Genomic DNA, 57,671 nt, shown 5'->3' on the forward strand with positions numbered 1-57,671 from the left:
GCCTCGCGCCGCGATGGGCCGCAAAGCGGCCCCAGGGTATCAGTCCGCACATCAATAGCGATGGCTGCAAAGGCACGACCACCCCCTCGAGCGCCAAACCCAATAGGCAGGCCAAGCACTTACCGCTCCACCGGCCCCTGGCGACGCTGCAAGTAAACCCAGTCCACGATATCGCCCTGGGGCGAATAGCCGTTCACCATCTCGCGCAGCAACTGCCGCACGCGGGTGAAGTCGTCTTCGGCCACCGCCGCCAACAACAGCGTCAGCCCTTCGCGCAACCGCTCCCACGCCAGATAGTCCTCATTGGCCGCCATGATCATCGGGTGCGCGGTGGGCGATACGTCGTCGCCGATCAGCAGCTCCTCGTACAACTTCTCACCCGGCCGCAACCCCGTAAATTCGATGGCGATGTCGCCCTGGGGGTTGGAGGAGCTGCGCACGCTCAAACCCGACAGGTGAATCATCTTCTCCGCCAGCTCGACGATGCGCACCGGCTCGCCCATGTCCAGCACGAACACATCCCCACCCTGCCCCATGGCCCCGGCCTGCACCACCAGTTGCGCCGCCTCCGGGATGGTCATGAAGTAACGCGTGATCTTCGGGTGGGTAACGGTCAGCGGGCCACCCGTCTTGATCTGCTGGTGGAACAACGGGATCACCGAACCGGACGAGCCCAGTACATTGCCGAAACGCACCATGGTGAAGCGGGTCTTGTTCACCCGCGCAATCTTGTTGCAATCGCCATACAGCACCGGCGCCGCTTCCCGGCTAAGCGCCTGCAGGATCAACTCGGACAAACGCTTGGTGCTGCCCATCACATTGGTCGGGCGCACGGCCTTGTCGGTGGAGATAAGCACGAAGTTGGCCACCCCCGTCTGCAACGCCGCCTGGGCCGTGCACAAGGTGCCGTAGACATTGTTGAGAATGCCTTCGGCGATGTTGTGCTCGACCATTGGCACATGTTTGTAAGCGGCGGCATGGTAGACGGTATCCACACGCCAGGTGCTCATCACATCGACTAGATGCTGCTGGTTGCGCACCGAGCCCAGGATCGGCAGCAGCTGCACCGACAGCGACTCCCGGGCCACGCGCTGCTCCAGCTCGCTGAGAATGCTGTACAGGTTGAACTCGGCATGGTCCAGCAGCAGCAAGGTCTTGGGCCCAAGGCCGATGATCTGCCGGCACAGCTCGGCGCCAATGGAGCCACCGGCACCGGTCACCAGCACCACCTGCTTGTGAATGCAGCGCTCCAGCAAGCCTTCCTGCGCGGGCACCGGGTCGCGGCCCAGCAAGTCGGCAATGTCCACGTCCTGGATATCGTCCACCTTCACCCGGCCCGTGGCCAGGTCGGCAAAGGCCGGTACGCTTCGCACATGCAGCGGATACGGTTCGAGCAGGGCGAGAATTTCCCGGCGCCGCGCGCGGGTGGCCGACGGCAGTGCCAGCAACACCTCCTGGGCGCCGGTTTCCTTGAGCATCTGCTGCAAGTGCTTGGGCTTGTACACCTGCAGCCCGGAAATGACCCGGTTGGCCAGGTCGCCGTCATCGTCGAGGAAGGCCACCGGGCGCATCACCCGGCCCATGCGCAGCGCCGCCAGCAACTGGTTGCCGGCGGTACCTGCGCCATAGATAGCTACCTTGATTTGCCCGTCGTCGCGGTTGGCGAAAGGGATCTGATGGGCGCCGGTGAACCAGTCGCCCAGAAAATACTGGCGCATGATCAGGCGCAAGCCACCGATGATCACCATGCTCAACCACCAGTAGTTGAAGATGATCGAGCGCGGTACCACCACCTCGTGGTTGCTGTACCAGTACACCACCACCGCCAGAATCAGCGAAGACAGGGTCACCGCCTTGATGATCGCCACCAGCGCATCGTTGCCGAAATAGCGCATCACCGCCCGGTACATGCCAAAGCGGATGAACAAGGGAATAGCCACGCACGGCGCGGCCATGAACAGCCAGGTGTGCTCGACGATGGGGTTGTACATTTCCTCCACGCCCAGCCGCACGATGAACGACAACCACAAGGCGAACCAGATAAGGACAATGTCCGTGCAGACCTGGATGAGGCGTTTCTGCCGGCGTGACAGGGTGACCAGAAACTGCCGTAGCCTGTCGTTCTTTGCGTTGCTCATCCGGTTTTCCTCATGGCTACGCCAAATTGTGAAAATGACCAGAGCGACTGCCGAACATACAGCCCTGTACAACCCTGATTGCGCCTGCCTTGCTGGAGCATGCTATTCCTTCTCCCCTGCCCGGTAGGCAATTGCCAACAGTATCAGAGGGGCATAGGCCACCAAGGTTCCGGTTGCCCCATCCAGTTTGAGCACCACCACGACCAACGCGACGGGCAGCAGCCAGCCCAGGTTGATGGCCGCCACCGCCAGGCTTACCGGCCGGTGGCGACCGTGGCGCCGCGAGGCGTACTGGTAGGCATGGCTGCGGTGCGCTTCGTAGACCCTTTCACCGCGTAGCAAACGGCGCGCCAAGGTGAAGGTAGCGTCCACCACAAACACACCCAGAAGTATTAACCACCCCCAGAAGAGTAGCGGATCTATCCAACCTGCCGCGATCGCTAGCAAACCCAGCACGATGCCGAGAAAACCGCTGCCGGCATCACCCATGAAGATACGCGCCGGCGGGAAGTTCCAGATCAGGAAACCGGTGACGGTGGCGGCCAGCAGCAGCGGCAGCCACGCAGCACCCGGCGCACCCGCCAGCCAGAACAGCACGGTGCCACCCAGGCACACACAAATGGCTTCGATGCTGGCAATGCCATCGATGCCGTCCATGAAGTTGTAGAGGTTCAGCAGCCAGACCAGGTACAGCAGCCCCAGCGGCGCGGCTAGCCACAGGGCATGCAACGGCCAGCCGAACACGCTGATTGGCGGCAGGCCACCCAGCCAGGCCAGCCCCCAGGCGGCTGCGGCAAAGTGGCCCAGCAGGCGCCAGCGCGCGGCGATGTGCCCGTGGTCGTCCATGAACCCAATCACGGCCACCAGGCCCCCTGCCCCGAGGATGCCCACCAGCACCGACGGCGCCACATACCCTGCCCAGCCCAGCACCAACACGCCGGCCATGAAGGCCACGACGAAGGCGACGCCGCCGCCACGGGGTGTGGGCAAGGTGTGTGAGCTGCGGGCATTGGGAATGTCCAGCAGGCTGCGCGACAACGCGTAGCGGCGCAGTGCGGCCGTCATCAGCCAGGTGGCGATGCCTGCCACGATGAGGATGGCGGTCATGGGCGGGGGTTCTCCTTGAAGGCGCGGGCGGTGGCGGCCAGGCCTTGCTCCAGGGTGTAGGGCGGTCGCCAGCCCAGCAGCTGGTGGTTCTTGGTGATGTCCACTTGCAGCGAGCCCAGCAGGCGCTGGGCCAGGTCACGGCGCCCCAGCAGCGCGGAGCCCATTTGCAACAGCGCGGCTGGCACCGGCACCAGGCGGGCGGGACGGCCCAATGCCTGGCCAAGGGCCCGCAGCAACTCGCTGAGTGATACATCCTCGCCATCGCTGGCCAGGAACGTCTGGCCCGCGGCCGCAGGGTGATCCACGCAGGTGATGATCAAGTCGACCAGGTTGCCCAGCGAGACCAGGCTGCGACGGTTGTGTACCGCCCCCAGCGGCAGGGGCACGCCGCGCTCCAGCCAGCGCATCATGCTGAGGAAGTTGGCCTTGACGCCTGGGCCGTAGACCAGCACTGGGCGGATGACGACGACTTCCATGCCCGTTTCGGCGGCTACCGCCTGCAACCCCTGCTCGGCCTCGTGCTTGGAAACGCCATAGGCGTCCTGGGGCGCGGGGGTATCGTCGGCATGCAGGGGCTGGCCCGGCTGGCTGGTTTCGCCATTGACCTTGACCGAGCTGATGAAAATGAAACGGCGCACGCCCGCAGCCGCCGCCTGGCGGGCCAGGTTGAGCGTACCCTGCACGTTCACACGGCGAAATTCGGCCAGGCTGTCGGTGGCGGTTTCCTTCATCACGTGCACGCGCGCCGCCGCGTGCACCACGACGTCTACATCGATAAGGGCCGCTTGCCAGTCAGTATCGGCGCCAAGGTCCGCAACGGTGGCCGCGTCAATGCCCGCCAAAGGCAATGAGCTTCCGCGGCGCAAGGCGGCGCGCGGCGTAAGGCCTTCGACCGTCGCCAGGCGCTGGCACAGGGCGCTGCCGACAAAGCCCGAGGCCCCAGTGATCAATAGTGTGCGTCGTTCCATGAAATCCGTTCCCGGTTCACGCCGGCAGGGCCGGCATGCGGCGATCTTCGCCCTCGTTGTGCCTGACTGACCGGGCTACAAGAGGCCGCGATAAAGCTCGGCGTAGGCATTGGCCATGGCCGATGCGGTAAAGACATGCTCGAAGCGCTGCTGGGCGGCGGCACCCATGGCCTGGGCCTGGGCCGGGTCGTCCCACAGCCGCTGCATGGCCTGGGCCAGTGCCGGTGCGTCGCGCGGCGGTACCACCAGCCCGGTCTGGTCGGCCAGGTTGATGAAGGTGGTGCCGGAGCCCATTTCGCAGGAGATCAGCGGCTTGCCGTACATGGCCGCTTCCAGCAGCGAGATGCCGAAGGACTCCGAGCGCAGGTGCGACGGGAAGGTAAAGGCATAGCACAGTTCCAGCAGCGCCACCTTGTCTTCGTCTGGCAAGCCACCCAGGAACTGCACCTGGCTCAGGCCCGCGTCGCTGGCCTGCTGGCGCAGCTGCTGCTCCAGAAAACCCCCACCCATGATGACCACGGGCAAGCCGCTGATGCGTGCGGCCTCCAGCAGGTAGTCCAGCCCCTTGTAATAACGCAGCGCCCCGACGAACAGGAAGAACCGTTCGCCTAACCGTTGCCGCCAGTACGCCAGCTTTTCGGCACTGGCCTTTGGGTACGTGGACCGGTCCAGACCATACGGGATGATCGACACCTTGTCCTTGAACTGGGTCAATACCGGGCTGTGCGCCGCATAGTTGGGCGAGGACGCCACAACCCGGTCGACGCTGGAGAAAAAGCGGTTCATCAGCGGCTGGTACAGCTTGAGCAGCCACTTCTGCTTGACGATGTCGGAGTGGTAGCTGACTACGGTCGGCTTGTTCAGCCGGGTAGCGAAGTGCACCAGGTCCATGTACGGCCAGGGAAAGTGGAAATGCACGATATCGGCCTTGCGGGCCAGTTCGGCAAAGTCCTTGAACGCCGACAGCGAAAAGCCGGTGGAGGCGACATGCAGGTCGAGCTTGGCGCGGTGCGTGAGGTGGTTGGCCACCGGCTCGTTGCGGGCAGCGCCGCGTGAGCTCAGGTACAGCACCTCGGGCTCGATACCGTGGGCCTGGGTGCCTTCGGCGATCTGGAAAATCACCTGCTCGATACCGCCCATGGAATCGGGGTAATAGGTTTTGAAAAAATGCAGGACCTTGATCATCGTTGCTTGACCGCTTGATACACCTTAAGGGTGCCTTGGGCACACCGCTCCCACGAGAAACCACCGGCATGCTGCAAGCCCTGGGCGATGGCCGTGGCGCGCCAGGCTTCGTCTTCCAGGCCGCGTTGCAGCAGTGCGGTCAGGCCATCGACGTCGTCGGGCGCGCACATGAGCGCTGCATTGCCAGCGACTTCCGGCAGCGAAGAGCTGTTGGAGCACACCACCGGCACGCCGGAGCTCATGGCTTCGAGCACGGGCAGGCCAAAGCCTTCGTAGTGCGACGGGAAGGTGAACAGGCGGGCGCCGGCGAACAGCAACGGCAAGTCTTCGCTGGGGGCGAAGCCCAGGTAGCGGGCCCAGCCCTGCTGCTGCGCCTGGGCGATGCGGGCGTGGATGGCCTCGCTGCGCCAGCCTTGGTAGCCGGTGAGGATCAGCGGCCAGCGTTGGCGCAGGGCAAGCGGTAGGCGACCATAAGCGTCGAGCAGGTTCTCGATGTTCTTGCGCGGCTCGATGGTGCCCACGAACAGGCTGTAGCCGCCAGGTTCCAGACCATGACGCGCCAGCGTTTGTGTGAGCGCCTGCGGGCTGCGGGGGTGAAACTGCGGCGAGCTGGCCAGGGGAACCGCATGAATGCGGTCCAACGGCCAGTTGAAGTAATCCGCCAGCTCCTGGCGAATGTAATGGGACACCGTGATCAGCGCATCGGCCCGCTCAAGCGTCAGCATGAGCTCCTTTTGCAAGTACCGGGCGATCTGCGGGGTATGGCAATGGGCCCAGGTGAACGGCGACAAGTCGTGGAACGTGGCGACGCTCCGGCCTGCGAAGGGCGGCAGGTAAAAGTTGGTGCTGTGGTAGATGAAGTCATCATGCCCACGCAGTGCACGCTTACGCAGAAACGGCATCAGGCGCCGGTAGGCTTCGACGGCCAAGGCGTTTTTCTGGACGAAGCGCTTGAGCCCATGCACGGCATCGGACTGGTCTGCAGGCTTGAGAAGCTCTGGGACGAAGCTGCGCCCGGCAAACAGCCGCAGGTCGTCGATGTCATCGCACTGCTGCAGCCGCGAGGCCAGCTCGTAGGTGTAACGCCCGATACCGGTCAGCGGGAAGCGGACCGACTCGACGGAAAGAATGACCTTCATTGACCGGCAAGCATCCAACCCAGCGTTTCATCCAGGTCAGGCGTGTGCCAACCGGGCACCAGCGCCCGCAGGCGGGCGTTGTCGCCGCACAAGGTCTTGACCTCGTTGGCGCGCACGAACGCAGGGTTTACCTGCACCTCAAGCGTGTGCCCGGTGATGGCTGAGCACTTGGCGATGACTTCGCGCAGCGAATGGGTGATGCCGGAACTCACGTTCACGGTCTGGCCCACTGCCCGCGCCTCGATCAGGCCGCGGTAGGCACGCACCACGGCGCGCACGTCGCTGAAGTCACGCCACACATCCAAGTTGCCCAGCTCGATGGCAGGGGCCTTGCGCTGGAAGTGCGAAACGATCTTGGGCAGCAGGAAGTTCTCGGCCTGCCCAACACCTGTGTAGTTGAACGGGCGCGTGATGACGATCGGCAGCCGGTCGCACCACAGCCTTGCCATGTACTCCATCGCCAGCTTGCTGACGGCGTAGTCGTTGGCCGGTGCAGGCGGGGTCTGCTCGTCCAGCATCCCTTCGGAAACATTGCCGTAGACATTGGCACTGCTGGCAATGAGCACGCACTCGGGCGCCTTGCCGCAGGCCGCAATGGCTTCGAGCAGGTTGCGCGTGCCGATCAGGTTGACCTGATAGAAGGCATCGGCAGCGCCGTGCCCGACAAACGCAATGGCAGCCAGATGCACGATCACATCCGGCTGCAGTTCGGCCAGCAACGCACGCAGGCCCGGCCCATCGGCCAGATCGACCTGGTGGTAGTCGGGCGCCGCCGAGGGCTGGCTCCCGGTACCGATCACTTCATAACCATTGGCCCGCAATTCGGCCGCCATGTAGCGACCTGTGAAACCATGGATCCCGGTGACGAGTGCGCGTTTGCTGGCCATTTGCATCAGAACGAGAACCCTTTTTCGTTACGACGCAGGTCGGCTTCGACCATCATGCGGCACAGCTCTTCGAGGCTGGTTTTTGGCTCCCAACCCAGTACCTGCTTGGCCTTGGCCGGGTTGCCGATGAGCAGCTCGACTTCGGCTGGGCGGTAGAATTTGGGGTTGATGACGACCAGGACCTTGCCGGTTGCAGCGCAGGTGCCTTGCTCGGCTTCTTCCTTGCCGCTCCAGTTGATCTCGATACCAGCGGCCTTGAAGGCCATGGTGACGAAGTCACGCACGGTTTCGGTGCGGTTGGTGGCCAGCACGAAGGTGTCCGGCTCGTCAGCCTGCAGCATGCGCCACATGCCTTCGACGTACTCCTTGGCAAAGCCCCAGTCGCGCTTGGCGTCGAGGTTGCCCAGCTCCAGCTTGTCCAGCAGGCCCAGCTTGATCTTGGCGACCGAGTCGGTGATCTTGCGGGTCACGAACTCACGGCCACGCAGGGGCGACTCGTGGTTGAACAGGATGCCGCTGGTGGCGAAGATGTTGTACGACTCGCGGTAGTTGATGGTCATCCAGTGGGCGTACAGCTTGGCCACACCGTAGGGGCTACGCGGGTAGAACGGGGTGGTTTCGACCTGCGGGATTTCCTGCACCTTGCCGAACATTTCGGAGGTGGAGGCCTGGTAGAAGCGGACCTTCGGGTTGACGATGCGGATGGCTTCGAGCAGGTTGACAGCGCCCAGGCCGGTGATTTCGGCTGTGGTCAAAGGCTGCTCGAAGGACACACCCACGAAGCTCTGGGCGGCGAGGTTGTACACCTCGGTGGCTTCGGTGGTTTGCAGCAGGCGGATGCTGGCCGACAGGTCAGTGAGGTCGTACTCGACCAGGTGCAGGTTAGGGTTGGTGTGGATACCCAACTCCTCGATGCGCCAGAAGTTAACCGAGCTGGTACGACGGTAGGTGCCGTAGACCGTATAGCCCTTCTCCAGCAGCAGTTCCGCCAGGTAGGCGCCGTCTTGACCAGTGATCCCAGTAACGATTGCTTTCATGCGACTTAACCAACTCCGATAGTGCCGTGCGGGCATGTGTGATTATTGGGGCTTGACGCGGCAGCTCCGAGCCGCGCGTACTCGCTTGCATGCGGCAGTATACATAGGTCGGGGGGAGTACTCGACTCACAAAGTACTGGCGCGCGGCCAGCTGCCGGTCAGGCCTTATTGAGGGGGTTAGGAACCGGCGCGGGAGAATAAGTTCCAGGGGGGAGAATGGCCAGTGATTGGCCTGTAGGAATGGTCTGATTTTGGCTGAGTTCTGAAGGCTGGCCATAGCCCGTGTGGGAGGCTGGCCATACCCCGTGTGGGAGGCTGGCTCAAGCCCGTGTGGGAGCGGCCTTGCCGGGGCGCCGGACCGGCCGCGATGGGGCGCGAAGCGGCCCCGCGATTGCAGCCTTGCAGCAGATACCCCCGGGGCCGCTGCGCGGCCCATCGCGGCGCAAGGCCGCTCCCACACGGGGAACGCGTAAGGCTCTTAGGAATAGTATCAGGCGTCTGCCAAGCGACGCCTTTCAGCCGCCCAGGCTACACCCCACACGTCCAATCAGCGACGCGCATCCAGCCGCGCCACGTCACCGCCCGGTAAGGTCGGCTCTGGTACGGGGCTCAACCACACGTTCACGTTGTCCACACTGTCCTGGTTGAGCTGACCCGCCCAGCGGTTGAGCAGGAACAGATTGGTGATGAAGTCGTACTGGGTCTTGAGCAAATCACGACGCGCCTTGAACTCGTTCTGCACGCTGGTCAGCACGTCCACCGCGTTGACGACCCCGTAACTGAACGCCTTCTGCGCCGCCACGCTGGACTGCTGGGCCGAGGACAAGGCGTTGCGGTTGGCGCGGATCTTGTCCACCGCCGCCTGGGCCGTGAGGAAGGCCGTGGTGGTTTCCTTCACCACCTGGCGGCGAATGCCTTCGAGCTGTTCTTCGGCCGCCAACTGCTCGTCATACAACCCACGTACCCGGGCCGAGGTAGAGCCACCGCTGTAGATCGGGATCTTCACCCCAAGGCTTGCCACATAGCTGTCGCTGCGCGGCGCCTGGGTGTTGTCGTAACCCTGGTCACTCTGCTGGGCGCTCAGGCTCAGGGACAGCTGCGGGTAGTGCTCGCCCTTGCCTTCACGCACGGCCGCCATAGCCGCCTCGGCACCGCTGCGCGAGGCCTTGAGCTGCGGGTTGGTTTCCACGGCCTGGGTCAACCACTCCTGCAAAGGACGGGTGGGCGCCTGCAGCGCCACATCGTTACGCACCCGGCTCAGCGGCTCGGTGATCGGCCGACCTACGATCTCGGCCAGCGCCTCACGGCTGACCTGCACCTGGTTGCGGGCTTCCACTTCCTGGGCGGCCAGGAAGTCGACGCGCGCCTGCATGTCCAGCTTGTCAGTGATCTTGGCCATCTGCCGGTCGAACATGCTGGTGACGCGGTCCAGGTTCTTTTGCGTGGCGCGGCGTTCGGCCTGCACCAGCGCCAGTTCGTCGTCGGCAGCCAGGGCCACGAAGTAGCGCTTGGCCAGGTCTACCGTGGCCTCGGCCAGGGTGTCCTCGGCTTGCTGGCCCTTCTGGTCCTTGACGCTCTTGGACTTCTGGTACCGCTCCCAGGCCGGCTTGTTGTACAGGTACTGGGTCAGGCTCAACGAATAGCTTTCGTTGTTATAGATGTCACGGTCGATCTCGTTCTTGCGCAGCACGCGGCTGGTGTTGGCGTTGGCCGACACCTGGGGCAGCAAACCGCCCAAGGCTTCGCGTTGCTGGGCTTCGGCAGAGCGAGCGCGGGCATACGCGGCCAGCACCCGAGGGTCTTCCAGCCTGGCCTCACGGTACAGGCCGGCCAAGTCCAGTGTGTAGGTTGACGCCGACACCGCCTTGGGCACGTCAGCCGGCGCGCCCTTCCCTTCCACGGCCACCGCCTGGCAGGCGACCATGCACATCAGCATTCCAGGTAGCAAACGCAGCACAATCATTCCTCGATCAGCGATTCGGCGAACATGTTGCGGGCCGGTTTGAGCAGGTACTGCAGCATGGTGCGGTCGCCGGCGTTGATCAGCACTTCGGCTGGCATGCCGGGGTGCAGTTTGCGGTTACCCAGCTTCTTCATGCCATCTTCAGTCACCTGCACACGCACCAGGTAGTAGGTGTCGCCGCTGCGCTCGTCGGTCAGGCTGTCCGCCGAAATGCGCACCAGCTTGCCCTCGATGACCGGCGTGGTGGCCTGGTTGAAGGCGGTGAAACGGATGTCTGCGGTTTTACCCAATTCCAGGCGGTCGATGTCCCGGGTGGCCACCTTGGCCTCCACCACCAGCTCCGACTGGGCTGGCACGATATCCAGGATTGGCGTGGCCGCACTGATCACACCGCCAATGGTGTGCACTTTCATGTCCAGTACCATGCCGCTTTCGGGTGCGCGGATCACCACACGCGAAAGGCGGTCACGCAGGGCTGCTTCTTTTTCCTGAAGGTCGAAGACCTGGGCCTGAACGTCCGAAAGCTCGTTTGCCACGTCAGAGTCGAATTTCTTCTTCAGCTGCACGATCTGCAACTCGGTCTCACCGATCTGCAAATTAGTCTTGGTGATGTTGGAGCGGTGGTCCGCCACTTCGGTCTTGAGCATGTCCAGCTTGCGCTCCTGCTCGAGCAGGCGCTGGTTGTCCACAAAGCCCTCGGCCAGCAACTCCTTGAGCTGCTTGATTTCACCGGTGTACGACTTCTCAAGCCCGCTCTTGGTCCCGATCATGTCGTTCAAACCAGCGATCTGCTGCTTCATCTGCTGGATGCGCTCACGGTTGACCGAGATCTCACCCTGCAACGAGTTGCGTCGCGCGTTGAACACCTGCAACTCACCCGCCATGGCTTCCTGGGCACGGACCGAATCGGTGCCGTCCATTTTGACCGGTGGGATCTCGTTCAGCCCGTCGCGCTCTGCCCGCAGACGTGCTTCTTTATAGCGCGCCACGATCAGCTGGTTGCGGGTGGACTCGTATTCGGCGCTGAGCTGGGACTCGTCCAGCACGATCAGCGGGTCGCCCTTCTTGACCAGGTCGCCGTCACGGGCCAGCAGTTCCTTGACGATGCCGCCCTCAAGGTGCTGCACGGTCTTGCGGTAGTTCTGCACGGTGACCACACCGGAACCGTGCACGGCGTTGCTAAGCGGAGCGAAGGCCGCCCAGCTGCCAAAAATGCCGAATGTAACGAAGACAATAGTCAGGCCGATGCGGCGAATGCCGCGGTCGGACGTGGGCATGTCATCGAAATTGTGATCGAACTCGGTAATCGCTTTACTGCTCATCTACAAATCCTTTCAAACGCCGGGGCTGGTGGTGGCGGCAGGCGAAGCTGCCGGGGCCGCAGGCGGCGCTGCGTTAGGTGCAGCCGGTGGGGCGGCTGGGGGCTGGGCAGCAGCGGGCTGAGCGACCCGCTGCTGCGCCTTGGCCTGCTGGGCGGCCAGCTCGGCAATGACGCGATCACGTTCGCCGTACAGCGAGATGGTGCCCCCTGCCATGACCAGGATACGGTCCAGGCGGGTAAGGATGTTGGGGCGGTGGGACACGATGAACACCGTGGCACCGGTTTCCTTGAGTTTCTGCAAGGCGACGCCCAGGGCACGCTCACCAACATCGTCGAGGTTGGAGTTGGGCTCATCCAGCACGATCAGGCGCGGGTTGCCGTAAATGGCACGGGCCAGGCCAATGCGCTGACGCTGGCCACCGGAGAGGTTGACGCCATCGCTGCCAATGACCGTGTCGTAACCGTCGGGCAGCATGAGGATCATTTCGTGCACGCCGGCCATCTGGGCAGCTTCCACCACCTTCTCCGGGTCGACTTTGTCGAAGCGGGCAATGTTTTCGCTGATGCTGCCTTCGAACAACTCGATGTCTTGCGGCAGGTAGCCGACGTGAGGGCCCAAGGCATGCTTATCCCAGCTGGCGATGTCGGCGCCGTCGAGGCGGACCACGCCGTGCTGAGGGGGCCAGATGCCCATCAGGGCACGCACCAGTGTGGATTTACCGGCGGCACTTGGGCCGACGATACCGACGATGGAGCCGGCGGGCGCTACGAAGCTGATGCTGCGGATGACCGGAGCCTTGGCGCCGGGCGGGGCCACGATGAGGTTTTCGACCTGGATGTGACCTTCCGGAGCAGGAAGCGGCATGCGCTCAGGTTCGTTTTTCAGGTCATCCATGACTTTGCTGAGGCGGTCGTATTGCACTTTTGCGGCGACGAAGCCTTTCCAGCTGCTGATCATCTGGTCGATGGGCGACAGCGCGCGGCCCAGCAACAGGGAGCCTGCCATCAGCAAACCGGGGTTGATCTGGTGAGTTACAACCAGGTACGCGCCGATTGCCAACATGATCGACTGCGACCAAATGCGGAACGTCTTGGAGGTAGAGCTGACCACCCCGCCCTTGTCACTGGCATTGGACTGCAAAAGCATGATGTTGCGCTGACGACGTGCCCAGCGATTCATCAGGGTATCGAGCATGCCCATCGATTCGATGACTTCGGCATTGCGCAGGGTTTTGGTGGTCACGACGTTCGACGCGACGTTCTCCTTGTTAGCCTCTGCAAGTGCGCTGCCGGTGACGCGATGGTTGACGACTGCCAACACCGCAAGCACCGCCCCACAGAACAGCGTCATCCAGCCAAACCAAGGATGAAACAAGAACATCACGATGGTGTAGATCGGAAACCACGGCGCATCGAAAAACGCGAAGAGGCCAGGCCCGGTGAAGAATTGCCGCAGCGAGGTGAGATCGCTTAGGGACTGGGCCGTGGCATCGCCTCCGCCGCTTGAAAGTGCGCGCTTGAAGCTGGCGCGGTACACGTCTCGGCTTAGCATGATATCCAGGCGGTTGCTGATACGCACCATGATCCGAGAGCGGACCCATTCCAAGGCACCCATGGTTACGATCAGCACGGTCATGATTAACGTCAACATAAGAAGCGTTGAAGTGCTACTCGACGGCACCACGCGGCCGGAGACCTGAATCATGAAGAAGGTAGGCACCAGCATGAGTGCGTTGACGAAGAAGCTGAAAAACCCTACCGAAAGGAAGCTGCTTTTGCAGGCTCTGAGGGCGGCTTGCAGATTGTTGTCGGATTGATAACTCATGGTGTCCATACTGAAGAGTGGCGAAAGCGGCGGGCAGTGTAACACCCGCCAAGGGGGGCAGCGTGTCAGATTACTCCTTCGACCACTTTGTTCAGCGACGAACCGTTAGATTTCACGAAATTTACGCTGAGTAAGTAGCAGTGCATTAGCAAACAGGCAGCCAAGCGACCAATGGCGTAGAGCTTGTGGCCCAGAAAAAATGACGCCATAAAACCAGCATTTTCTGAAAATCAAAGGTTTTACACACGCAACATACTGATTTTATTCATCTTTTTTTTGGATCCATTCCTCCTACTGGAATACTAGGTTATACAAAAAACGGCCAGCCCGAACTCGCGGCATATAGCTAAGTTCCCTCTAGATATGAAAATTTTTTTAGATTTCATTATTGACATCCCCGGCGGCGGGCGGCATCTTCGCCACTCGCAAGGAGCCTTCAATGGCCGGTTAGTGTATGCACGGGTCTGAGCAAGTTAGCTACCAGTGATACTGCTTAAAAGGAGCTTAACAACGCCATGTCTATGCCTTCGCAGACCCTTGACGGCCTGAAAATCAGCTCACGGGTCACCCTGCTCGAACCAGGGATGTATATCTTCAGGTACGCCTCGCAACCTCCAGCGGACAAGCCGGTTTGCATTGCTTTGCAACAAGCGCCGCTAGGCAAAGGCTCCATCGACTTCTTTCCAGCCGAAGGTGTCAGCAAGAACATGCTGACCAAGCTGGGCGATACTATCGTCGCCCGCGTGAAGGGCGGCGTCACCACAGTGTTGATCACCGAGTACCATATGTTCGACGAGGTAATCGAGCCTGTGGACCTTCGGATCGACCGAATCGACACCTCTCCTGCCATCATGCGCACCTTCGCCGTCGTGGCCAGCACCGACCCGTCGCAGGCCATTGCAGCCAGCACCCAGCCACTGCCCATCACTCTGACCGCTCACCTGAGCCAGAGCGGTGAAGTGGTGTCCAGCGAAGGCTGGGTGGGCGAACCTGGTGCTGATGAGTTCATCGATTCCTTCGCCATCGACTGGGCTGAGAAGCCAGTGGGTGTCGACCTTCTTTATACCTGCATGGTGGCCGGCTCCGGCCCATGCCGCAACGTCTCGACAGGCACCACAGTCGGTGCCCGTGGCCAGGGACTACCGCTAATCTGTGTCGGTTTCAGTCTGGTAGGCCCTCTGCGCAAGCATTACGAATTAACCGGCCTTGTTGTTTTCAAAAATACGGAACCACAACGCCTGGTCGCGAATCAGATGATGCACGGCCCCACCGGCAACGAGCCGCTGGTGGCCTTGCACCTTGCCCTAACACCCGTAACGAAGATGAACGCTGCCCGCCTTAAGTCTCCGTGGGAAAACTCTGCGTCACAGCAGAATACTATTGCAGCGGGCCACATGGCCTGAAGTAACAGGAATACATCATGCAATACGATAGCCCTCAGTCGAGCAGCGCTCTGCAAGACACCCTGAACGCCGATAGCGCCAACCTGTCCGATTCCACCATCGCTGCCATCAACAGCCTGCTGAACCTGGACAAAGTCGAAAACGTCAACATCGCTGGCATCGAAGGCAACGCCGTTCAGCTGCCAACTTCCGGCCAAGCTGACATCGTTGTTGGCGAAGTCGAAGGCGAGCAAGGCGACCAAGTTGTTGTCGACCTGGCTGCTGCCGAAGCCGCTGGCGTAAGCGCTTACGTGCTGCAGAGCGACGCTAACCTGGTTGTTGACCTGCAAGGTCAAGCTGCCGCGGCTGGCGACGTACAAACTCTGGCAGCTGCCGTAGCCCCTGCTGTTGATACCTCGGGTATCCAACTGGTAGTTGCTACCGGTAACGGCGACGACGTAATCACCGTTAAAGGCGACCAGAACACCCTGATCGACGGCGGTGACGGCAACGACACCATCGTGACCGGCAACGGCAACAACGTTGTAATCGCTGGCAACGGCAACAACAACGTCACCACCGGTTCGGGCGATGACACCATCATCCTGAGCGGCAGCGACCACGCTGACATCGTCAACGCCGGTGCTGGCTACGACGTGGTACAGCTGGACGGTACTCGTGATGACTACGAACTGACCGTTGGCAACAACTTCAACGTTAACCTGACCGGCAACCAAACTGCCGCGATCAAAGACGCTGAGTTCCTGAAGTTCGTTGACGCTGACGGCGCAGAGCAATCCATCGCCCTGGCACACAACGAAGCAGAAGCAGCTGCTCTGCGCCTGTACCAAGGTGTTCTGGGTCGTGATGCTGACGTCGATGGCGCCAAGTTCTTCACCGCCGCCGTCAACAACGGTACTTCGCTGACCGACGTTGCCAACACCTTCCTGAACTCCAACGAGTTCGCCGGTGGCAACAACGCTGCTGACGTCAACGACCTGTACCAGGCGCTGCTGGGCCGTGGCACCGACGGTGACACTGGCGCTGAAGGCTGGACCTCGCTGCTGACTAACGGCGGCACCCTTGCCGAAGTAGCTGCTGCAATTTCGGTTTCGGCCGAAGCTCAGGCTCTGGATGCCTCCAACGGCACCTTCGTTGAAAGCCTGTACGCCGCTGCCTTGGGCCGCAACGCCGACGAAGTTGGCCTGCAGGACTGGGTATCGCAGCTGTACAACGGCGCCAGCCGTGCCGAAGTTGCTCAGGCAATCGTCGGTTCGACTGAAGCAGCTTCCAAAGCCAACGCCGACTTCATCGAGTCGCTGTACCAGTCCTCGCTGAACCGCAGCGCCGATGACGCTGGCAAGGCCTTCTGGGCTGCTCAGATCGAAGCCGGTGCTTCGCAAGCGGACGTCGCCCTGGGCATCGTTGGTTCCAACGAAGCTGTTGCACACATCGACAACGTCGTTGTACTGCACGGCCAAGTGTAACTAGCCCTGTCGTAGCGAAACATACACCCGGCCGCAAGGCCGGGCGTATGCCAAAGGGGGCGGCTTTCGAGTCGCCCTTCTTTTTATTTTTTGTAGCCAAGCCAAGCTTATGTCCAGACAACTCGACCATGGGCGAGAAACGCTCATGGATATCTTCCACCGCCACCGTCAGGCCAACGAGCACGACGCGGCGGCAACTGCACTCGAACGTGCGTTGCAGATTCCCGAGTACCGGGCCGAAGCACTCGTATGGAAAGGCATCGCGGCCTTGCCGCAGACGCCCAAGCTGGCTTTTTTATTTTTTGCCGAAGCCGCCAAGGCCCTGCCCGACCGGGCAGATATCCACGCCCTGGTGGGGCGTAGCCTGTTGGCGCAGGGCCAACCCACATTGGCCACACGCTACCTGACCAACGCCTGGAAACTTCAGCCCAATGACCTTGGCCTGCGCCTGACCCTGTGGGAGGCCCGCAGCCTTTCGGAGACACCTGCGGACTTGCGCCGGATGATTCTGGCTCATCTGCCCGATATCCATACAGGCAAAGAGCTGGCGGTTGTGCTGAAGCTGCTTGCCGCACAAAGCGATGCGCCCGGTACTGTCGGGGTTGTGCGCTATCTACCTGATCAGAAGGAAATCCAGGGCTGGGCAGTCGATCTGCACAACCTGCAAGTGCCCGCCTCTATTCAAATTGAAGCCAATGGCGGGCGCATCAACGCGACCGCAAGCGTCAGCCATCCGCTGCTCAGCGCAGCAGGCTTGCCAGCAAGCCATGGCGGGGTACGGGTGAGCGTGCCCAACCCTACGCCTGCAGTTACTCTGCAATTCGCCAATGGCACCCCCCTACTCGGCAGCCCGGTTTACGCCATGCCATTCTTCGTCCCACCCGCCAGTGTGGGTGGTGGCGAAAACAATCCGGTGGATGTGCTGATTCCGGTCTATAACGGGCTGGATGAAACATTGGAGTGCATCAACAGCGCGCTGGACGCCCGCAAATTGAACCGCACTGCGCATCGCCTAGTGGTCATCGAAGACAAAACGCCCGTCCCCGCGCTGGCCAAGGCGCTCAAAGTGCTGGCTGCTAAAGGGAAGATCACGCTGATCCAAAACGCAGTAAACCTTGGGTTCATCCGCACGATGAATCGCGCCATGGCCCTGAGCCCGAACAAGGACGTGGTGTGGCTGAACGCCGATACCCGCGTGCACGGCGCCTGGCTGGATCGCTTGCGTGAAGTGGCCTATAGCGACGAACGCATTGCATCGGTGACGCCATTCACCAACAACGGCGAGTTGATGAGCTTCCCACGCAGCCAGATTTGCCATGACATGCCCAGCGCCAAAGCGCAGGCCGAACTGGATGAACTGGCCCGCCAAGTCGCCAGCCCACCGGTAGAAATCGAGACGGGCTGCGGCTTTTGCCTGTACATCAAGCGCGCGGCACTTGATGAGGTGGGCTACCTCGATGAGGTGCACCTGGCCCGCGGTTATGGTGAAGAAACCGACTGGTGCCTGCGCGCCCGTAGTCACGGTTGGCGCCATATGGGGGCGCCTAACGTGTTTGTGGCGCACCAGGGCGGTATTTCGTTCGGGGCCGAGAAGGTACTGCGTGTGGCGATGAACAACGCCACACTGCGCAAACGCTACCCGGACGCATCGGCGCGCTATAAAGCATTTTGCCTGCGTGACCCCATCAAACCTGCACGCCAGGCCTTGCAGCAAGCTCGCCTTGAGCACTTGGCGCGCAAGGCGGCGAGTCAGCGGAATGCATGCTGGCAAACGGGTACTGACCATACACTCCACATTCACGATGGCTCCATGCCAGAAGCGGACTTCAGCTTAAGTTATCACCAGAGCAGCCACAGCACCTGGGTGCTGTTGACCGCTCCATTGAGCCCTCTACCGCTGAATCTTGAATTCGAGCTGCCGAACGATTTCACCCGCTTGGTCGAGTGCCTGCGAAATCTACCGTTGCAGGGAATTGTGTATGAGCACTTGGCGCGGTGCCCGGTGGGCTTATGTGATCTGCCGGTAATGTTGGACATTCCGTATAGCATCCAATGCCGTGATGACCGTTTGCTCGATCAACAGGGCGATTACGACTGGCAACGGTTTGCCCGTGAGGCTGCAAACGTCGTGTTGCCGTGGTCGGCGCTAAAGCCCTTCTATAGTGATGCGTTGCCAGACACCAAGCTAATGGTCGAAGCAACGCCGGTTGTTAACGAGGCTCCCAAGCATGCGCCGCAGTCGCTGATGATCGGTGACAGCCTGCGCGAACAGGAAACTGCCATTGCCTGGCTGGATGCCGCTCGTCACATAAGCCAAGCCGGGCTATCCATCCGTTTGCTTGCGCACACCGATAGCCCTTGGCTGAATCGGTTGCAGGCCACCGGGAGTGTCCAGCTTTTACCAGAAGTGGAAGGCTTCAGTCTGGCCGAGCGTGCCCAAGCCTCTGGCTGTGATGGCGTGCTGAGCTTAACCAAGGGTTCTGGCCGTGCCTGGATGGCGCATGGCTTGGCGACCCAAATGGGCGTACCACTGTTTGCCTGCCCTACCCCGCTGAGAAGCGACAGAGGGACAATCGACCTTATCAATTTGCCTTTGACCTTGAGCCTGGCCCAATGACCGAACACGTTATGGAACAACCGCAGACGGAAGTGTCCGCCATTCAACCTCACTTCAGCGGGGCCATACTCGGTCTTCAAGGCGATGTGCTGCACGGCTGGGCGATGGACAACACGCAGCAAGAACACCGTCCGGTCGTGGAGGTGTTCATTGATGGCACAAGTGTGGCACTGGTGCGTGCGGACCAATACGAGCCGACTGCGCCGGGAGGCGACCAGTTTCACGGTTTCACGGTGCAATTACGCCAACGCTGGCTTGATGAAGCACGGTTGATTACCGCCCAAATCGCTAATCAAACATTCGTATTGGACGGGCAAATCTTACTGCCGGTTATCCCTAGCGAGGACAATACAGGTATCGCGTCCCAGGTTTGGCATACGGGAGGCCTACGTGTAGGAGGCTGGTGCTGGGACCCAAAATCGCCCAATAGGCATGTAATAGTGACCGTTCGAGAAGGCGACCGAGTAGTGATGCAGGCCACTTGTAACGAACATAACCAAGCATTGGCGTACCGCGCCACCAGCGACCATGGTTTTGCAATCGATCTGCCTTGGGAACTTGCCGATGGCAAATTGCATGTGTTGGAGGTAGTAAATGATCTGGGTCAAGCGCTAGTAGGTAGCCCTATTCGCTTATGCTGTAGGCCGGAAGGCATGGAAGCATTGCTCCAGCAACTAGCATCGCCAGATGACGGTTCAATGTTTGCTTTGCTAACTGAGATTGCCAAAGAACAAACCCTGCGCTTGCCGAAAAGCGCTGGTTGGCAATGCTATCCACAGTGGTTCGAAGCGTTCCAAAACCTTGACCCTGATCTGACACCGCCACTCCAAGGCAAGCTAGGTCTGCTGCTAATCAGTAACGGCGATAGTGCGCTCGAAAGTATCAGCCTGAACAGTTTAAAAGGGCAGCAAGCTAACGTTCCCATAGTAATCGCCGGTGCACCTACCAATCTGCAGCCAGCACTAACTCGTTTACTTGAATCTGGCTGTGATCGGATTGTCCCTATTACAGCAGGGGACTCTTTAGCTCCGTTAGCGCTGCCGTACCTGAGTTCGTTATTAGACGACGGCACCGCATGGGCATATGCGGATTGTGACCGAGATGGGCCAAACGGTGAGCGCAGCCTACCTTGGCTTAAACCGGTATGGGACGTCGATCTATTTATTGCAGCCGATATCTTTACTCCTGGGGCGATCTTTAGTAGTAGCATAATTAATCAAGCCTTAGCTCTGCTAGAGACTGACACCGCAGATGCGCTAATAACTTGGCATGACATTACAGCGGGAATCGCATTGGCCACGCAAAACGCAGATTCACGCGTAACCCATTTACCACGGGTGCTATACCACCGCGGCGCCCATCACTCCGCGAGCCCTGAACAGGAGCAACCTTGCTCGCACCGTCGTCGGGCCATCGAATGGCTGTGCGATAAGCTGGCCAGCGGAGCAACAGTGGAACAAGTAGCAGACTACCCAGCTTTACTAAGATCCAGATGGCCACTGCCGAGTCGTCTGCCGCGCGTTAGTGTGATAGTCCCTACCCGCGATCAGTACAAGCTGCTCCATACCTGCGTCGAAGGGTTGTTGAGCGATACTGACTACCCCAATATGGAAATCATTGTAGTAGATAACCAGTCCAGCGACGCTCTAACAAAGGCGTATCTCGATGCTTTAACCGAGCGCGGTGTTAAGGTGCTCGCACATCCGTATCCATTCAATTATTCAACGATCAACAATCGTGCAGCGGCCATCGCTACCGGCGAAATGATTTGCCTTGTCAATAACGACATTGAAATCATTGATGCAGACTGGTTGAAGGAAATGGTCTCTCAAGCATTGAGACCTGGAGTAGGAGCTGTGGGCGCGAAATTGCTGTGGCCAAATAGGATGGTGCAGCATGGCGGAGTAGTGATTGGCATAAATGGTCTGGCTGCACATACAGGTAACAACTTGGAGCAGCGTGACCCAGGATATCTTGGTACCAATCAAATCACGCGCCGCCAAAGTGCTGTAACAGCAGCATGCTTGCTGGTTCGTAAGTCAGTCTATTTTTCAGTAGGCGGACTTGATGAGCAAGCGTTCCCAGTGGCTTTCAACGACGTGGACTTATGCTTGCGAATCAAAAAACGTGGATTACATATAATCTGGAGCGCTTTTGCCCAGCTAGTGCACGCAGAATCTGCCAGCCGCGGTAAAGACTCTACCCCGGAACGTGCAGCGCGTGCACACAGGGAGCAGCAATTTTTTATACAGCGGTGGGGCATAACCGGATCCGTTGAAGACTTTTACCACCCGTCACTAAGCTTGGATTACCTTAGCGGGCCCTATGGAGGCTTGGCAATACCTCCGTTGAGTTTAACACCCCGAGCAAAATTGGATTAACGAGCCACTAACGTGAATAATAACAGAACAGGTATACTATTCGTCTGCGAGAGTGTTGGAAGCTTAACAATCGCCCACCGTATGGCGACGCAATATAAGTTTGATTGCCCATTATATTTATTCACGTTGGAAAATTTACTTCAGCATAACGTCCATTTGGTCGACGCATTCGATTACCTTACGACAGAGCCATACACGCTGCCAGGGACGCTATCGAAGATCAAACTGGTCCTCTTTGGAGCACATGAGTCTAGTCCTCATTGCCGATTATCGAATGCAATCGGCTTTCTTGTGAAAAAAACTAGAACAGCTCATGCTAGCCTCCAACACGGCTGGATTCAGCCCGGCTTAAATTTCGAGACATCGACGAAGAGACTTGATTATCGAGGATTCGAAACTGACAACTCAAAATCGCTGGTACACTTTTCAGATGTCCTGAGCTTCTTTGGGGAGCGAGGTGTTGGATACCCATATCCCAACGAACGAAATCTACATGAGGATTCTCGATCAAAGATATTAATTGCAACTAATTTCAACTGGGGTATATATAAGGCCTCTGAAATCAAAGAATTTCTAGAGGCCGTCAAACTTACTAGGGAGACTTACCCAGGGGCAGATATTGTCCACCGCCCGCATCCAGCCGAAAAAAAAGAGCAAATACAAATAGACTGGCAGGAGATATATGAAGATTACAACGTCAAGTGCACTCGAGACATTCCAAAATACCGGGACTTGAGCTGGCCATCTCTCGTTATTTCCACCCCGAGCACTATTGCCCTTGACTACGTGACTTCCGGCACGCCTACAATATTTTACACTCCTAAAATATTTGATGAGTTCATTAAAGCACTATCTTTCGAAAATCAATCATTTACCACGCCTGAACAGCTTGGATCCATTCTAAATTACCAGCAAATAAAAAACCCATGTAAAATACTAAGATTCCCTTCACCCTATTTTGCAGAAAAGATTTCAGCACTTATTGAAAACAACCAAGAGTTTGAATTGAGTGAAGAAGTTTTTTTTAGATTTGGCGAGTTCTTAAGGCAATAAGCCTAGGATTACAGGCATGACAAAGTCCATTCAGGTAGCTCTACCATCATCTTCATTTAAACTTAGTCTTTTGGAGACACTGCATTCCCTGAGACCCGATATATCAAGAGCAATGATCGCAGATTTGATGATTGATGAGAATGCTTATTATCGTGATCACAAAGATGTGCAACGCGCGGGCGTGCCAGCCGTAAGGCATTATTTCCAGTATGGGGAAAAAGAAAACCGTCGTTACCACTATCCAAGACTTGCATTTTCAAGCAAATTGGCAGCGGAGACGGTCAAGAGCGGCACTACAGTTTTTTACACGGATGCCCCTGATGATAATCCGTCTTGGCTCTATCGTTGTGTTTTCCCTTTTAAAGAAGATAGCATTGATAGTCAGGCTATTTTCTTCTCGGGCGTGAGCCTGCTCAGCGAACTACTTAAAGCTGTATTCTCTGCGCAAAAAATGGTTTTCATGCGTCCCGCATATGGCCCTAAAACAATCTACCTTATACAACTTTGTCGAATTCTGGGTATTAAAGTAGAATTTGATTATGACGATCTGCTATTACCAGAGTATGCAAGAGAAAGGGGAGCATGCCGCTCGGGCCTCAGAACCCACCAAGAAGATTTCAGTGAGTCGCTAAAACAATCCGCGCTCACAGTTTATGCGGATTCAATTACGTGCTCAACCCATCTTATTGCCGAAGAACTCTCAAAGATTAATCCTTCGGTTTCTGTGCGTCCTAACAAACTTCCTATAAAATTTTTTAGAACAACTCAGCAAGTTGTCTCAAGAGCTAAAACTCACAAATTCACTGACAACAAAATTAGGATTCTTTACTTATCCGGAAGCAATACCCACAAAAGAGACTTTTCAACCATTACAGGCCCGCTGACCAAGCTAGGCCAAGACCTCCCAAATAAATTTTCTATAAGCTTCATGGGTAGCCTGTCTGACTATTCAAAAGTTTTTTCTGTTATGGGCGTCGAATCCAGAATGATAAGCACAACTTCTTTTGACAAGATGCTGGAAGTCATCTTGTCACATGACCTTGTACTTGTACCTCTCGAAAACAGCACTTTCAACAACTGCAAGTCTAACATCAAGTATTTAGAGTCTGCCTCGCAGGGTATCCCGGTAATCGCGAGCGGCGTTCACGAATTTAAGTCCATCATAAGCCACGGTGTAAATGGGTGGTTATGTGAAAACGAGAGCGAGTGGTATAACACTTTACATGAGATAATAACCAACCCCGAGATCACAATTACTTGTGGCATTAACGCCTATAAGCAAGCGAAGCAAGGACTTAGCGTATGAAAAAGAAGAAACCTCAGGTGGCTAAAAGACCACGCCAGCTTGTTCAAGACGCTAATTACTCTATAACTGCCAAACCCTCAGCCAATAACGAAAATGCTCAATCACGCCAAATATCCGTCATAGGTAAATTAGCCAGCAGCCGGCCAGACTATATAGAAACCGTGCTCTATATAGCAACAAATGCATCTCAAATCGAGATGGCATGTCTAATGGCTGAACAGAGCGATTTTAACTCCGTCATATATAGCGACGGCTACGACTTTCATGATTGCAGTATGAATTACTCAAAAGCTCGGTTTTGTAACACCTTGAAAAACGTGGCTGCGCTGTTCAAACACGTAACTAAGGTTGTTACATATATCGGCCAAATTAACCCCAACATAAAAAAGGACTATAGGCTAGTTCTTAGCAGCGCATTAAAGTTAGGCATTCCAGTTATTGAGCTTCCGCATGGACTTATTCAATCTGGCTACAACCTCGATGACTCGTCAAGGGTTATTGATCTAAGTTCGTACTATGATGGCATTGGCGACAACTTACCGTCAATTGCGTCAATGCGATTAGCTTGGTATGGACGTAATAGTGTCGGCTATCCTCGTTTCACCGATGCTAAAAAACCTCAAAGGTTGCTTCCAGCTTACACAGTCATCACTACAAATACCAATTGGTTTCTTTATAGCGTTGAAGAGAAGCGCAGATTTTTCAATATTGTTTGGCGTTTCGCCGAAGCCAATCCTGAAAAGCTTTTCATCTGGTCTCCACATCCAGCGGAAAACAATCAACACACTTACTCACACAGCATCTCCGCTCTCAGGCCAGCAAACGTATTGAGGTATGGCCTAAAACAAGACATCTATTTTGATGGAATTGAAAACACAAATGACCTAATCGCTTACTGCGAAAGCGGGATATCGACAGTCAGTACGTGTTTACTGGAATTTGAAATGTACGAGAAAGCTGTAAGTGTTTTCCGAGGCGTGGGCGTTAGTAATTTGATAGATTCATTTTTGTCAGCTAAAACATTCACTTCCACTGAAGATCTACGTGAGCGCGCAGAAAGAATTCACACTGGCATGCTCGAAAAATATGAACCCAGAAAGTTCGACATTTTTTTAGCAAGTGCGCCCCCTAGCAACGCAAAAAATTCAATCTATTTGGATATGGTGTAAGTGCAACGCTCAGGAGGTCTGCTTGCACAGATCTCCTGAGCATGACTATATAAACTTACAACTAGAAGCCATACCGAATTATTTCGTCTTTGAATTTCCTGTAAGCGGGTTTCCCGTAGGACAAAAACGCGTTCATAGCTACTGCATACTCTTGATCCGGAGCATGCCCGATACCTTTTAAAAGTGGATACAGGAAGAAATTAGGAGCCATTTCGTCTTTTTCAACAAAGCTCAAATATCTCTCAGCATTGCCAGTAATAACTAAATCGGGCTTGGCCATTTCCACTAGCTCCTCATGAAAATACCGGGTCCTGAGGAAAACTACTTCTTTGAAGCATTTCGATAGAAATAGACTGTGCAACCTTGAAAATGAGTCACCAAATATCAACACTCTCATTTGGGTTAGCGCCGCCTCGTTAAAATACAACTCAGAAAGTCCGTCGTTCGAGACGCCCAGATTATTTTTTAGATGCTTGTAATTCCACCCTGCATCAATATCAAGCTTAACATCAAACTCTTCGGGTACCATTTTAGACCCGAGATCACCCGAATACTTCACAGGCTTAGTCAGGCACGACAACAATTCTTGTTTAACCTCTTCACACACTTTAGAGCTAAACCCAAGCTGCTTAAGTAAGAGCGATGTCAGCACACAATATCCACGATCCGACATGTGCGTGTCTTTCTTATGGAATGATCCAGAACCAAGCTCAAGCCTTGGATACAATAGCGACTGCGGTAGGTCAATACAATACTTAGAATAGGCATCACCTAGGCATGAATATTTATCCAAAGGGAAATTTTCTATTTCGACCGACTGCTTGTCAGGAAATATGATATGCGTATACTTTATGTTTCGCGCAGAGCAATACTCTGCTCTGCGCTTGATATTGTCGCGAAAGTTATCAAATGAATGCGAATCTGGATTCTTTCGACCCGTTATGTAATCCAGAACAGAATGTCTACCGCCAGAAAGGTAGAGATAACCATCTGTGCCGACAATCACGTTCCTGGTGCTATCGGAAAATTTCAACCCATTGTATTCAGTAATTAGCGAGTGATATCTCTCTTTATGAATACTTTTTCTGAACTTTTCGCCCCAGCTCGAATCGAAATCCAATATCTGCGATTCGTGAAAGCAATTTGACATCGCCTGCTCGACCAAGTCCATCAAATCATTGGTGACATCTTCTTCGACCGAGGCCACGAACGCTACCAACATTCGATAGGCTTCGGATGAATCTCCGGCTGCTATAGCAGCGCGTAGAAGGTTGGGCTCTGCGAATTGCACACTCATTTTCTTTTTCCTTGACCGTTTCTTTCGATGCATGTAATCAGAATAATTAGCAGATGCCAAGCAACCAACACGCAGATCGGCGCCCATGCAGTCATGCCGTTTCGACAGTCGCCGTTGGGATGGTTCGGCCGTTCTAGCGTGTACAGCCTATCGTGCTTTTTTGGAGTTGGCTGCACTGCGTTTTGATGGCCCTGGCTGGTCGCTTGCGGTATTCTCACATGCTTGAACCGAGTACACCATGTAGTGTTGCGACACTGCATAGAATCGCGGCCATCCACAGATCGCGTCGATCACAGCCCCATAGCTCACAATACAGAGTCCCGAGATGATCTTGATTACAGGCGGAGCCGGCTTCATCGGCTCAAATTTTGTATTACACTGGTGCGCTCTCAACGACGAGCCAGTCGTCAACCTAGACGCCCTAACCTATGCCGGCAACCGAGCCAATCTACAATCGCTCGAGGGCAATGATCAGCAGCGCTTCGTGCATGGCAACATTTGCGATGCAGCTTTGCTGGCAAAAATATTTTCTCAGCACCGCCCACGCGCCGTAGTGCATTTTGCTGCCGAATCGCATGTGGACCGCTCCATCACTGGTCCTGAAGCCTTCGTAGAAACCAACGTAGTAGGCACCTTCCGCTTGTTGGAAGCAGCGCGCGCACACTGGAATACCCTTCAAGGCGCCGATAAAGCGGCGTTCCGTTTCTTACACGTCTCCACAGACGAAGTATATGGAACCTTGGCCCCTACAGACCCAGCCTTCACGGAGAACACACCATACGCGCCGAACAGCCCCTATTCGGCAAGCAAGGCGGCCAGCGATCATCTCGTACGCTCTTACTATCACACGTACGGCATGCCGGTTCTGACCACAAACTGCTCGAACAACTACGGCCCGTTCCATTTCCCTGAAAAACTCATCCCGTTGATGATTGTCAACGCACTGGCTGGCAAATCCCTACCGGTGTACGGCGATGGGCAACAAATTCGTGACTGGCTATACGTGGAGGACCACTGCTCAGGCATACGTCGTGTGCTGGAGGCTGGCACATGTGGCGAAACGTATAACATCGGTGGTTGGAACGAAAAGGCCAACATCGATATTGTGAAGATTGTCTGCGCGTTGCTTGATGAAATGGCACCAGCATCAGCTCGGCAAGTCATCAACCAGCAGACAGGTAAGCCGGTGGAGCAATACGCCGAGCTCATCACCTATGTTGCTGACCGGCCGGGGCACGATCGCCGTTACGCTATTGACGCCCGTAAGATTGAGCGTGAGTTGGGTTGGAGACCAGCCGAAACCTTCGACACAGGTATCCGTAAAACAGTCGCCTGGTATCTGGCCAACCAAACTTGGGTTAAAGGTGTCATAGATGGCAGCTACCGTGACTGGGTAGCGCAACAATACGGAGCGTGAAGGGTTTGAAAATTCTGCTGCTGGGTAAGAACGGTCAAGTCGGGTGGGAGCTGCAACGCGCTCTCGCTCCAATCGCCGAAGTGATTGCGTTGGATCGTTACGGGGCGGACGGCCTGTGTGGCGACTTGGCAGATCATGCTGGTCTGGCTGCTACTGTCCACAAAGTAGCCCCAGACGTAATCGTCAATGCTGCGGCTTATACAGCGGTGGACAAAGCCGAGAGTGATGAGGCATTGGCGATGATGATCAACGCCACGGCGACCGGAGTACTCGCCCGCGAGGCTGCGGCACTCGACGCTTGGCTGATCCACTATTCCACCGATTATGTGTTTGACGGTAGCGGCAAGGCACGGTGGCAAGAGAATTCGCCCACAGGCCCGCTGTCTGTCTACGGCCGCAGCAAGCTCGCAGGTGAACAGGCCATCGAGTGCAGCGGAGTCAAAGCTATAGTGCTGCGTACGAGTTGGGTATATGCTGCCCGTGGTAACAATTTTGCCAAGACCATGCTGCGATTAGCGCGCGAACGCGATGCTCTTAGCGTGGTTGCAGACCAGTTCGGTGCCCCGACAGGTGCGGAGCTGATCGCCGACGTTACCGCGCAGATTTTGCGCAAGGTAATGCACGAGCAGGATGCGAGGCAATTAGCCGGCACTTACCATTTGTGCGCAGCAGGTGAAACCAGCTGGCACGGCTTTGCCCAGTTTGTATTAGCTTACGCCTCTCGCCAAGGAGTTGCGCTTAAGGTCAGCGCTGAGCAGATCGTTGCGATCAGTACCGAAGCTTATCCAGTGCCCGCGCCTCGCCCATGCAATTCACGTCTGGCATTCGAGAAACTGGAAAGTACATTCAACCTTAAAATGCCGCCTTGGCAGCATGGCGTTCAGCGTATGTTGGACGAAATTTAGCAATAGGGACTCAAATGGCTCGTAAAGGAATTATTCTGGCTGGCGGTTCTGGCACACGTCTACACCCGGCCACACTATCTGTTTCTAAACAGTTGTTGCCAGTCTACGATAAACCGATGATCTACTACCCGCTCAGCACCCTGTTGTTAGCTGGGATTCGGGAGATACTGATCATCTCAACGCCGCAGGACACTCCACGCTTTGAGCAATTGCTGGGCGACGGCAACCAGTGGGGTATCAATCTGACCTATGCCATACAACCAAGCCCAGATGGGTTGGCCCAAGCATTTACAATCGGTGCTGACTTCATCGGTAACGATCCCTCTGCACTCGTTTTAGGGGATAACATCTTTTATGGCCACGACTTCCAGTCGTTGCTACTGAATGCGGGTAATCGCGCTGCCGGTGCTTCGGTGTTTGCCTACCACGTGCATGACCCTGAACGTTACGGCGTTGCGGAATTCGACCAGACCGGGCGTGTGCTCTCGCTAGAAGAAAAGCCCACAGCCCCTAAGTCGAGCTATGCAGTGACTGGCCTGTACTTCTACGACAATCAGGTTGTTGACCTAGCGCGTGACCTGAAACCATCCGCACGCGGCGAACTCGAAATTACCGACCTGAACAATCTTTACCTGCAGCAAGAGCAACTGCACGTCGAGATCATGGGTCGTGGTTACGCTTGGTTGGATACCGGCACACACGACAGCCTGTTGGATGCCAGCCAATACATCGCAACCATGGAACGCCGCCAAGGACTCAAAGTGGCTTGCCCGGAAGAAATCTGTTACCGCGCCGGCTGGATCAATGCCGAGCAACTTGAGCGTTTGGCTCAACCACTGCTCAAAAACGGTTACGGTCAGTACTTGAAAAACCTGCTGAAAGAGAAAGTCTTCTAATGAATGCAATCCCGTTAGCAATCCCTGAAGTTTTTCTATTCACCCCAAAAGTTTTCGGTGATGAGCGCGGCTTTTTCTACGAGAGCTTCAACGCTCGCGTTTTCAATGAAATAACCGGCCAGCAAGTTACTTTTGTTCAAGACAACCACTCCCGCTCGACTAAGGGTGTGTTGCGCGGCTTGCACTATCAATTGCCCCCCCATGCACAGGGTAAGCTCGTACGTGTGGTACAGGGTGAAGTATTTGATGTCGCGGTAGATATCCGTCGCTCTTCGGCCACATTTGGTAAATGGGTGGGCGCTGTGTTGTCCGCGCAAAACCACAATCAGTTGTGGATTCCACCAGGCTTTGCTCACGGCTTCGTCACCCTAAGCGAGACGGCAGAGTTTCTCTACAAGACAACAGATTTTTACTCACCTCAAAGCGAGCGCTGCATCGCTTGGGATGACCCGGAAATTGCAATCGAGTGGCCAATCGATTACACGCCCTCGCTCTCCGCAAAAGATTGTCTGGGCGTGTCATTGAATAAGGCAGAGCACTTCGACTGAGGTGATGACCTGTTAGCGTGGTCGGTGTAACGACTAGTCGAATATTTCGACCACGCCTACCACTGCGCCCTCCACGCTTGTTACCGCCAGAGCTCGAATTTTATTATCCAGCATGTAAGTCTCAGCCTCAGAGAGCTGCGCATTTTCAAGGATAGTATGCGGTTTCCCCGTCATGAATTGCGCCACAGTTTCTTGGGTGATGCCTGGGTTTTCCAGCAGCGCACGACGGAGGTCACCGTCAGTCACAATGCCCACCAGCTGGTCTTCTTCCAATACCACGGCCAAGCCGAGGCGGCTGCGTGTCATCACTAACAGGCAATCGTGAAAGCTGGTGGCGCGCGTCACCACTGGGGCTGGTGAATGCATTACATCCTTGACCCGGGTCAATAGCTTACGGCCAAGACTGCCCCCGGGATGGTACCGAGCAAAGTCCATAGGTTTGAATTGAATGGCTTCGATCAACGCTACTGCGAGGGCATCACCCATGGCCATCGTTGCCAGGGTCGAGGTGGTCGGCGCCAGGTTGTTAGGGCAAACCTCACGTTCGACCGATATGTCCAGCCAAATGTCAGCATGCTTCGCCAAGGTAGATTTGCCATTGCCTGTCATGGCAATAATCTTATTGCCGAATGACTTCAGGCTTGGGATGAGCTTGATCACTTCCTCGGTCTCGCCGCTGTAACTGATTAAAATCAGTACATCCACGGACTTCAACATTCCTAGGTCACCGTGGAAGGCTTCCGCTGGGTGCAGAAAGAAGCTCGGAGTGCCCGTGGAAGCGAATGTCGCGACCATTTTCTGGCCTATCAGACCTGACTTTCCCATACCGCAAACCACGGCGCGCCCTTGGCAGCTTAGCAAAATCTCCACTGCATTCTGAAACTCACCATTCAAACGATCAGCGAGTTCATTGACGGCGCGAGCCTGGGCGATGAGCGCTTGCTTGGCGATATTGAGGTGGTTCATATTCTTCCGTGAAGGATTAGGATAAGGATGAGGGTTCTGATTCTAAGGGCTTCCCTGCCCGCTGCAAAGGGTATGGCTCATATAATCAGGTTTGGCTCGCGCAAAGGCATACCCGAACAGGCCTCAGGCAAGCTGATTCATTATGCACATCAACACAGGGCGAGACTGGCGGCGATCAATCAGGAAGATCACACGATGACCGCATAAGATACTAGCTTCAACGCCGGCAAGAGCGAGTATTTATGAAGGAGTCACTCCAACCGCCGTGTTGCATTGACGCCTGCGGACCTTGCGAGAAAGCCCATACTCCAGCCTCTGAATTAGCGTGTTTCGGCACAGGGCCTGACCATCAAAGCTTGAAGGCGGAAACTCCAAGGCTGGTATGGGCTGTGTATTATCTGGATGCGTTAGCCAAGGCGCTAATAGACGGCTTTGGGCTGGCATAGGTAACTAAGGGGCTTGCCCTTACTCGCAGCCACCATCGAGGCTGTGCCGCTCAGTCCTAACCCTTTTTTAACACGCTTGCCAAGATTGGTTCTTAGCCATCGTACGGAGCTGCCCTTCTCACCGGTATGGCTAACGCCCGATGAGTCTCACTCAACAGCTCCGCCTGTGTGTCAGGCTATCGAAAGGTGTGGCAGTGATTTGACCACATCGTCCAAAGTCTTGATCTGCGTCAGGAAAGGTTCCAGCTTATCCAGTGGCAGCGCGCTTGGCCCGTCACATTTTGCTAGATCCGGATTGGGATGAGCTTCCAAAAATAAGCCGGCCAGCCCAACAGCCATACCCGCACGTGCCAAGTCGACCACCTGTTCGCGACGTCCGCCGGACGCTGCGCCCGACGGATCTCGGTTCTGTAGAGCGTGGGTGACGTCGAAGATGATCGGAAGGTTATTGCATGTGCGCTTCATCACGCCGAAACCCAGCATGTCGACCACCAGATTGTCGTAGCCCATACAGGTGCCGCGGTCGCAGAGGATCAATTGTTCGTTACCCGCTTCCTTGAACTTGTGCACGATATTCTGCACCTGGGACGGACTGAGGAACTGCGGCTTCTTGATATTGACCGGCTTGCCCGTTTTGGCCAACGCAACGACCAGATCGGTCTGACGTGCTAGGAAAGCAGGCAGTTGCAACACGTCGACCACCTCGGCGACCGGAGCGGCCTGATGGATTTCATGCACATCGGTGATGATTGGTACGCCGAATTCTGCTTTGACCTTCTCGAAAATGCGCAGACCTTCTTCCAAGCCAGGGCCGCGGTAGGAATGGATTGAGGAACGGTTGGCCTTGTCGAAGCTAGCTTTGAACACGTAGGGAATGCCAAGCTTCTCGGTAACGCGCACATATTCGGCGCAGGCGGTCAGAGCAAGTGCTTCTGACTCCAGTACGTTGATGCCGCCGAACAAGACGAAGGGCGCAGTGTTCGAGCAGTTGATGTGCTGGGTGATCTTAATCATAGGTACTCGATGAAGAAGTATATGGGCAGATAGCCCGTAATGAACCTGCAGGCGCACCACAGGCTTAGCGTGAATGAGTAAGAGACTTTACAGGCATTTTCAGTCCTAGGTCAGCGTTTCCGTAGATGGATCACACATCTGAGGGTGCAAATACTCGCCGTAGCAAAACTCTGCCGCTATCCGACGGGGCTTCCATGCCTAACGATGACCTTCGTACGGGAAAAACGGCACAGAAAGCCTAATTCTACAGCCGAAAGCACATTCGGCGCTGCTTCAGCCGAGAGGTTTTCATACAGGTGAAACAACGCCGCTGGAGCAAAAAATCAGAATGTATACCTTCCCTGTAGTCCATTTCCCAAAGATACTCTTCCTCTCTATTTCCCGTTGCGGCCAGTCTAGAAGCGACCTAGTCTCGCCCTGTCGTTAGCTATCAACGACACGGCTTTGACAGGCCGTCACGGTACATAGAGATCAGCTCGTCCTTGATGGCGGCTGTACGTGCGGGCACGCTTGCGTGCGCCGGAACTTGCTATGTCCGCCGGTCTGTCAACCCACGTACAGCTGCCACCCACTTGTTTGACAGCAAGAGGCGGCCGCACAGATCAAAGGACATACGCGATGCTTAAGATCGTCCCCGACCCACCGCACCACATCCATTCCCTTGAAAACACCCTGATCCAAGCCACGGACCACGCGCTATGCGCCGCGACCGTCGCGCATCAGGCCTTGCTGCTACAGCCCAAATCGCCGGCATCGATTCTGATCATGACGTCTCTGCACGAACTCGAGACGCTGCGGGCATTGCTGGAGTCAGCACTTGTGCACGTGCAAAAGCCGAAAGAACCTCGAGCAATGCATTGAAGCCAGCTGGCGCTGCGCCAGGCAGACCATTGCCAAGCAATGGTCGCCCACACCGCAGCACTGGCAGCCAACAATCAGGGAGATCAACCAATGACCGCACACCACACCGGCGTCACCGCCGGCAAAACCAAGTTCTATCAAGGCAAACAGCAAACAGAGCCACTGTTCTGCATCGAACCCGGCATACCGTGCGAGCACGCCCGCACTCAGGCCTCTGAATTGATGGGTTACGCACAGGAGCTGACCATCAGTGGTTTGATGGATGAAAATCCCAAGCTGCTATGGGCGGCCTATTATTTAAACGCGCTAGCCAAAACCTTGATGGATGACGCAGAAGCCGGCATGGCAGACTGAGCAAAACACCCGTGATCGCAGATCGTGTGCACTTGCAGCGGTTGAATGTTGACGTGTACGGCTAAGCCATAGCGGTCTGCGATCCATGCCTGGGCCATGCGCAGACCAGGCCTCTATTCAGTGGCAGGTCTGAGGCCAATTTTACGCTGCGTGCCCTCGTCAATATGACGTTCGACTTTTACCAGTGAGCATGCTAAACCGCCAATTTCAATGAACAAGCACACCGTTGACTATCTTCCCGCCAGACGCACCGTATGATTCTGCGATTTCCCACTTCTGCACCTGTGCGTATCATGCATCGCCTCTGTCACGCTTTTTGATCATTCATCTCGGAACTCGACATGTCTACAATTCCTAAGCCCACGGCGCCCATACTGGTAACGGGTGGCGCCGGCTTCATTGGCTCTCACTTGACTGATACCTTGCTCGCCAAAGGCTATGCAGTGCGAGTGCTTGATGACCTTTCGACGGGCAAACGCAGTAATCTTCAGCTGTCTCACCCTAACCTTGAGCTGTTGGAAGGTGACGTGGCAGACCCCAGTCTGGTTCACCAGGCCATGCAGGGCTGTGGGGCTGTAGTTCATCTGGCGGCAGTCGCCTCCGTGCAGGCCTCCGTCGAAGACCCTGTGCGCACACACCAAAGCAACTTTGTAGGCACGCTTAACGTATGCGAGGCCATGCGTTTGGCTGGTGTAAAACGCGTAGTGTTCGCTTCCAGCGCCGCTGTCTATGGCAACAACGGCGCCGGCGCGGCAATCAGCGAATGCACAGCCAAAGCACCGCTGACGCCGTATGCGTCAGATAAATTGGCCAGTGAATACTATTTTGACTTCTATCGCCGCGAGCACGGCTTGTTGCCGATTGTGTTCCGCTTCTTCAACATCTATGGCCCGCGTCAAGACCCATCGTCACCCTATTCAGGTGTCATCAGCATTTTTGCCGAGCGCGCCCAGAAAGGGCTGCCGATTACAGTGTTCGGGGATGGTGAGCAAACCCGGGACTTTTTCTTTGTCAGCGACTTGGTGCAGCTGCTTGTGCAGGGCTTGGAAACGTCGGCTGTGGTCGATGAGGCCATTAATGTGGGCTTGAACCAGGCTACGTCGTTAAACCATATCCTGGATTCGCTAAACAGGGTGCTGGATGGCTTGCCCGACATCTCCTACCAGCCGCCCCGAGCTGGCGACATACGCCATTCGCGAGCAGACAATCAGCGCTTGATCGAGCTTTTTGACGTCTGCCAAGTAACCCCACTTGACGTAGGGTTGGCGCAACTGCTGGGTCGCTGAGGGCTTGAGCTGAACAGGCTGGCAAGCCTGTTCAGCTTAGGGCTAAGCCTGGATGATGACGTTGTCAGCGGCTGGTTTGGCTGCATAGTCCAGCAGGTATTCCAACCCAAGGGCCACCTGCGCCCCACCGCGCACCAACAAAGCCGACTCGGTGTTACGCGCAACCAACAGATGCCGCTCATCGACCACCACCTGTTTACCTAAAGCGCGATACGCCTCGATCAGTTTCATCGCAGCATCTGGGTCTTGCTCGGTGGGACCTGCAATCCAGAGTACATCCGCTTGCTCAGGGCTAATCCAGTTGGCTGGGATGCAGCATGGCTGGCTGACGGGTTGCGGCCGGTTGGCAGGCACTGGGCACAGCGCCTGGAGCACGGTGTCGAACGTGCTGGCGGACGGGGCGCCGTGGCAGGCGATCAGTTGTGGCGTATCGGAACGCTTGGCACCAGGGCCCTGCAGTAACGCCTCGATACGGTCGATCTGCAAGTCGAAGGCGAAGGCCTGAATGCGTTTACGCCCGGCTTCTCCATGCGCGACCAGCATTTCGGGGTGGTCGATGTAGCGGCGCAAGCAATCTGCCAAAGCCTGTGCATCGCCATGCTCGAACAGTTGCCCGGATACCCCCTCGTCCACCAGCTCGGGTATGCCACCGATACGCGAGCCTACCACTGCCAACCCGCAAGCCATGGCTTCGGTAATGGTCACTGGCTGGTTTTCAGGGCACACCGAAGGCAGTACGAATACATGTGCCTGGGCAAACCGCTCGGCAATTCGACTGTTAGGCAGACGCCCCCAGAATTTGGCTGATACACCGGGCGCCCTGGCACTTAACTGTGCCTTGTATGCCTCAAGCATGTGCCCATCACCAACCATATCGACGTGTACGCGCTCTGCCGGCAGCAGTGCCAGCGCTTCGAGCAGAGTGGGTACGCCTTTGTGGCCACCCATGTACCCAGTAAAAAGCACGTTAAGCTTCTTGCCTGGGGCGGGTGGTGAAGTCGTGCTGAAGCGTTCGAGTTCAATGCCATTGGCAATCACGTTCATGCGCTCAGCAGGCAGGCCATTGGCAATGTAGGTGTCAGCAAGGTAGCGGCTTGGCGAAATGAAATGATCGACTGCATCCAACTGCCAGCGCAGGTAGTCCTGACGCATACGCTGCGGCAGGCGCAACGCACCGTTGTAGATGTGCGAATGGCATTTGTGGCATTGGGTGCTGTCGTGGCAAAGCACGTCCTGTGTGGTGATCCGGGTGCTGTTCATGCAGAAGCCCCAGTGATCGTGCAGGGTCAATGCAATGCGGATGCCGCGTGCTCGGGCCAACTGCAGGATACCCAACGACAGGCCAGCCATGTGGTGCGCATGAATTACATCAGGCTGCCATTTGTCCACGAGCTGTCGGAAAATGCGCTCCACTCCAGGGTGTGCGACGTTGTTACCGGTCGGCGCGAAGTCAAGGTAGGTCAACGACACGCGTGTCACCGGCATGCCATCGAACACTTCCTCTTCGATTGGATAGCCTGGCAACCCGCGACTGTTGTCCCCCGCCAGCACCCTCACCTCATGCCCACGCGCGCACAGCGCTCTGGCTTGATGGTGGGCAATAATTTCAGCCCCTCCGATAACATGCGGCGGGAAAAAATTGGAGATGACGAGGACCTTCATTGCTCAGGCCCTTGTACCGACAGCGGGTACTGGTAGGCGTTAAAGCCCGGCAGATGAAGAGCAGGTTCCGAAGGCAGGCCAATTTTTTGCACCTGCTCGCTTGTGACTGCACCTGCTAGCAACAGAAGGCCTGTGGTTTGTCCGGATAGCAAAGGGGCCAAGCTTTGAATAGATACGTCGCAATTCGCGTGCTCTGCCGATAAGACGACCAGGTCGACAGCGACCTCGTTGTCCTGCAGTTCACTGCTCAACAACGGAAGGACGACGTTTACAGGAGCATCGATTCGACTTACTGCGCCATTGCGAACGATATCGCCTGTGGACGCATCATCCACCACTTGCCACGTACGCAGAGCCTGATCCCCGATCAGCTCGGCTACCCATGGGGCATGCTCACCCAGCAGCAGCGCACATTGTGGTTGCTGGTGGCGCAACAGACAGGCCAGGGCCAGTTGACCTGGATCATCCACCAGCTGCAGTTCGGGATTGATCAGCAGATGTTGCCACTGACGCGGCAAAGGCTTGGCGAGCGAACGCGACGAATGGCCGGCCAGTTGGCGCAACAGCGCCCGTGCGTAGCTGCGCCAGGTAAGAATCGGCCTGCTGACGGCTTCGCTGGCAAGCTGCAGGTAGGCCTGCGGTTCATTGGCAAGTGCGTAAATTTGCGCAGCCAGGGCATCGGGGTCTTTCATGTCCACCGTGCGGCAACCACCTTCGGCTGCCAGTTCGGCCATTACACCGCCGTTATGGCAGATGCAGGGACGGGCATGCCACAGCGACTCGACGATAGGCATGCCATAGCCTTCAACGAGCGAGGCATACACACTGACATGAGCTTTGGCGTAATAGTCATTGAGCGTGGCATCATCGACTACACCATGCCAGACGATACGCGGGTCCATTGCGCTGGCTGCCCGAACACTGTCAACGATGTAGTCGGCGCCAGCATAACGATTACCGATCAGGTCCAGTTGCCAGTCCAGTTGAGGGTAGTCGCGGGCCAGACGTGAGACTGCCTCAAGAAGCACTTTATGGTTCTTGCGGGGTTCGAGAGTCGATACGCAGAGAATACGCAGAGCTTCACCGGAGCGCGGAGCATCAGCCGGCGTTGTAGCGCGGGCCGATGCGGTCAACTCCCCGGGAATCCAGCAAGTCTTGACGCGAGCATGCGGCGTGATTTCTTCACGGGCCCAGAAAGCTTGCAGTTGCTTGCCTGCATCCGGCGAGATCGGTAGTACTCGATCTACCTCTGCCAGACCACGCATGTAGGCTGCATGATTGTCACGGATGACAGTATCGGCAACCCATTCAGGGTGTGTAACCGGGATCGCGTCGTAGAAAATCGCGGCAACGTTCAACCCAAGTTGTCGTGCAGCAGCACGGCGCGCCGGCCCCTGTCGTTCAAAGACAATCTCGCTTTGCAGCAACCAGCCACCGCTTAGTGCTCGCGCGCCCAGACTGGAAAGGGTTTGCCGGCGGCTCTGCGTGGACCGTGGCAAAACGTAATGCGCCGGGTGAGGTTGAGGCCCGCCGTACAACGCCAGGTTCTGGTACTCGCCTTCGGTGGGCAGTACATAATCGCGCAGCGTTTCATCCCACGTAACGAATAGCGGTTCGCCTAGATCCTGCAGTTTGCGGGTAAGGCTTCGCACAACTCGGGCGACCCCAGTATTGGCGGTGTCGCGCAGGCATGCGCTGGTATCGATGATCAGCTTGGGCGCCGGAAGCTCTCTTACTGGCTTCAAGGTTGCAAGGAGGTCGGCATAAGCCTTGATGGTGCGCTTCCAGGTAAAGGTCTGCTGGAAGGTATCGAGATTGGCCTGCCACTGAGCATCTGCCAATAATTCACCCGCAAGCACACGCAGTGCCTTGTCGCTCATTTCCTGCTCATCGGTGCAAAGCTGATTTCGATCAGCCACGACTTCGGGATGGGCACCGATATTCAGCACGAGTACTGGCTTGCGTAATTGCTGCATTTCCGCAAGCGGGAGATTGAAGCCTTCCCATCGGGATACACTCAGGCCCAACTGCGCGCTGGCCATCAACGCGTTGAGTTCGCTATCGCTTGGGTGGCCTAGAGGGACTATGTGGCCCGCTAAATCCGCTGGCAAATTCAATTCGTCGGCAGTGGCCAGGACGCAGATGCGCGCATTGGGGTGCTCGACGATAATCCGCCGGGCTATAGGATAGAGCCCTTCACTGTTTTTGTAGTTGCCCGTTTCCCATCGGCCCAAGTTAATGATCGTGGGCCCGTCGGCCACACGCTCTGCCGTTGAATCACCGTGCAACTGATGACCATGCTGCCAAAGCCCTTGGTCGACGCCGCCATTCAGGTGGTCAGCACCGAGGTGAATCATGGCAATTTCTACATCAGGCCCGGCATCGGGCAAACTCTGGCTGCGGGCTATGAAATGGCTGATAGGCGTGACGACCTGAGCTTCAGGAAGGTATTCGCGACGCTGGGCACGCAAACGCTCCTGAACATGTCGCGCTGGCCCTTGCATGTCTTCGTAGGGAACACCGCCGCAGTCAAGTGCTACGGTTGGAACGCCCCATTGCCGGAACACCGCGATGGACGAATAGAACGGCCAGCCGCCGATCAGCGCTACTGTACCCGACGGCTCTGTACCTACGGGTACAAACAGCTTTCGGTGGTCTTGCAGCCATTGGGATGTGATGAAATCGAGTTCGGTATAGGCGCCCAGGTGCTCCGGCGGCGTATGAACACGGTCGGTGATGCGGCGCAATACATCGTGATTAGCACGGTGTGCGATGAATGTTATGTCCCATCCCGCTGCCTTGAGGCCTTGTGCCAACAACAGCAATACTCGATCAACGCCAAACCGAAAAAGCAGGCGCTCATTGCAGATAATCAAATGCATGGAATCAACTCAACCTGTTCAGGGCGCATAACCAATGGCAGCGTAGTCTTGCGGGCCGAAAAGCAAGCGGTTTAAGGGGACGTTGATCGCCTCATCGGTACCTTGCAGTAAAAGCGACGGGTCCCCCGGATGCCTTGGATCGATCTCGACGCGCTCAAAACCTCGTGCTTTAAGCAGGAAGGCGACCAATGCCGGTGGCAACGGATTGCGGTGCGTGGGGTCGACGTAGAAGTTGCAGGCGCCGGTGATCAGGTTTTCAGGGTTGGGTGTCTCAAAAATCACCACGCCGCCTGGGCATACCACACGACGCGCTTCATCGATCAGCCGTACCAACACGCCCAAAGGTAGGTGTTCAATGATATGGAAGGCAGTCAAGCCCCCGAGGCTATTGGCAGGGAGAGCGGCTAGATACTGCAGCGCATCACCCATGTGAACTTCAAGCCCCGCCTGCTTGCAACTCTCGATCATGGCAGTGTTGGAGTCGACGCCAATAGCTCGAATGCCCTCCTCCTTGAGAAGTTGCAACCACTCGCCACGACCGCAACCCAAGTCCAGTACTGGCAGCGAAGGTTGTTCCGGGTCGAATTGGAAGTAATCGAGATTGCGCTTCAGGCGTTCGCGCACCAGCTCGGGCGACCCGCGGAAACTTGCTTCAAACTCCAGGTAGAGATCGGCCGGCATGCCGATGTCCTCTACAGGTGCCTGGACGGTTCCTACCGCTCGCTCAACAGCGGGACGCGCCGCCTGAAGCCCCGCAATGGTCAGCGCCTGCTCACGGAGCACGTGCTCCAAGCGGCGCATGCGTTCAATCAGGTACTGCTCGTTCTGCTGAATGGCCAGGCCATGGGTATACAGGCTCTGGTTCGTCTGGTTCTGAACCTGTACGCCAATGTTGCGCAGGCGTGCCTGACCGTCAGCAATATGCCACTCCAATGCGCTCAGCCGTTGGGGCAACTCGCCCAAGACAGCAAGCTGCTGCCGCAAGCGCAGTACACCTGGTATCCGTACGGCAACAGCATGTGCCAGGGTGAGCGACACATTTTTGAGGGTGGCGCCGCCTGGCCGCTGCCGTGCGCGGGTGAGGAAGTTCATGATCCGCGGATGGCTGAGCAAGCGACCGACCACCGGCAACTGCCTCAGACGGCGATATAGACTAGGCGGTGGTGTTTGAGCAGGTGGTGCATCGTCGGGTACAGAAGCAGCCACCGCTTCGGCTGGCGCGGGTGCTTCATGCCTGGGCGGGAGGAAGCCTTCCAGGTCAAGCAGTTCGAACGTATGCACCAGATCGTTGGGCACGTCACTGGGGCGCTGTGCGGCCTCGGCGCTGGCGGTTACCCGCTCGTACTCCCTAAGGGTCACCTCAGCTTCAATGGTCTTTTGCAGTTTTTTGAGATCGATAGTCATTATTTGGGTTCAAAACTGGTTGAGTGGCCAGCGTATGGCACTTGATGAGTACGCTACGGGAACACCATGGGTGGTCATTCTACGCAGGTCGTCTTGCCAGCGTCGAGCAAGCCCCCATAGGCCAATAACAGCTGAAAACCGTCGCTGATTTAAAAACGCGCTGCACGGTATGCTGCACCCTAGTCGAGCTTGAATTCTGCTTGGAGGGCGCAGACGCCCGCAAAGTGCTTGTAGCTGCTGTTTCCAATGACGTTGAACACAACCGCCTTGTCCCACCAGTCAAAGTTGTCCTCAATGTGGTCGGCACCGCCATGCAGCGCCAAGGTCAAGCTATAGCTGCCCGGCCCTACATTGAAGGCAGGAATTGTGACGGTCACGGTCTGCTCTATGCCAGCCTCGACACCCAGGTCTCGCAGCTCTCCCCGTAGCCAGGTATTGGTACCGAAGATGTCATAGCCTGTACGGTCTTTGAACATGAAACCCAAGGACAGATCGTAGATGGGCTCGTTTGCCCGGATCTTGAGGGTCAATGTCAGAGGCGCGCCTACATCCAGCATGGTTGCAGCACGGCCATCACTGCTGAGCGTTAGCTCCTCAATTCGTGCCTTCCCGTTACCTGAGCGCCCCGCATAAGGTGCATTGACCGCCTGCGCCTGCAAGGAGCCTTCTTCCTTGCGCGCGATGAGTGCATTGTAATAGTCGAGCACTTCATCAGGGCGTCCGTCCATGAGCATCTTGTGGTCACCCAACAAGATGGCGCGATCGCACAAGCTTTTGATAGCACCCGGATCATGGGACACGAAAAGCAACGTTGTTCCCTGTTCTCTGAACTCACGAATACGCGCGAACGATTTGTGCTGGAAGTACGCATCGCCAACCGCCAGTGCCTCGTCAACGATCAGCACCTCTGGGCGAACTGCCGTTGCCACGCTGAACGCAAGACGCACGAACATCCCTGAAGAATAGGTGCGCACGGGCATGTCAAAGTAGTGCCCAATTTCAGCGAACGCTTCGATCTCTGGCATCAGTGCGACAATTTCTGCGCGCTCGAGCCCCTGCATACGCCCGGCTAGTGCCACGTTCTGACGGCCAGTGAACTCTGGGTGAAAACCCATGCCCAGCTCCAATAGCGCCGCGATGCGTCCGGTGGTTGAGATCGAACCCTCAGTGGGCATGGCGGTGCCGGTGATCATCTTGAGCAGCGTACTTTTGCCAGCACCGTTAACGCCGATAATGCCTACGGACTCGCCTTGACCTACATTGAAGCTGACGTTCCGGATGATCCAGTTCTGGTCACGCTTACAAAAGCCCAACCACGTACCAAGCGCGTGCCAGCGGCCTTTGAGTTTCGGGTAGGCCTTGCCTACATTGCTTACTTGAATTGTCATATCAGATCTGATCCAGGAGGTCGTTGTAGCTGCGCTGATACAAGACAACAGCAAGGACAAGGACGATGACGGCAAAGACGAACGGGTAGCCCAGCTGGGCCAAGCCTACAGGTTCGCCCAGCAACGCTTTCTGAGCGGTGAGCACCGTCGGAAACACCGGGTTCCACGAGAGCACAGACTGGGTATGTTCCGACAGGATACTCAAGGGATACACGATTGGCGTTGCCCAGAACAACGCCTGAAAAAAGACGTCACTCAGTTGGCCGATATCCCGGAAGAATACGTTCAGGGTCGCCAGTAAAGCCCCTACGGCAATCCCCAGCAAAACGGTAGTCGCCAGCACGGCAAGCAACACCCAGGCGGTGGACATGATCGGGAAGCCAGAAAACAGCATGAACAAGACGACCAGAACCAACAGTATGAAGCTGTTGAGGGCTGCCGTGGCAATCACGGGAATGAAGAGAATGAACTTGGGGAAGCTGGACTTCTTGATCAAGTTTGCATGTTCGAGGAACACGCCCTTGCCTCGCTGAACCAGCTCCAGCAGCAAGTTCCACGTAATCAGGCCGGCGCAGAGATAAATACTGTAGGCGTATTGATGTTCAATCCCAGGCATACGGGCTTGCATCAAACGCGAAAAAATCACGGTATAGATGAAGACCATGAATATCGGCGGGACGACCAACCATAACGCGCCGAATGTGGAGCCTGCGTAACGACTCTTGATTTCACGCAGCGTGATCGCGAATATTAACCCTCGGTAGCGCAGAACGTCTCTCACCAAAAACAGCGGCGTTTTCATATTACTTGGCTCACAGTAGTCATAAGGTTTCCTGTCAATAAGGCTCCAAAAGCCCGTGGGTAATGCCCTACCCAATAGAAAAAAAACAATGTGGTCTTTGCTTGTCGGTCAAGATCCAACCGCACGGTAGACCTCCAACGTCTCCGAGGCGCAGCGCCTCCAGGAAAAATCGGCAGCTCGGCGCAGGCCGCTCTCAGCCAAGGTGGCGCGGTCAATGGGGTTGCTCAAGAGATGGTTCAGCTTTTCACTCATCTGCTCAATAGCACCCGCCTGCACCAGCAGAGCACTTCCTGCGGTGAACTCTGCCATTGAGGTGCCTGTAGTACATATCACCGGCACCCCACTTTGCATCGCTTCCAAGACTGGCAAGCCAAAGCCTTCATACACTGAGGGATAGGCAAAGACTGCCGTACCTGCATAGAGCGCTGGCAAATCTGAGCTAGGTACAAACGACAGCTGGCGCACACCATGGCTTGCCTCAAGCGCTTTGATACGATTGCCAAGCGCCTGATTGTGCCACCCAGGTGCACCAGCAAGTACCAGTGGGTACTCGGCACGAATGGCAATGGGCAGCCCACACCAGGCCTCTACCAGCGTATCTACACCCTTGCGTGGCTCGAGTGTTCCCACAAACAGTACATAGCGGCCGTGGTGCAGACCATAACGCTGCAAGGTCGCCTGGGTGAGATCTGCTGTTCTCGGCCGGTAAGCCTCGGATGCTCCCAGATACACCGTTCGGATCTTATTACCTTGTATGCCGAAGTCACCCATCAGCTCGTCTCGAATCACATTTGAGTCGGTAATCAGGTAATCGGCGCGCTTGAGCGTCTCAGGTAATTTAGAGGTCAGCCACTCCACCCGTTTACGCGGATGGAACTGCGGGTAATGCAGGAAGGAAAGATCGTGGATAGTCGCTACGCAAGGACCTGCGTGGGGCTTGAGGATGAAGTTCGGCTCATGATAAAGGTAGTTCCGGCGCTCGCCCGCACGCACGTAGCGGCGAGCATTAAGCAGCATCTCTCTGGCCCTAGACGTGAACGTCCACCGCTTCAGAATGCTCCGCACCTGGGCTTCGAGTAGTTTAGGGACACTTTGCCCGGGGGCGCCCACCGAGGGCGTTGCGTAGCGCTCACTGTCAGCAGCACAACGCATCAACGCATGCTCAGCGGTGGAGAAATTTGCACCTTGGAAGCACTCGGCATCCACCCCTTCCATCGTCAGGAACTGCTCCAGAAGATTAAAGGTGTAGTTGCCGATTCCTGTCAGTGGCGGGACTAGGGATTCTGTATTGAGCAGCAGCTTCATCTGGCTATTCAGCCCCTGATCAAACGCGCAATCTCATTGACGCGATGCTCGATCAATGGATGGTCACCCCGGCTTTCCACGTTCAGGCGCAGCAGGGGCTCGGTGTTGGAGCCGCGCAGGCTGAAACGCCAGTCGGCGAAGGCCACGCTGATGCCGTCGGTGCGGTCGACGCTGGGGTTTTGCGGCAGGTAGTGGTTCAGGATCTTGTCGATGGTGCCTTTCACATCGGCCACTTCGTAGTTGATCTCGCCGCTGCACGGGAACTTGGCGATACGCTCGTCCACCAGCTGGGCCAGGGTCTTGCCGGTCACGCTCATCAGCTCGGCCACCAGCAGCCACGGGATGTTGCCGCTGTCGCAGTAGGCAAAGTCGCGGAAGTAGTGGTGGGCGCTCATTTCGCCGCCGTATACGGCGTCTTCGGCGCGCATGCGCTCCTTGATGAAGGCATGGCCGGTCTTGCTCTGGATGGCCACGCCACCGGCTGCTTCTACCTGTTCGATGGTGTTCCAGGTCAGGCGCGGGTCGTGGATGATCTTGCTGCCAGGGTGCTTGGCCAGCAGCATCTCGGCCAGCAGGCCGACCACGTAGTAGCCCTCGATGAAGCGGCCCTGGTTGTCGAAGAAGAAGCAGCGGTCGAAGTCGCCGTCGAAGGCAATGCCCATGTCGGCACCGGTGTCGAGCACGGCCTGACGGGTCAGGTCGCGGTTTTCTGGCAGCAGCGGGTTGGGGATGCCGTTGGGGAAGTTGCCGTCCGGCTCGCCGTTGATCAGGGTGATGTCCAGGGGCAGGCGTGCCTTGAGCAGCTCGATCACCGGGCCTACAGCGCCGTTACCGGGGTCGGCCAGCACCTTGAGCGGCTTGAGGGTGTCGAGGTTGACGTAGGTGAGCAGGTGGTCGATATAGGCGGTCTTGTCCAACACCTCGCGCACCTGGCCCGGCTGAGCGGCAGGCTCACTCAGGCTGCCGGCTTCGACGCGCTGGCGGATGTCGTTCAGGCCCGTGTCGCCGCTGATCGGGCGCGACTGCTCGCGCACCAGCTTCATGCCGTTGTAACCCTTGGGGTTATGGCTGGCGGTGATCATCACGCCGCCGTCGGCCTGGTGGTGGCTGGTGGCAAAGTACACTTCTTCAGTACCGCACAGGCCGATGTCGATCACGTCGGCGCCGCCTTCGGTCAGGCCTTTGATCAGCGCCAGCGACAAACCGGGGCTTTCCAGGCGCATGTCACGACCAACGACGAAGACCTTGCCGTTCAATTCCAGCACTAGCGCTCGACCGATGCGGTAGGCAATATCGTCGTTCAGTTGAGAAGGAACCTGGCCTCGAATGTCATAGGCCTTGAAGCATTGGGTCTGGATGGGATCGAACATTGTCTTCCAACTCAAGTGCCGAGGCCACCCTTGGGTGGCCACCGGTGAAGAATGAAACGCGAGCCGTCCCCGCGCCGTTGCGAGCCCGTATGGCAACAAAGATCGGCGCAGGTTCAGTGACAGCTAGTTAGTGCAGCGGCCGTAATTGTCTTCGAAGCGGACAATATCGTCTTCGCCCAGGTAGTCACCGCTCTGGACTTCGATCAGCACCAGATCGATGACACCAGGGTTTTTCAGGCGGTGCTTATGGCCAGCACGGATGAACGTGGATTCATTGGTGTTGAGCATCAGCTCTTGGTTGTCGTTGACCACGACGGCCATGCCACTGACCACGATCCAGTGCTCACTGCGGTGGTGATGCATTTGCAATGACAGGGATGCCCCTGGCTTGACGACGATACGCTTGATCTTGAAACGCTCACCGTTTTCCAACGTGGTGTAGGTGCCCCACGGACGGTGTACCGTCTGGTGCAGGAGATGAGCCGTATGGGATTGTGCCTTGAGCTGCCCGACGATGTGCTTGACGTCCTGGGCGTGATCCTTGTGAGCGACCAGCACCGCATCGGGTGTATCGATGACCAGCAGATCCTTTACACCAACCAACGCCGTCAGACGACCTTCGCTGTTGACGTAGTTATTGCTAGCGCCATGAGCGAGGACTTCGCCTTCGAAACGGTTGCCGTCCTGGTCGACCGAGGTCAGTTCGCTGACCGCATTCCAGGAGCCGATGTCGTTCCAGCCGATGTCGCACGGTACTGTCGCCACCTTGCTGGAGCGCTCCATCAGCGCATAGTCGATGGAGATGTCCGGGGCCTTGGCAAACTGCTCAGTGTCCAGCGTGAGCCAACTGTCGGCACCGCTGGTGGCCAGGCGCGAGGCTGCCAGTGTTTGCTGAGCCACTTCCAGCACCTCTGGCGCGTGCTGGTGCAGCTCGGCCAGTACGGTACCAACCCGGAAGCAGAACATGCCCGAGTTCCAGAAATAGTTACCGGCGGCGATATAGCCTTCGGCCGTTTTCAGGTCGGGTTTTTCGACGAAGCGGGCGACGGTGAGGCCGCCGGACTCACCACAGCTGTGGGAGGCCTCGATGTAGCCAAACCCTGTTTCAGGGTATTGAGGCTGAATACCGAACGTCACCAGCCAGCCCTCGGCGGCCAGCTGTTGTGCGGTGGCAACCGCGCGGGCAAATGCCTGCTCGTCCTGGATCAGATGGTCTGCGGCCAGCACCAGCATCTGTGCGTCGTCACCTTGGGCCTTCTGCAGCTGCAGCGCAGCCATGGCAACAGCGGCTGCCGTGTTACGGCCGAAAGGCTCCAGAATGTAGCTTTGCGCATGGCCGCTCTGGTTGACCGTGCGGTATTCGTCTTCAGTCTTGAACAACAGTTCACGGTTGGTGACCGTCATCACTTGGGAAACTCCTGGCAGCCGCGAGGCGCGCAGGAAGGTTTTTTGAATGAGGTTCTGACCACCAGGCAGCGTCATGAATGGCTTGGGGTGCGCTTCTCGCGACACGGGCCATAGCCGGCTGCCGACGCCACCTGAAAGAATTACTGGGACCAGGTCCATATATCTAATCCTTAACTGCCACGGTCATGGCATCTGACAATTTACTGAACAAGCTTGATTCATCACGACGATAACCACGCTTAATGTTTTGCATGCTCTGCTATTAACGGAGCGCATCAGCCAGCACTAGTCCATATGCCGAAAGAATATCAGGAAACCCCCTACCAGTCTTGCCTGCTGCGGCCCTGCGCGCAGCGTGCCGCCTAGCAGGCTGCCAATCGGCATCCACAGTGCGCTGTCAGAGTCGCTCACTTGATGGCGCCCGCTGCAGAGTTGCGTTTGATGACTGCGATGCTGAGTGCTCCTCTGCCGGCTGCAACCTGACGTTTGAAATACCAAGGCCCAAAAGGCGCTCGTCAGCGCTGGCCCCTAGCGCGCTAGGACTGGTCGGAGCCGATGGCATAATTTCAATGGTGTTCCCCTTGACTCCCTCGAAGGTGATCTTGCGGATGCTTTGAGTGTCGCTGAACACGGCTTGACGCGTGACGCCACCCGCTACTACCGTGACCGGCACACCTACATTCGGACCGTAGGCCAAGGCGCTGATTTGGAGAACAAAAGCCGGCGGCAACGGGTGCTCGAAGACAAGACTGGCAGGTCCTAAGCGGGCGTCGGTCCAGCGTCCCCAGTTTTCAGTGAGGGAGAAGCCGGTAATCTTTTTTAGAAAGTCCGGGATGCCACCCTTGTTCAAATCGATGCCCTGCTCCAGCGTTGCTGGATATCTACCTAGCCGCGGCTCGAGGAACTCGGTAAAGCTTGGCAGCAGCACCATGTTGCCATGCCCACTCAAATGGTCACCGTCAAAAAACAGCGGCTTGTTGCCGTCCATGGCGTTGCAGACCTCATCTGAACACAGAACGGGAAGCGGGTCCCATACCTCGACATTGGACAAACGCGAAGCGATGTTGGCGTAGCTCGTTAATACGGGCGCCCTCAATGCCTCGAGCATGCTACGCGGCATTTCGAAGCCGGGCGCGCAGATTGGATTGTCCTGGTCGAACCAGTCGGCACACCTGAATAGGGGCGCCTTGTACAAAGGTTTTGGCGCCTCGAATACAACCCGTACTCCCCGGTCTGTGAACTCCTTAAGCACAGACACAGCATAGTCTTCAGTTCGTTTGCGATCTGCATCCGCTTGCGTGCCAAACGTTTTACTTCTTACCGTCGCATCACCTATATACGCCCACTGATCCACGAAGCGCCACATTCTAAGGGAGGGCAGAAATAAGATATCGCCACCTTTTATACGCATCCGAAGATCAGCCAGCGCGGCGTCGGTGTTACGTCTGCAGACGCTGTTGTCCATATCGCGTTCAGGCTGGAGGCTAATGAAAGGACAACCCCCGTTGTTGTAAGCATTGATCTGCGTTGCATGCCGAATGGCGTATTGCTTGAACATACTCGCGTAGGCAAGCGCATGTGAGTCGCCGATTACATAAAGGCTTGCGTCATTGCGCGGACGGTCGTCCCTGCACCCTACAGGGTTATAGCTGAACATCCAGCCGCCGCCCACAAGGTGCCAATCCGGTTCTGCAACGCAACCTGGGTAGTTAGGATCGCGCGAATAGCCGTCTGGGTACCAGATGTCCGGATGCTTTGTCACTTGACTCAACGAAAGCTGCGGGACGGCATTGTTGATGCCGCTGGCCAGCCAACAGGACAGCCCCACGACAGCCAGCCCACCCACAACGACGCCCGTTGGAGGCAATTTACGCAGTACTTTGGAGCGGCGAAAAGGGGTTTCCACAAAGCGGTATGACAGCCATGCTAATGCCACAGCTACTACAACAGCGCTCACCCACTGGACTGGTGCATCAAGGCCATAGGTCCAGCGGAACAACACGAATACTGGCCAATGCCAGAGGTAAAGGGAATAGGAGATGCGCCCTATCATTACCAATGGTGCACTACCAATGAGGCGGTGTATTGCATGAATCTCTGGGTGATTATGCAGGGAATAGATCAAGCCAAGCGTCCCTAGCACCGCTAATAGCGCACCCGGCATGGGGAAGTGCTCAGGCCGAGAGACCCAAAACGCGACCAGTAGCGCGGACAGAGACAGCCCAGCTAATCCTGTTCGCCACCATTGAGCGGGCGTGTGGGTTGTGTGATCACAAGGGTTCCGGCTGATGTACTGGTACAGCAGCACACCGCTTGCCAGTTCCCAAAAACGGCCAGGGCTCAAGAAAAATGCCTGCGTCGGGCTGACTTGAGTTTGCCAGGCGGAAAAGCCTATGGACGCCGCCAGCCCGATACCGAACAGCACGACAGAACGCCAACGCGTGTGAGCCCCGCCCATCCATGCCAAGTACAAAACTGGAAACACTAAGTAAAACTGTTCCTCCACAGCCAATGACCAGGTATGGGTGTAGGGGTTGAACTCGGCGGTAGGTGCGAAATAGTCGCGACCGGTGCCGGCTAAGATGAAATTACTTATGCCTAGAAAAGCATAGAGTCCAGTTTGTTGGTTGACATTGCTCAGCCAAGAAGATGGAATGAACAACGCGGACACATACGCTGTGAGCAAGAGACACACAATCAGTGCAGGGAAGATCCGCTTGATGCGACGGGCATAGAAAAACGCAAAAAACTGTAAAATCGAGCCACTTCGGTAATTGGCGATGGAAGCGCTTACAATGAAGCCCGAAATGACGAAAAAGACGTCAACGCCGACGAAACCGCCGGGAAGCCATGCGGCATGCAGGTGATAGATCACTACCGACAAAACGGCAAATGCACGTAAGCCGTCTATATAGGGGTAGTAGGAACCATGAGCGCTTTGCCCCGGCACTTTCTGGATCATGTTGTGTCCTAAACTGCTGAATCGTCTGTGAGGAGAGAAATTGGCGTCTTGTTCTCATACGGCCGGGCTGGTCCCAAGCGGTGCTTAAAATAGCACGGGGGCTGGTTTTTTGGACGGCAACGGCCCATGGATGAGCCCCGCACGATGCACCGGCTAAGGTGGACTGCGCGCAACCCTCGCAAATACTCACCTGCGACGTGACTGCAAACCGTGCCATCAGAGTTCAAACCCAGAAAATAATTCACCCCTGCCTGCCTAATCTTCCGGAATGCTGATCTTCGTGGGCCATTGCAGGCGCCGATAGCAGCGTGCCAGTGCCTTGGACAAGGCAACCTTTGCTGTGCGCTCGCCGTGCACCAGCACCACCGCATGGGGTGCTTGCATCATCCCCGTTGCAAACGCCACTAACCCCGCCTGGTCGGCATGCCCCGAGTACCCCGACGCGTTCAGGACTTTGGCTGCGATAGCGTAACCCCGCCCCTCCAGTTCCACCTGCACCACACCCGGCGCCCTACAGCTGGCCTGAATCACCGCCCCAGGCGTCCCCTTGGCCTGGTGGCCTACGAACATCACTTCATGCCTGGGGTCGCCCAGCATGCCCTTGAGGTAATTGACGATGCGCCCGCCCGAGCACATGCCATTGCCTGCAATGACGATGGCGGGCCGGCCGGTGCTTTTGAGGTAGTTGACCACCTGCTGGTGGCGGGCGTGGGTGTCTACGCTGATCAGCTGGCCGAATGCGAGCGGGTCGCGGCCACCTGCCAAGCGCGCCCTGGCCTGTTCGTTCCAATAAGGGTGCAGGTCGCGGTAGGCCTGGGTGATGCGCTGAGCCAGGGGCGAATCGAGAATGATCGGCAGCTGCGACCAATCCACGGGTTCGCCTTGTGGCGAGGGGCCCGTCTTGCCCAGCAGGGCCTTGCGGTGCAGGACATCTTCAAGATCATGGAGCAGTGCCTGGGTGCGCCCCAGGCTGAAGGCCGGGATCAGCAAGGTGCCGTGATCGGCCAGCGCGCGGTCGATGGCCGCTTCCAATCGCTGAATGCGATCACCCGTGGGTGGGTGAAGGCGGTCGCCATAGGTGCTTTCCAGCACCAGCACATCGGCACGCTCCGGGGGCTGCAAGGGGCGCAGCAAGGGATCGTTGCCGGGGCCCAGGTCACCTGAAAATACATAGCGCGTGTTGTTTGGCCCGTGCTGGATGTCGCATTCGACGTAGGCAGAACCCAAAAGGTGACCGGCACGCTGCAAGCGGATGGCGCAGGCCACCTGCGGGTGCTGAACCACGGCGTGCCAGTGCCCGAAGGGCAAGGGCACGATCAGACTATGCACCAGGGCGATGTAGCGGGCTACCTGGGCAGGTGCGCTGTCGATGCCGAGTTTGAAGGCGTCTTCGAGCACCAGGGGCAGTAACTTGGCAGAGGGCTCGCTGCAATAGATAAGGCCGCGGTACCCCTTGGCCAGCAATGCCGGAATGCGGCCTACGTGGTCCAGGTGCACGTGCGTGACGATCAGGGCCTGGATGCCGGTGATGTCGAACCCAAGCGCGCTGCCCTGCGCACCCGGCATTACATCGGCGCCCTGCTCGGCACCGCAGTCGACCAGCAGGCTGACGCCAGGGCCAAGATGAAGCTGATGGCAGGAACCCGTCACGCCGCGTACAGCGCCATGGTGGGTTAGGCCGGGGTAATCCATGCTGCGCACTCTCGCCGGGGCTAAAACGAAGTGGGCAATTAGTCCATGGTGACCGTGGCTTTAATAGGCAGACATTTCCTAAAGCACTATAAGAAAAATCCTCACCTGCCGCTCAGCGCCGCTTCGCGGGCCGAAGCCCGGATTTTGCGCTTGCTGCGCTGCACACCATAGGCGCCCAGCAAAGGCCCAACGGCCAGGCCAATGATCAACGCGGCCAGCACCACCACTGCCACCGGCACCTGTGGCGCAACCCAGCCAAACAGGGTCAAGGCTACGGTCTGCTGGTTTTCCAGCACGAAGAACAGCACTACAGCCGCCAGCAGCAGGACGAAGACAGCTGCCAGTGCACGCTTGAGGTTACGCATCGGGTTGCTCCTAGGGAATCAGGTATGGGCCTCGTCTTCTTCATTGACCCGATCACGCAATTCCTTGCCGGGTTTGAAGTGCGGAACGAACTTGCCTTCGAGGCTGACCGACTGGCCGGTCTTGGGGTTACGACCTACCCGTGGTGCCCGATAATGCAGCGAGAAGCTGCCAAAACCGCGGATCTCGATGCGATCACCGGTAGCAAGGCATTGTGACATCTGTTCAAGCATGGTCTTGATGGCCAGCTCTACGTCCTTGGACGAGAGTAGCCCTTGATGGGTGACAATACGTTCGATCAGCTCCGACTTCGTCATGATTTTCCCTTCGTTATCAAGCAGCTAGATCATTGCTTAACCAGTTTGTAGCACGGTGCGAGGGATTTGAACAGGTCGGTTCTTGACTTATTCGAAGAATGTTGGTCCAGCCTGCCGGGCAAGAGTGGACAGCAACGCGTCGTGCCTGGGCGCAGCCAAAGGCCTGGGACCGATGTGCAGCATATAGATAGCACCGAGTGCCGTGGCACGCTTGGAACATTGTGGAAAGAACCCACAAGGAGCTCCACGCATGCCCTCTGCCCTCCCCTCTCCACCTGCACATGACCTCAATCGTGCCGTCGCCCTGCGCTTTGCAAGCCGCCCCACCTTGCGCCAGGTGGTAGGTGAGCAACTGATGAACCTTATCATCGCGCATTACCCCAAGGTGGCTGTTCACCGCCCCGACATGAAGTGTGCTGAGCCACTGAAATTTCTTCGCTGGCACATTGACGGCTACTGGACAGTCACCCCGCTTGTCGACGTTGTACTGCAACACTTTCTTGATAATGCGCCGGTGGACTTTTCCAGCCAGGACCGCTTCAGCCTTAAACCACCGCTTCGTTTTTTTGCCATCCCCGACGCGTGCGAAACAGCCGATGATGATTTCGTCGACCCCGGCACGCTGAACGACGCATTCAACGCGTTTCTACCGACCCTTCATGCGTGCTTTGAACAGGCTCAGATCGATTACTGGAATGCAGGCAACGGCAATGATCACGACACTTGGGTTCAACAGGTGTTTCGCGCTGAGCTTCTGAGTGGGCTGACCGATCAGACATTGACCGCCGATGAGCGCCGGTGCTTGAACGATCTGCTTCTCGAAAGAACTGAAGGTTTCGCTGTGCACGCCGTACGCATACATCGGCGCCTCGACCAAGGCAGCACCCGTGAACTGCTGCCTGGGCTGCTGGTGAGCGCCAGTAGCGAAGTGGCCAACGTGACACTCTGGTGCACGAGCGCAGGCGGTGTGAAAGGCTTCAGTTCACTAGACGCTTTTGGTGCCTACTTGCAGACGCAACACAGGCTGACGGAGACCGACGACGGTTTTTCGTGGGCGCTTTACGAAGCCGACGGCAACGCGTTTGCCTTGTTGTCCAGCGTGCTGCTCGAAATCCTGTTGTCGCGATTGAACCGCGTACGGTTGAGCGATCTGAACACGGTAGATGAGTTGGCCTCGGCCTACCAGGCCGTGGTCGACCCCTCGCCGTTCTTCGCCCAATTGGCCGATCTGCCCATTCAAAAGCTGGCCATAGAGTTGCCTGAGAAGCTCTTGAACGCCGACTTCAACGGGCAGAGCCGCTATCTGCAGGCGCTGCTGGACGTCTGTGTGTTACAAGCTTCCCAGGGCAATGCCCAGTGCCCCACAGAGCCGGACGACCTGCATACCTACGCACGGCACACGTTGCGTGAACAGATGCTGGCCGATCATCCTGCTGACGGCGCCTTCGACGCGGACGAGTTGATACTGACCGTCAATACCTACGCCAATGACGGCCATGGGCTGGGGTTCCCACAGCTGATAGAAAGCAAAACGCTGACCTTGACCGAGTACGCCATCGGTCGCCTTGAGGCAACCGGCGCGAGCCCTGTGGCAGCTGTAGCCCATCGCACTCATGAAGAGCTCCCTGCCTGGCTTGACCCCGAGTACTTGCGCCAATTGGTTGCCACTGTTGACATAGGCGGCAACTACCCGCGCTACCTCGATGGCTTGCTTGGGGATGAACAGTACAAAGCCACGCACCTCGCCGCCTTTACCGCGCACTGGCGAAGGGGGCTGATGCTCGATGCCGCCTACGCACTCTGTGCCCGGCATATCGACCCACACAGCTATGAGGCGGTGGCCAGTTTCTGCCGTGTACCCGCAAGCGATGAGCAAGCATTGGCCATCGCGCCCCTGGCCTTCAAGCGCTCGCCCGACTCGCAGCTGATCGACAAGGCGCACGGTTTCTTTGTCATTCAGGTGGCCGATAGCGGCGCGCTGTTGCTGTATGCCCGATGTACAAAGGTGCGCTCAAACAGTTCAAGAACCCGCAAGCCCTCATGCAGGAGATTGCCCGGCCCGGCCGCGTGCAGGAAGGCGTGCTGGCTTGGCTGGACCAAACGCACCGCGACGTGTACGACAACGGTGGCTTCAAAGAGCCTCACCTGCCGCACTGGGTGTTCGACCCGTATGAGCACCTGGACAAACCGGCCCCGGTCGAACCCGCCCTGACGTTCTGGACCGATGACATTGATGCGAACCTGTTCGAAGCCAGGCGCGCGATGCTGCTCGAACTGGCCGATCGCAGTGCCATGAGCAACAGTGAGGTACGCTGGCGGTCGATCAAGACGTTCGCCTGGCAATTGCTTAACGTGGTCGCGCCCGTGCTCCCGGGGCCGATCTCTTCGATTGCTTTGCTGTACATCGGTATAAATGCCATAGCCGAAGACCTGAAATTGCTGCTTGAAGGCAGCGCTACGGATCGAACCCAAGCTGTGGTGGATCTGCTCAACAACACACTGATGGTGTTGATCCATGCACAGCTGCCCAAAACCGAGCCGCCGCATGCCGGGGCAACTGCACTGACGGTCGATGCAGCTTCGATCCGCTTGGGCGGCGATGCCGATCCGTTGCCGCTGCCTGAGCCGGGCAGTGTGGCTCCTGTCGAGGCGCTGCAGGCCCAAGCGACCACTCAACTCGATTTTTCGTGGCGGGGCGCTCAGGGTTTCGACGCGCTGTCCGGCGCTCAACGCACGCAACTGCACGCCATGGCGGCCTCGGTAAGCCTGGAGGGCCAATCGGCGATCGAGCAAGGGCCTCTCGACGGGCTGTATGAACTTGAGCATGGGCTCTATGTGCGGCTGCAAGGACAAGTTTATGCGGTCGAGTCTGCCGATGGGCTTACCCGCATCATCGGCCCGGATGGCAGGCAGGGGCCACCGATCAGGCGTGACTCACAAGGTTGGCGTATCGACACGCGACTGCGAGGCGGCGGGGACCGACCCGGCTCAAGCACCCGGCAGCGATTGCGCGAACGCTTGGTAACCCGGATCCGGGCGGCGCAGCGGGCGGTCGAACAAAGTCTCGACAACGCTGACAGAGGCACCGCTGAATATGAAAGCTTGCGCCAACGTATCGAGGCTGCTCGTGCGCAATGGCTGAAAGTGGAAGAGCGGCTCAAGCAACCGCCGCCGCAAGATCCTGAACAGCGTGCTCAGTTCGAGCGGGCAACCAGTCTGTTCGCCAAACGGCATACGGAGTTGCTGGACCAGATAAAGGACTTGCGTCACCAGCGTATCGAATCCGCTGTAGGCATTTTCCAGAACTTCCTTGAGGCCGAGCGCAACATGGTTGCGCTGCTTGATGACCGTAGCTATATGGCAAGCACCCGCAATGCACCAGAACAGCGGCGAGCGTTGGCAGATGTAAGGCGCAATTTGATTGGTTATGCGCAGTTCATCATCGAAGAGCAGCTGTATACCGGCAGGTTCGCCGAGTACGATCGACTGACCACGGCGCTCAATGACGCCTTGCCGCAGGAGCGGCAAGCTGCGTATGAGCAGTACCGTGAAGTACTTGAAAGCATGGTTATCGACCAGCCTTTGATCATTGAATATACAGCGGCGCTTGATCGGCTGCTTGCCGTTACCGATCTGGACATGACGGCACCGAGCATTCGAAAAACGGACAGGACCGTTGCCCAGATCATCGAAACGCGCACCACTACCACGGTAAACATACGGTTCTTCCAAGCCATGGGTTTGGTTGAGCTGGCGCTGCGTTTTGAAGCCTTGCAAGACTATTCGCACTATGCGGTGTTCAGGGCTGCACTCGCTGGGGAGCGCCTGCGGGTGGCCGCTAATTCTCACCACCTGTCCATGTTCGCCGATCTGCAGACTGCTCAGCGTATCGACATTCTGCAGAGTGCCTGGGATGAATATTCGGCGGCCATCCTCAACAGTCAGCGCATTGCCCAGCTGGGCAGCGAACTTGTGGATATCGGGCGCCTGGAGGCGTATCGGCAGCAAATGGTCGAGCTCAAGACCATGGCGGGCGACGCGCTGGTTACCGCATTGCGGGAGCAGGCCGTCGGCCAGCAGCACTCCACCACCCGGCCGGTCTATCCCCGCCAGGCGTTACAAGTGGCTACAACAGCGAACGGCCAGACGGTGATCGGTTCGGAGTCGATCGTAGAGGGGCAGCCTGTGCTGCAAGTTCGCGGGACCTTCAGCAAGACTGTACTGCATACCTTTACCCGGGAAAGTGGCACGTGGGTCGAAAAACTGCCAGCTGCTGGCACCTCATCGCCACCCAGAGCGCCTACACCGGAGAGCGAGCGTCAGGAACAAGCGCTGGCTGAAGGCATGCTTGCTCAGAATCAGAACGTACTTGCCAACGCGCGCAAGCTGGTTGAAGAAGATGTCGATAGCCATTCATTGACGTCAATGCTCGATGCCCAGATCGGGGAAGTGCAGACACTGCGGGATCAGCTCGCCGACAGCGAAGCTGAATCTGAACTGCTGCAGCGCCTGGACGATGCCCTGGTGAGCTTGCGCGAGGGTAAACGCGAGATGCTGGTCAAACTGCACAGCACCACACGCTTTCCCAGCGCAGAAGGCTTGCACTACTTGCACAAGCAAGGGCTGTTACGTGTGACCTATCAGGGGCCGCGGCAGCCACTGGCCGAAGATTATCTTGATGAATACCGCATCGATGTGCTCGAAGCGCCGGGCAGCGAGCGCGGCAAGCCGCTGTGGGCCGCGCACTTTCACTTCAATGATGCGGGTGCCGCGCCGACGGCGTTCGGCAAAGGTCATCTGAAACTGTGGCGGCAGCGCAAGCTGGGTTACAGGGAACAGGTCAGAAGCGCTGCCATGGGCGAGGAGTTACGTATTCACCGTGGCAACCTGACCTACGCTCAGGCACGTGGGGTGATTCCTTTCAACTGACCAGTCGCCGACGTGCCTTGACGGCTGCGAGCAATCGGGGCTAGCGCGCAGCCAGTTCGGCGCCCCGGCAAAGCCGCTTAGCGGCCGGTGGATGCTGCTGAGCCGGAGAGCCTTGATAGGCACGACGCTCTGCTAAACCCGCAAATGCTTGACGAAATTGCAAGGCCGATGCCGGGCGTCGAGCTGTTCGGCAAGAATGCCTTCCCAGGCAGTACGACAGGCCCCGGTATAAC

The 57,671-nt window shown here is 57.2% G+C and carries 42 protein-coding genes (1 of these 42 running past the window's edge); 16 read left to right on the forward strand and 26 right to left on the reverse strand.

From position 1 onward, the window contains the following. Positions 1 to 119: 119 nt before the first annotated feature. From ACF8R3_RS11685 to ACF8R3_RS11730, 10 genes are all read right to left on the reverse strand, one after another. A complete protein-coding gene (locus ACF8R3_RS11685; RefSeq protein WP_392515630.1) occupies positions 120 to 2,138 on the reverse strand; it encodes a polysaccharide biosynthesis protein in 2,019 nt (672 codons plus the stop codon). 102 nt (positions 2,139 to 2,240) lie between these two features. Continuing rightward, positions 2,241 to 3,245, reverse strand: coding sequence for a glycosyltransferase family 4 protein (locus tag ACF8R3_RS11690; protein ID WP_392515631.1), 1,005 nt, complete (start codon positions 3,243 to 3,245; stop codon positions 2,241 to 2,243). Further along, a complete protein-coding gene (locus ACF8R3_RS11695; protein WP_325942760.1) occupies positions 3,242 to 4,213 on the reverse strand; it encodes an SDR family oxidoreductase in 972 nt (323 codons plus the stop codon). Before ACF8R3_RS11695 ends, ACF8R3_RS11690 begins: the two co-directional genes overlap by 4 nt. Before the next feature lie 75 nt (positions 4,214 to 4,288). After that, complete coding sequence (locus ACF8R3_RS11700; protein WP_058638449.1) at positions 4,289 to 5,398, reverse strand: glycosyltransferase family 4 protein; 1,110 nt, start codon at positions 5,396 to 5,398, stop codon at positions 4,289 to 4,291. Further along, positions 5,395 to 6,537, reverse strand: a complete 1,143-nt coding sequence (locus ACF8R3_RS11705; RefSeq protein ID WP_058638450.1) for a glycosyltransferase family 1 protein — start codon at positions 6,535 to 6,537, stop codon at positions 5,395 to 5,397. The genes ACF8R3_RS11700 and ACF8R3_RS11705 overlap by 4 nt, the downstream gene beginning before the upstream one ends. After that, positions 6,534 to 7,430: a GDP-mannose 4,6-dehydratase gene (locus ACF8R3_RS11710; protein ID WP_392515632.1), complete on the reverse strand. Its 897-nt coding sequence runs from the start codon at positions 7,428 to 7,430 to the stop codon at positions 6,534 to 6,536. The genes ACF8R3_RS11705 and ACF8R3_RS11710 overlap by 4 nt, the downstream gene beginning before the upstream one ends. Next, the gene (gmd, locus tag ACF8R3_RS11715) at positions 7,430 to 8,461 is read right to left on the reverse strand and encodes a GDP-mannose 4,6-dehydratase (protein WP_058605499.1); all 1,032 of its coding nucleotides are present in this window, start codon (positions 8,459 to 8,461) and stop codon (positions 7,430 to 7,432) included. The genes ACF8R3_RS11710 and gmd overlap by 1 nt, the downstream gene beginning before the upstream one ends. 547 nt (positions 8,462 to 9,008) lie before the next feature. Beyond that, entirely contained in the window at positions 9,009 to 10,424 is a 1,416-nt protein-coding gene (locus tag ACF8R3_RS11720; protein WP_027914282.1) for a TolC family outer membrane protein, read from the reverse strand. Continuing rightward, positions 10,421 to 11,746 carry an HlyD family type I secretion periplasmic adaptor subunit gene (locus ACF8R3_RS11725; protein ID WP_058638453.1) on the reverse strand — a complete coding sequence of 442 codons (1,326 nt, stop codon included), beginning with the start codon at positions 11,744 to 11,746 and terminating at the stop codon, positions 10,421 to 10,423. Before ACF8R3_RS11725 ends, ACF8R3_RS11720 begins: the two co-directional genes overlap by 4 nt. 12 nt (positions 11,747 to 11,758) lie before the next feature. Further along, entirely contained in the window at positions 11,759 to 13,570 is a 1,812-nt protein-coding gene (locus ACF8R3_RS11730; protein WP_392515633.1) for a type I secretion system permease/ATPase, read from the reverse strand. 521 nt (positions 13,571 to 14,091) lie between these two features. Here ACF8R3_RS11730 and ACF8R3_RS11735 point away from each other — a divergent pair. From ACF8R3_RS11735 to ACF8R3_RS11765, 7 genes are all read left to right on the forward strand, one after another. Then, positions 14,092 to 14,973, forward strand: coding sequence for a hypothetical protein (locus ACF8R3_RS11735; protein ID WP_196185956.1), 882 nt, complete (start codon positions 14,092 to 14,094; stop codon positions 14,971 to 14,973). A gap of 17 nt (positions 14,974 to 14,990) precedes the next feature. Next, positions 14,991 to 16,439: a DUF4214 domain-containing protein gene (locus tag ACF8R3_RS11740; protein WP_392515634.1), complete on the forward strand. Its 1,449-nt coding sequence runs from the start codon at positions 14,991 to 14,993 to the stop codon at positions 16,437 to 16,439. A gap of 145 nt (positions 16,440 to 16,584) precedes the next feature. Further along, positions 16,585 to 19,056, forward strand: a complete 2,472-nt coding sequence (locus tag ACF8R3_RS11745; protein WP_392515673.1) for a glycosyltransferase — start codon at positions 16,585 to 16,587, stop codon at positions 19,054 to 19,056. Beyond that, the gene (locus ACF8R3_RS11750; protein WP_392515635.1) at positions 19,053 to 21,437 is read left to right on the forward strand and encodes a glycosyltransferase; all 2,385 of its coding nucleotides are present in this window, start codon (positions 19,053 to 19,055) and stop codon (positions 21,435 to 21,437) included. Before ACF8R3_RS11745 ends, ACF8R3_RS11750 begins: the two co-directional genes overlap by 4 nt. Before the next feature lie 12 nt (positions 21,438 to 21,449). Then, positions 21,450 to 22,490 carry a hypothetical protein gene (locus ACF8R3_RS11755; RefSeq protein ID WP_392515636.1) on the forward strand — a complete coding sequence of 347 codons (1,041 nt, stop codon included), beginning with the start codon at positions 21,450 to 21,452 and terminating at the stop codon, positions 22,488 to 22,490. 16 nt (positions 22,491 to 22,506) lie between these two features. Beyond that, on the forward strand, positions 22,507 to 23,796 hold the full coding sequence (locus ACF8R3_RS11760) for a glycosyltransferase (protein WP_392515637.1): 1,290 nt from the start codon (positions 22,507 to 22,509) through the stop codon (positions 23,794 to 23,796). Continuing rightward, positions 23,793 to 24,965 carry a hypothetical protein gene (locus ACF8R3_RS11765; RefSeq protein ID WP_392515638.1) on the forward strand — a complete coding sequence of 391 codons (1,173 nt, stop codon included), beginning with the start codon at positions 23,793 to 23,795 and terminating at the stop codon, positions 24,963 to 24,965. Before ACF8R3_RS11760 ends, ACF8R3_RS11765 begins: the two co-directional genes overlap by 4 nt. 61 nt (positions 24,966 to 25,026) lie before the next feature. On the opposite strand, the gene ACF8R3_RS11770 is transcribed toward ACF8R3_RS11765, so the two are convergent. Then, on the reverse strand, positions 25,027 to 26,262 hold the full coding sequence (locus ACF8R3_RS11770) for a hypothetical protein (protein ID WP_392515639.1): 1,236 nt from the start codon (positions 26,260 to 26,262) through the stop codon (positions 25,027 to 25,029). 325 nt (positions 26,263 to 26,587) lie between these two features. On the opposite strand from ACF8R3_RS11770, the gene rfbB reads away from it, so the two are divergent. From rfbB to rfbC, 4 genes are read left to right on the forward strand one after another with little or no spacing between them, the layout of a single operon-like run. Further along, on the forward strand, positions 26,588 to 27,679 hold the full coding sequence (gene rfbB / locus ACF8R3_RS11775; protein WP_392515640.1) for a dTDP-glucose 4,6-dehydratase: 1,092 nt from the start codon (positions 26,588 to 26,590) through the stop codon (positions 27,677 to 27,679). 5 nt (positions 27,680 to 27,684) lie between these two features. After that, positions 27,685 to 28,584: a dTDP-4-dehydrorhamnose reductase gene (gene rfbD, locus ACF8R3_RS11780; protein ID WP_392515641.1), complete on the forward strand. Its 900-nt coding sequence runs from the start codon at positions 27,685 to 27,687 to the stop codon at positions 28,582 to 28,584. Between the two features lie 14 nt (positions 28,585 to 28,598). Continuing rightward, on the forward strand, positions 28,599 to 29,480 hold the full coding sequence (rfbA, locus tag ACF8R3_RS11785) for a glucose-1-phosphate thymidylyltransferase RfbA (protein ID WP_392515642.1): 882 nt from the start codon (positions 28,599 to 28,601) through the stop codon (positions 29,478 to 29,480). Next, complete coding sequence (rfbC, locus tag ACF8R3_RS11790; protein ID WP_392515643.1) at positions 29,480 to 30,028, forward strand: dTDP-4-dehydrorhamnose 3,5-epimerase; 549 nt, start codon at positions 29,480 to 29,482, stop codon at positions 30,026 to 30,028. The genes rfbA and rfbC overlap by 1 nt, the downstream gene beginning before the upstream one ends. 33 nt (positions 30,029 to 30,061) lie before the next feature. Here the strand turns inward: rfbC and ACF8R3_RS11795 are convergent, their stop codons facing one another. Beyond that, positions 30,062 to 30,994, reverse strand: a complete 933-nt coding sequence (locus ACF8R3_RS11795; protein ID WP_392515644.1) for an SIS domain-containing protein — start codon at positions 30,992 to 30,994, stop codon at positions 30,062 to 30,064. 242 nt (positions 30,995 to 31,236) lie between these two features. Here ACF8R3_RS11795 and ACF8R3_RS11800 point away from each other — a divergent pair, with 242 nt between their 5' ends. Next, entirely contained in the window at positions 31,237 to 31,440 is a 204-nt protein-coding gene (locus tag ACF8R3_RS11800) for a DUF3077 domain-containing protein (protein ID WP_392515645.1), read from the forward strand. 171 nt (positions 31,441 to 31,611) lie between these two features. Here the strand turns inward: ACF8R3_RS11800 and kdsA are convergent, their stop codons facing one another. Next, on the reverse strand, positions 31,612 to 32,454 hold the full coding sequence (kdsA, locus tag ACF8R3_RS11805; RefSeq protein WP_392515646.1) for a 3-deoxy-8-phosphooctulonate synthase: 843 nt from the start codon (positions 32,452 to 32,454) through the stop codon (positions 31,612 to 31,614). A 618-nt stretch (positions 32,455 to 33,072) separates the two neighbouring features. On the opposite strand from kdsA, the gene ACF8R3_RS11810 reads away from it, so the two are divergent. From ACF8R3_RS11810 to ACF8R3_RS11820, 3 genes are all read left to right on the forward strand, one after another. After that, positions 33,073 to 33,315, forward strand: coding sequence for a hypothetical protein (locus tag ACF8R3_RS11810; RefSeq protein WP_392515647.1), 243 nt, complete (start codon positions 33,073 to 33,075; stop codon positions 33,313 to 33,315). A gap of 90 nt (positions 33,316 to 33,405) precedes the next feature. Next, positions 33,406 to 33,669 (forward strand): DUF3077 domain-containing protein, encoded by a 264-nt coding sequence (locus ACF8R3_RS11815; RefSeq protein WP_392515648.1) that lies wholly within the window; start codon positions 33,406 to 33,408, stop codon positions 33,667 to 33,669. Positions 33,670 to 34,010: 341 nt separating this feature from the next. Further along, entirely contained in the window at positions 34,011 to 34,955 is a 945-nt protein-coding gene (locus ACF8R3_RS11820) for an NAD-dependent epimerase/dehydratase family protein (protein ID WP_392475490.1), read from the forward strand. A gap of 42 nt (positions 34,956 to 34,997) precedes the next feature. Here ACF8R3_RS11820 and ACF8R3_RS11825 read toward each other — a convergent pair whose 3' ends face one another. From ACF8R3_RS11825 to ihfB, 12 genes are all read right to left on the reverse strand, one after another. After that, a complete protein-coding gene (locus ACF8R3_RS11825) occupies positions 34,998 to 36,617 on the reverse strand; it encodes a glycosyltransferase family 4 protein (RefSeq protein WP_392515649.1) in 1,620 nt (539 codons plus the stop codon). Further along, the gene (locus ACF8R3_RS11830) at positions 36,614 to 39,499 is read right to left on the reverse strand and encodes a glycosyltransferase family 4 protein (RefSeq protein WP_392475492.1); all 2,886 of its coding nucleotides are present in this window, start codon (positions 39,497 to 39,499) and stop codon (positions 36,614 to 36,616) included. Before ACF8R3_RS11830 ends, ACF8R3_RS11825 begins: the two co-directional genes overlap by 4 nt. Positions 39,500 to 39,517: 18 nt before the next feature. Continuing rightward, positions 39,518 to 40,591, reverse strand: coding sequence for a methyltransferase domain-containing protein (locus ACF8R3_RS11835; protein ID WP_392515650.1), 1,074 nt, complete (start codon positions 40,589 to 40,591; stop codon positions 39,518 to 39,520). Positions 40,592 to 41,082: 491 nt separating this feature from the next. Then, entirely contained in the window at positions 41,083 to 42,291 is a 1,209-nt protein-coding gene (locus tag ACF8R3_RS11840; RefSeq protein WP_392475494.1) for an ABC transporter ATP-binding protein, read from the reverse strand. Position 42,292: 1 nt separating this feature from the next. Next, positions 42,293 to 43,093 carry an ABC transporter permease gene (locus ACF8R3_RS11845; RefSeq protein WP_144967191.1) on the reverse strand — a complete coding sequence of 267 codons (801 nt, stop codon included), beginning with the start codon at positions 43,091 to 43,093 and terminating at the stop codon, positions 42,293 to 42,295. 108 nt (positions 43,094 to 43,201) lie between these two features. Next, positions 43,202 to 44,398 carry a glycosyltransferase family 4 protein gene (locus ACF8R3_RS11850; protein ID WP_392475495.1) on the reverse strand — a complete coding sequence of 399 codons (1,197 nt, stop codon included), beginning with the start codon at positions 44,396 to 44,398 and terminating at the stop codon, positions 43,202 to 43,204. 8 nt (positions 44,399 to 44,406) lie between these two features. After that, positions 44,407 to 45,768: a phosphomannomutase gene (locus ACF8R3_RS11855; protein ID WP_392515651.1), complete on the reverse strand. Its 1,362-nt coding sequence runs from the start codon at positions 45,766 to 45,768 to the stop codon at positions 44,407 to 44,409. 123 nt (positions 45,769 to 45,891) lie between these two features. Beyond that, positions 45,892 to 47,334 carry a mannose-1-phosphate guanylyltransferase/mannose-6-phosphate isomerase gene (locus ACF8R3_RS11860; protein ID WP_058638473.1) on the reverse strand — a complete coding sequence of 481 codons (1,443 nt, stop codon included), beginning with the start codon at positions 47,332 to 47,334 and terminating at the stop codon, positions 45,892 to 45,894. A 238-nt stretch (positions 47,335 to 47,572) separates the two neighbouring features. Further along, positions 47,573 to 50,137 (reverse strand): acyltransferase family protein, encoded by a 2,565-nt coding sequence (locus ACF8R3_RS11865; protein ID WP_392515652.1) that lies wholly within the window; start codon positions 50,135 to 50,137, stop codon positions 47,573 to 47,575. Positions 50,138 to 50,392: 255 nt separating this feature from the next. Further along, entirely contained in the window at positions 50,393 to 51,829 is a 1,437-nt protein-coding gene (locus tag ACF8R3_RS11870; RefSeq protein WP_392515653.1) for an MBL fold metallo-hydrolase RNA specificity domain-containing protein, read from the reverse strand. 101 nt (positions 51,830 to 51,930) lie between these two features. After that, positions 51,931 to 52,194 (reverse strand): lipopolysaccharide assembly protein LapA domain-containing protein, encoded by a 264-nt coding sequence (locus tag ACF8R3_RS11875; RefSeq protein WP_078478149.1) that lies wholly within the window; start codon positions 52,192 to 52,194, stop codon positions 51,931 to 51,933. Positions 52,195 to 52,212: 18 nt separating this feature from the next. Then, the gene (ihfB, locus tag ACF8R3_RS11880; protein ID WP_056807345.1) at positions 52,213 to 52,509 is read right to left on the reverse strand and encodes an integration host factor subunit beta; all 297 of its coding nucleotides are present in this window, start codon (positions 52,507 to 52,509) and stop codon (positions 52,213 to 52,215) included. Between the two features lie 250 nt (positions 52,510 to 52,759). Between ihfB and ACF8R3_RS11885 the strand changes: the two genes are divergently transcribed. Beyond that, positions 52,760 to 54,721, forward strand: coding sequence for a dermonecrotic toxin domain-containing protein (locus tag ACF8R3_RS11885; protein ID WP_392515654.1), 1,962 nt, complete (start codon positions 52,760 to 52,762; stop codon positions 54,719 to 54,721). 2,849 nt (positions 54,722 to 57,570) lie between these two features. On the opposite strand, the gene moaB is transcribed toward ACF8R3_RS11885, so the two are convergent. Then, positions 57,571 to 57,671, reverse strand: partial view of a molybdenum cofactor biosynthesis protein B gene (moaB, locus tag ACF8R3_RS11890; RefSeq protein WP_078478147.1) — the 3' end only. The gene runs 415 nt beyond the window's last position; only the last 101 of its 516 coding nucleotides appear in the window; the start codon falls outside the window, past its right edge — the gene reads right to left on this strand; it ends in the stop codon at positions 57,571 to 57,573.

The organism is Pseudomonas sp. FYR_7, from assembly GCF_043106155.1.
Lineage (GTDB): Bacteria > Pseudomonadota > Gammaproteobacteria > Pseudomonadales > Pseudomonadaceae > Aquipseudomonas > Aquipseudomonas parafulva_B.

Excerpts from the sequence above, each read along its gene's own strand:
- ACF8R3_RS11685 (WP_392515630.1), bottom strand. The coding sequence starts at position 2,138 with ATGAGCAACGCAAAGAACGACAGGCTACGGCAGTTTCTGGTCACCCTG.
- ACF8R3_RS11690 (WP_392515631.1), bottom strand. The coding sequence starts at position 3,245 with ATGACCGCCATCCTCATCGTGGCAGGCATCGCCACCTGGCTGATGACG.
- ACF8R3_RS11695 (WP_325942760.1), bottom strand. The coding sequence starts at position 4,213 with ATGGAACGACGCACACTATTGATCACTGGGGCCTCGGGCTTTGTCGGC.
- ACF8R3_RS11700 (WP_058638449.1), bottom strand. The coding sequence starts at position 5,398 with ATGATCAAGGTCCTGCATTTTTTCAAAACCTATTACCCCGATTCCATG.
- ACF8R3_RS11705 (WP_058638450.1), bottom strand. The coding sequence starts at position 6,537 with ATGAAGGTCATTCTTTCCGTCGAGTCGGTCCGCTTCCCGCTGACCGGT.
- ACF8R3_RS11710 (WP_392515632.1), bottom strand. The coding sequence starts at position 7,430 with ATGCAAATGGCCAGCAAACGCGCACTCGTCACCGGGATCCATGGTTTC.
- gmd (WP_058605499.1), bottom strand. The coding sequence starts at position 8,461 with ATGAAAGCAATCGTTACTGGGATCACTGGTCAAGACGGCGCCTACCTG.
- ACF8R3_RS11720 (WP_027914282.1), bottom strand. The coding sequence starts at position 10,424 with ATGATTGTGCTGCGTTTGCTACCTGGAATGCTGATGTGCATGGTCGCC.
- ACF8R3_RS11725 (WP_058638453.1), bottom strand. The coding sequence starts at position 11,746 with ATGAGCAGTAAAGCGATTACCGAGTTCGATCACAATTTCGATGACATG.
- ACF8R3_RS11730 (WP_392515633.1), bottom strand. The coding sequence starts at position 13,570 with ATGAGTTATCAATCCGACAACAATCTGCAAGCCGCCCTCAGAGCCTGC.
- ACF8R3_RS11735 (WP_196185956.1), top strand. The coding sequence starts at position 14,092 with ATGCCTTCGCAGACCCTTGACGGCCTGAAAATCAGCTCACGGGTCACC.
- ACF8R3_RS11740 (WP_392515634.1), top strand. The coding sequence starts at position 14,991 with ATGCAATACGATAGCCCTCAGTCGAGCAGCGCTCTGCAAGACACCCTG.
- ACF8R3_RS11745 (WP_392515673.1), top strand. The coding sequence starts at position 16,585 with ATGGATATCTTCCACCGCCACCGTCAGGCCAACGAGCACGACGCGGCG.
- ACF8R3_RS11750 (WP_392515635.1), top strand. The coding sequence starts at position 19,053 with ATGACCGAACACGTTATGGAACAACCGCAGACGGAAGTGTCCGCCATT.
- ACF8R3_RS11760 (WP_392515637.1), top strand. The coding sequence starts at position 22,507 with ATGACAAAGTCCATTCAGGTAGCTCTACCATCATCTTCATTTAAACTT.
- ACF8R3_RS11765 (WP_392515638.1), top strand. The coding sequence starts at position 23,793 with ATGAAAAAGAAGAAACCTCAGGTGGCTAAAAGACCACGCCAGCTTGTT.
- ACF8R3_RS11770 (WP_392515639.1), bottom strand. The coding sequence starts at position 26,262 with ATGAGTGTGCAATTCGCAGAGCCCAACCTTCTACGCGCTGCTATAGCA.
- rfbB (WP_392515640.1), top strand. The coding sequence starts at position 26,588 with ATGATCTTGATTACAGGCGGAGCCGGCTTCATCGGCTCAAATTTTGTA.
- rfbA (WP_392515642.1), top strand. The coding sequence starts at position 28,599 with ATGGCTCGTAAAGGAATTATTCTGGCTGGCGGTTCTGGCACACGTCTA.
- rfbC (WP_392515643.1), top strand. The coding sequence starts at position 29,480 with ATGAATGCAATCCCGTTAGCAATCCCTGAAGTTTTTCTATTCACCCCA.
- ACF8R3_RS11795 (WP_392515644.1), bottom strand. The coding sequence starts at position 30,994 with ATGAACCACCTCAATATCGCCAAGCAAGCGCTCATCGCCCAGGCTCGC.
- ACF8R3_RS11800 (WP_392515645.1), top strand. The coding sequence starts at position 31,237 with ATGAAGGAGTCACTCCAACCGCCGTGTTGCATTGACGCCTGCGGACCT.
- kdsA (WP_392515646.1), bottom strand. The coding sequence starts at position 32,454 with ATGATTAAGATCACCCAGCACATCAACTGCTCGAACACTGCGCCCTTC.
- ACF8R3_RS11810 (WP_392515647.1), top strand. The coding sequence starts at position 33,073 with ATGCTTAAGATCGTCCCCGACCCACCGCACCACATCCATTCCCTTGAA.
- ACF8R3_RS11815 (WP_392515648.1), top strand. The coding sequence starts at position 33,406 with ATGACCGCACACCACACCGGCGTCACCGCCGGCAAAACCAAGTTCTAT.
- ACF8R3_RS11820 (WP_392475490.1), top strand. The coding sequence starts at position 34,011 with ATGTCTACAATTCCTAAGCCCACGGCGCCCATACTGGTAACGGGTGGC.
- ACF8R3_RS11825 (WP_392515649.1), bottom strand. The coding sequence starts at position 36,617 with ATGAAGGTCCTCGTCATCTCCAATTTTTTCCCGCCGCATGTTATCGGA.
- ACF8R3_RS11830 (WP_392475492.1), bottom strand. The coding sequence starts at position 39,499 with ATGCATTTGATTATCTGCAATGAGCGCCTGCTTTTTCGGTTTGGCGTT.
- ACF8R3_RS11835 (WP_392515650.1), bottom strand. The coding sequence starts at position 40,591 with ATGAACTTCCTCACCCGCGCACGGCAGCGGCCAGGCGGCGCCACCCTC.
- ACF8R3_RS11840 (WP_392475494.1), bottom strand. The coding sequence starts at position 42,291 with ATGACAATTCAAGTAAGCAATGTAGGCAAGGCCTACCCGAAACTCAAA.
- ACF8R3_RS11845 (WP_144967191.1), bottom strand. The coding sequence starts at position 43,093 with ATGAAAACGCCGCTGTTTTTGGTGAGAGACGTTCTGCGCTACCGAGGG.
- ACF8R3_RS11850 (WP_392475495.1), bottom strand. The coding sequence starts at position 44,398 with ATGAAGCTGCTGCTCAATACAGAATCCCTAGTCCCGCCACTGACAGGA.
- ACF8R3_RS11855 (WP_392515651.1), bottom strand. The coding sequence starts at position 45,768 with ATGTTCGATCCCATCCAGACCCAATGCTTCAAGGCCTATGACATTCGA.
- ACF8R3_RS11860 (WP_058638473.1), bottom strand. The coding sequence starts at position 47,334 with ATGGACCTGGTCCCAGTAATTCTTTCAGGTGGCGTCGGCAGCCGGCTA.
- ACF8R3_RS11865 (WP_392515652.1), bottom strand. The coding sequence starts at position 50,137 with ATGATCCAGAAAGTGCCGGGGCAAAGCGCTCATGGTTCCTACTACCCC.
- ACF8R3_RS11870 (WP_392515653.1), bottom strand. The coding sequence starts at position 51,829 with ATGGATTACCCCGGCCTAACCCACCATGGCGCTGTACGCGGCGTGACG.
- ACF8R3_RS11875 (WP_078478149.1), bottom strand. The coding sequence starts at position 52,194 with ATGCGTAACCTCAAGCGTGCACTGGCAGCTGTCTTCGTCCTGCTGCTG.
- ihfB (WP_056807345.1), bottom strand. The coding sequence starts at position 52,509 with ATGACGAAGTCGGAGCTGATCGAACGTATTGTCACCCATCAAGGGCTA.
- ACF8R3_RS11885 (WP_392515654.1), top strand. The coding sequence starts at position 52,760 with ATGCCCTCTGCCCTCCCCTCTCCACCTGCACATGACCTCAATCGTGCC.